Genomic DNA, 56,838 nt, shown 5'->3' with positions numbered 1-56,838 from the left:
GGGAGACGTCGTTGCGGTGCCGTCTCTGCTCGAGACCGCCGAACAGGAGCAGCCGCGGGCAGAGCTCGGCGCGGGCGCGCTCCACGACCAGGGCCGCGAGCCGCTCGAAGTCGAGGTCGACCGCGGATCCGTCGCCGAGTGCCTCCGGGATGCCGATCATGACGCTCGGCAGCCCGGAGGCGAGGACGGCGCCGACGCGCTCGTCGCGGCGGTCCAGCTCCATGAGGATGAGCGCCTCGCACACGCCGGTGCGGGCCACGCGGCGGATCCCCTCGGCGCCCTCCATCTCGGTGACCAGCAGGATGTCGTAGCCGGCGCGGCGGGCCTCCCGGCTGATGGTCTCGATGAACTCGAAGGGCTCCCCGCGGCCGCCGCGGGGCTGCGGGACCATCAGCCCGATCACCCCGCTGCGGCGCGAGCGCAGGGAGCGGGCTCCCGAGTTCGGGTGGTACCCGAGCTTCTCGATCGCATCCTCGACGCGGGCGCGGGTCTCCTCGGAGATGGGGCGGGACCCGGTGAGCACGTAGCTGACGGTGCTCTGGGCGACCCCGGCCAGGCGGGCGACGTCCTGGCTGGTGGGCCGCCGGGACCGGGAGTCCGCTCTCATCGTCCGCTCCTCACCGCATGGTCGTGCTGAGCCCCGCGGCGCCGGAGGCCCAGCTGTCCAGCGCGGAGGAGCCCTGCTGCTCGTGGTCCAGGGTACGGGCCTGGTCGAGGGCCTCGTCGAGCACCTCCGCGAGGCTCACGCGGCGCCCCTCATCGGCCGAGCGGACCGCGGCCTCGACGATCGCCTGCGTCCACACGTTGGCGTGGACCTCGGAGTCCGGGGTCTCCCCCGTGCGGACCGCGCGGGCGAAGGCGTCCAGGGAGGCGTCCAGCTCCCACAGCTCGTCCTCGCCGGGGGCCCGGCCCGGGCGGTGCGCGCCCTCGGCGTCGGTCGCGGCGGGGGGCGTGTCCCCGTCCCAGGCGACGGTGCCTCGGGGGCAGCTGAGGGACCAGCGGCCGTTCCAGCTGGTCTCCTCGCCGGGCGAGCACCACGAGCCGGTGTAGGCGTGGAGAGCGCCGGAGTCGTATCGGATGCTCACGGTCGCGACCGCATCGCCGCCGTACCAGCTCCACGGGGGATTGGTGCTGGTCGCATCGACGGAGACGGGGTTCGCGTCGATCAGGACGCGGCCGGCGTCGAAGGCGTGGATGGCCATGTCGACGATCAGCGGATGCGCCATCTCCTCGCGGAAGCCGCCGAAGCGGGGCGCGCGCGAGAAGTGCGTGGTGACGACACCGGCGCCGCCCAGCTCGTCGGCGAGGCGGCGGGCCTCGCGCAGGTGCGGGTTGTGGCGTCGGGACTGGGAGACCATGAACAGGGTGCCGGTGCTCTCGGCGCGGCCGGCCAGCGACAGCGCCTCCGCGAGGGTGGCCGCGCACGGCTTCTCGCCGAGCACGGGCAGGCCCGCCTCGAGCGCCGCGGCCGTGACGGGGTGGTGGGCCGCGGGGACGGTCACGTCGATCACGGCCCGGGCCCCGGTCGTCGCGATCAGGGCGAGGAGGTCGGTGCCCGCGGCGACGCCTGGGCGTCCGCTCTCGGGGACGACGTCATCGATCGCCCGCTGCGCCGCGCCGGGGACGACGTCGACCACGCCCGCGAGGACCGCCGCATCGGACCGCAGGACGGTGCCGATCCAGGCGCGGCCCATGCCGCCGGCGCCGACGACGAGCACGGGAAGGGGCTCGCGGAGGTCGTCGCCGGAGGCGACCTCCGGCACCTGCGCGGTGTGCGGGAGGGCGCTCATGCGTCCCTCCCCGCGGCCTCGGCGTCGCCCACGCCCTGGCCGCCCTCGCCGGTGAGGAACCAGTCGGTGGGATAGCGGTCCAGGAACGGCACCTCGCGCTCGGCGCTCGCAGGCCGGGCCCACTGCACGCCGTTGGCGATCACGCGGCGCACGTCGGCATGCTGGTAGACGGGGTAGTCCTGGTCGCCGGGGCTGAAGTAGAAGATCTTGCCCTTGCCGCGGCGGAAGGTGCAGCCGGAGCGGAAGATCTCGCCGCCGCTGAAGGAGGAGACGAAGATCAGCTCGTCGGGGACGGGGATGTCGAAGTGCTCCCCGTACATCTCCTGCTCGGGGATGACGATGGGGTGCGGAACGCCCTCGGCGATGGGGTGCGAGGGGTTCACGGTCCAGACCAGCTCCCGGTCGGACTCGTTGCGCCAGCGCAGGGTGCAGGTGGTCCCCATGAGCCGCACGAAGGGCTTGGACCAGTGCCCGGAGTGCAGGACCACCAGGCCCATGCCGGCCAGGACGTGGCGCTGCACGCGCTCGGCGACCTCGTCGGAGACCTCGTCGTGGGCCATGTGGCCCCACCAGGTGAGGACGTCGGTCCGGGCGAGGACCTCCTCGCTCAGGCCGTGCTCGGGATCGTCCAGCAGGGCGATGCGGGTGGTCACGTCCTCGCCGAGGTTCTCGACGATCCCGTCGCGGATCGCGGCGTGCATGCCCTCGGGGTAGTGGGCGCGCACGCGCTCGTCGCGCTGCTCGTGGCGGTTCTCGCCCCAGACGGTGACGCGGAGCGGGGTGGAGGTCGGTGTCATGACGGGTCCTTCCGGAGGTGAGCGGGAGAGGCGGTGCGGGGCCGGCGGACCATGCCCCGACCGGTCGTTGAATCGAATCGATGAACGAACGGGGCCTGCGGCCGATGAGGTCGATCGCAGCTCCCAGGGACGGAGGGACCCGATGCTCCGCCGATGGATCGCACCAGGCCTCCCGATGGTCACCCATCATGGTGGCGGGCGACGGGCGAGCGCAAGGGGCCGAGGCTCCGGAGCGATGATCCGTCGATTCGATTCGCCGATGAAGCACTGCCGATCCCTTCGGACGCCGACCTCTTGCCCCGGCGTGAACGGGTGTTTACGATAGGCGGCATCGGCGTGAACCGCCGTTCACGCCCCCGGACCCCGAAGGACCGCCATGGATGCACCCGTCGACCAGGGCGTTGCCGCCGATCCTCTGCTGGACGCCGCGATCGCCTGCTTCGCCGCCGAGGGCGCCGCCGCGACCCTGCGCGGCATCGGCAGCCGCGCCGGGGTCAGCGCGGCCCTGCTCGTCAAGCGCTTCGGCTCCAAGGACGGCCTGCGCGCGGCCTGCGACGAGGTCGTGCTCGCACGCATCGTCCGGATCAAGGAGCAGAACGTGCGCGATGCGGCCCGCGGATCCTTCCTCTCCCACGCGCCCGGCGACGCCGAGCAGTCCCTCCTCGTGCGCTACGTGATCCGCGCGATCGTCGACGGCACCGCGACCTCCCGCGACTTCATCGAGGCGATGGTCGACGACGCCGAGCGGTACATCGCCCTCGCCGTCGACCAGGGCGTTGCCCGCCCCTCCCGCGACGAGCGTGCCCGCGCCCGCTACCTCACCCTCAGCGGGCTGGGAGCCGTGCACCTCGAGAGCCTGCTGGACGGCACCGCGCAGGAGGAGGACCCCGGAGCGCTCATGGACGGGATCCGCCGCCGGATCGCTCCGCCCATGCTCGAGCTCTTCACCCACGGCTTCTTCACCGACGGCACCATCCTCGAGGACTACCTGCTCTTCATCACCGATCCGCCGACGGGGCACGCCCCGCCCCCGCCGGAGGATCACCCCGGCTCCCCCTTCCCGAAGGAGTCCCCATGACCGTCATCGACATCCGCCGCCTCACCAAGCGCTTCGGCCGCTTCACCGCCCTGGACGAGCTCGACCTGCGGGTCGAGGCCGGGGAGGTGCGCGGCTTCCTCGGCCCCAACGGCGCCGGCAAATCCACCACCATCCGCGTCCTGCTGGGCCTGCTGCGCGCCGACGCCGGCACCGTCCGCCTCCTCGGCGGCGATCCGTGGGCCGACGCCGTCGACCTCCACCGGCGCCTCGCCTACGTCCCCGGCGACGTCGCCCTGTGGCCGAACCTCACCGGCGGCGAGGTCATCGACTACCTCTCCCGCCTGCGCGGCGGCGTCGACCCGCGTCGGCGCGACGCGCTGCTCGAGCGCTTCGAGCTGGACCCCCGCAAGAAGGCCCGCACCTACTCCAAGGGCAACCGGCAGAAGGTCGCCCTCGTCGCCGCCCTCGCGGCCGATGCCGAGCTGTACGTCCTGGACGAGCCCACCTCCGGACTCGACCCGCTCATGGAGGCGGTGTTCACCGACGTGGTGCGCGAGAAGCGGGACGAGGGCCGCTCGGTGCTGCTGAGCAGCCACATCCTCAGCGAGGTCGAGAAGCTCTGCGACACCGTCACCATCATCCGCGGCGGCCGTGCCGTGGAGTCCGGCACCCTCGCCGACCTGCGCCATCTCACCCGCACCCGGGTGAGCGCCGTCGTGACCGGCGACCCCGCCGCCGTCCTCGCCCACCCGGGCGTGCACGATGCGCGCCGCGAGGACGACCCGGAGGGGACGCGCCTCGCCCTCGACGTCGACGACGCCGCGATCGGCGAGGTCATGACCGCCCTGTCCCGGATCGGCATCCTCTCCCTCACCGCGACGCCGCCCTCCCTCGAGGACCTGTTCATGCGCCACTACGGCGAGGACATCGGCGGGGGGCGCTCCTCCTCTGCGCAGCGGGCGGATGCGGGGAGCGCGCCGCCGGCCGAGCATCGGCCCCACGGCCGCCGCCGGCAGGAGGTCCGGTCATGACGGCCCCCGTCGCCGCGCATCGGGCCCTGCCCGCGCGGTCCGCAGGACGCAGCCCGCTGCGCGGGACGGGCCGGCTGTGCCGCGCGATCCTGCGCCGCGACCGGATCCGGCTCAGCGTATGGACGATCTCGATGACGGTGTTCGTCACCTACTTCGCCGCCGCCCTCAGCTCCGTCTTCGACGACGACGCCCGCGCCGCCCGCGCCGAGATCATGCGCACCCCCGCCGGCATCGCCATGGCGGGCCCCGGCTACGGCCTCGAGCACTACACGCCCATGGTCGCCGTCGCCAACGAGGGCGTCCTCTGGATAGTCCTCGCCCTGGCGATCATGGCGATCCTGCACGTGGTGCGCCACGCCCGCGGCGAGGAGGAGAGCGGCCGCGCCGAGCTGGTGCGGGCCGGCGCCGTGGGTCCGCTGGCCCCTGTGCTCGCGACCCTGATCACCCTCGCCGGCCACCTCGCGCTCATCTCGGTGCTCGGGGCGGTCGGCACCCTCGCGAGCCCCGACGACGCCTCCTTCGTCGACGGGCTCGGCATGATGGCCGGCTGCGCGGCATCGGCCCTCGTCTTCGGAGCGGCGGCGCTCGTCGCCTCCCAGATCTCCGCCTCCTCCCGGGGGGCGCTCGGCGGAGCGCTCGCCGTCTTCGGCCTCGCCTTCGTTCTGCGCGCGGCCGGGGACATGATCCGCCTCGAGGGCTCCGCCCTGTCCTGGTCCTCGCCGATCGCGTGGGCCCAGCAGATGCGGCCCTACGTCGACCTGCGCTGGTGGCCGGCGCTGCTCGCCCTCGCCGCCGCCGGGGCGCTGCTGCTGGCCGCCGCCGCGCTCGCGAGCCGACGGGACCTGGGGCAGGGGCTCGTCGCCGCCCGTCCCGGGCCGGCCCGGGCGCGCCCCTGGCTGCGCGGACCCCTCGCCCTCGCCTGGCGCCAGCAGCGGGCGGTGCTGGGCTGGTCCGCCCTGGGGCTGGGCCTGCTGTGGTTCGCGACCGGGACCATGATGGAGCTGATCGACGACATGGCCGCGGACCTCGTGGCCGACAACCCGGTGGTCGCGGCGATGTTCGGAGCCGACCCCTCGCAGATGGCGACCGCGTTCCTGGGCACGATGATGCTGTTCGTGGCGCTCTGCGCAGCCGCTTACGGGATCGTCGCCACCATCGGCGGCTGCCGCGCCGAGGAGTCCGCAGGCCGGCTCGAGCAGGTGCTCGCGGCCCCGGTGGGCCGCATGCGCTGGCTCGCGGCGCAGCTGCTCGTGGCGCTCGGCGGGACGACGGCGCTGCTGTGGCTGTCGGTCGCCGCCCTCGCGAGCGGGATGCGGATGGTCGGGATGCAGGAGCCGAGCCTCGCCGAGCACGCCCTGACCGCGCTCGCCTACACGCCCGCGACCCTGGCCTTCGCCGCGTTCGGCGCGGCGCTCGTGGGCTGGGCGCCGCGCGGGGCGTCCCTCGCCTGGGCACTGCTCGCGGTGACGCTCGTGCTCGAGATGTTCGGGCCGATGCTCGATGCGCCCGAGGCGCTGCGGGAGCTGTCGGTCCTGCACCACGTGCCCGACGTGTACAGCGGCGACGCCGAGCCGCTCCCGGTCGTGATCCTCGCGATCGCGGTGGGGGCGCTGCTCCTCGCGGCCCTGATCGGCTTCCGGCGCCGCGGCGTCCAGACCCGCTGAGGAGCCGCCCGGGCGGCGGGCCGGGCCGACGGGAGCACCGGGGCCCTCGGCTCCTGTCGAGCGCGCCGCGGTATCCTCCCAGGCGAGCAAGCCCGTGCCCGCAGCCCCGCCGCACGGCAGGTCAGGAGTGCCATGTCGCCGACGATGAGGGAGGTCGCCTCCCGCGCGGGCGTCTCGCTGAAGTCGGTCAGCCGCGTGGTCAACGGACACCCGAACACGAGCGCGGAGGTGCGCGCCCGCGTGGAGGCGGCGATCGCGGAGCTCGGCTGGAGCCCCAACACGCACGCCCGCTCCCTGCGCACCGGTCGCAGCGGGCTGATCGCCCTGTCCCTGCCCGACCTGCGCACCTCCTCCGCCTCCCAGCTCGCGCAGGCGCTGGTCACCGAGGCCGAGCGGCAGGGTCTGCGGGTGGCGATCGAGCCCTCCCACGGCGAGGCCGCCCGCGTCCGCCGCACCCTCGACGCACGCGGCGCCGTCTTCGACGCGGTCGTCCATCTGGGCCCCCTCCCGGCGGACCTGCCGGACCTCGCCGCCGATCCCGGGCATCCGGTGGTGCTGGTGCGGGCGGCCGAATCCCTCGACACGGGGCCCGGGGGGAGGACGGAGGGCCTGGACAGCGTCGACATCGACGCGGTCGCCGCCGCCGAGGAGATCCATCGCCACCTGCGGATCATCGCCCGCTCCCGCGTGGTCGTCATCGGCCGCGAGGAGGGCGCCGCCGACGGCGTCACGAGCGCGCTCGGAGCGGCGTTCTCCTCCGCGCCGGTGCTGCGACCGGACCGGGACGCCGACCGCGCGGCGGGCCGTGAGCTCGCCGCCCGTGCCCTCGCCCGCGTCCCGGAGGCCGATGCGCTCGTGTGCGCGAGCGACGAGCTCGCCCTCGGGGTGCTCTCGCAGCTTCTCGCACAGGGGATCGCGGTGCCAGGGCAGGTCGCGGTGACCGGGCACGGCAATATCGACGACGGCCAGTTCACGACCCCCACGCTGACGACCGCGGACCTCGGCGCCGCTGCCCTCGCACGGCACGTGCTCGACCTGGTGCGCGCACGGCTGGACGGGGACCGCTCCCCTGCGCGGCGCATCGTGCTGCCGGTCCGGGTCGTGCGGCGCGAGTCGACGCTGGGCCGGGACGGGATCGGGGCGGGCGCCGACGACGCGGCGACCGCGCCGGGCCCGGTCCGGACCGGGCCCGGCGCGGAGCATCCCGCCGGGAAGGCCGCGCCATGAACCGCGTGCGCCTGGCCGATGTCGCCGCCCGCGCAGGCGTCTCCACCGCGACCGTCTCCCACGTGCTGCGCGGCGGAGGCGGCGGGACCATCCGCGTCTCCGAGACGACCGCCCGCGCGGTGCGCCACGCCGCCCAGGAGCTGGGCTACGTCCCCTCCGCTGCAGCGCGAGGCCTGGCCGCAGGCAGCTCCGGGCGCGTGGCGATCATGGTCCCCTACCTGTACAACCCCTATTTCGCGCACATGGCGCAGACGCTCATCCTCGCCCTCGAGGAGCGCGGGATGACCACGACGCTGCGCCTCGCGCACGATGCGGAGGCCGAGCGCGACGCGGTGCTGGGCCGCACCACCGGGGACGTGGACGGCGTGATCGTGTGCCCGCATTTCCTCTCCGCCGAGATGCTGGACGGGGCCTCCCCCGCGCGGCCCGTGGTGCAGGTCGGCGGCAGCCCCACCGAGGGGATCGACTGCGTGGTCATGGGCGAGCAGGAGGGCATGGTCGCCGCCGCCCGGCATCTGCTCGCGCGGGGGCGGCGCCGTATCGCCTACGTGGCCGATCCGTGGATCCGCCGCGGGCGCTCCGAGCGCTTCGAGGGCTATCGCCGCGGTCTCGCCGAGCACGGCCTCGAGGTCGACCCGGCCCTGGTGATCGAGGGCTCGGACTGGGATCGGCGCGGCTCGGGCCTCGACGCCATGGTCGGGCTCCTGCGCAGCGGAGCGGAGATCGACGCGGCGATCTGCGTGAACGACGCCGTCGCCGTCGGCGCCCTGCGAGCCCTCTCCCGCGCCGGCGTGCGCGTCCCGGGCGACGTCGCCCTGACCGGCTTCGATGCGACCGAGGAGGCGGCCTTCACGAGCCCTCCGCTGACCAGCGTCGATCCCGGCGTCCAGGGCATGGCCGAGCTCGGCGTCGAGATGCTCGTCGCGCGTCTGGCCGGGGAGGCGGGCCCGGCCCGCCGCGTCTCCGCTCCCCCGCAGCTGGTGATCCGCGCCTCGACGGCCTCCGCCTGACCATCGGGCGCCGCAGCCCCTCAGCCATCGAGCCATCGGCCCCTCGGACCCTCGGACCCGACGCTGCTCCGTGTACGGGCGGGCCCGCGGGAGCACGGGCTGGCCTGCGGGAGCAGACGGGCATCCACCGGCGCATCGCCCTCTCCCGGGCAGGCGAGCGACCGTCAGCCGCCCTTCTGCTCCCAGCCGTTCCCGCGCCGCTCGCCCCTGCCGCACGTACCCCTCGGCCGCCCCTGCCCGGACTGCGGTCGTCCCGAGCACGGTCCCGCCGTCGAACGCCTGTGGGACGACGGTGGACCGCGGGACGCGATCATCCACATCCTGCGGGTCGCCGCGAGCGGGTCCTCCCGGGCATCGGCACGATGACGCCATGACCTCGCAGACGACGCCCCCTCGGCCCCCGCTCCGCCCTCGGACGACGCGCAGTCCGGCCGCGGTGCGCCGTGCGCTCACGGTCTGGACATGGAAGGACCTCCGGGCGCTCGGCTGGTCATGGCGGCGGATCGAGACCGCGGTCAGCACCGGGTCGCTGATCCGATGCGGGAACGGCTGGTACACCTCCGCGGCGACGCCGTCGCAGGTCACCGCATCGCTCGCACGCGGCCATCGCCTGACCTGCATCTCCTCCCTCGAGCTCAGCGGAGTCTGGATCCCGTGGACGCCGCCCCGGCGCGACACGAGGGGCGCGGTGGGCGAGCCGCCCCAGCCCGCCCACCCGGTGCGGCACGAGGTGGGGCGGAGATGCTCGTGCCCGCGCGCCGGGGAGCAGGACGAGAACCGCCCATGGGAGCACCCGCCGATGCGGGCGTGGCCGGACGACTCGCCGATCATGCCGCCGCGGCTGGCTCTCGAGCACGCCGCGGCCTGCATGGATGTCGAGGACCTTGCGATCCTCCTCGAGTCCGTCGCCCACCTGGGGATCCTCCGTCCCGAGGAGGTAGAGTCGATCGTCGCATCGCTGCCCCGGCGGCTGCGCCGACGGATCGGACGGATCGATCCCCGAGCGGAATCGGGGACCGAGACGCGAGCCCGGCGCCTCATCGAGCGGCTCGGCGTGCACGTCCGACCGCAGGTGCGGATCCCCGGCGTGGGCCGGGTGGATCTGCTCGTCGGGGACCGGCTCATCGTCGAATGCGACAGCCGCGCGCACCACACGGACGCCGCCGCATACCGGAGGGACCGGCAGCGGGATCAGGCGGCGATCCGCGCCGGGTACATCGTCCTTCGGCTGACCTGGTACGACGTCATGGTCGACACGGCGCGGACGCGGAGTCTGCTGCGCGACCTGGTGCGCCGCGGCGTCCACCGCGCACCCCGGCGGCGACGGGAGCAGGAGGGCACCGGAGGCCCCGCGCGGAGCCGGTGAGCACGCGGGGTGCCGGAGCGAGCCCTTCGAGTCCCGCCGCTGCCGATGTCGCTGCCGATGTCGCCCCCACCGGGAACCCGGCCGCGGGGGGTCGGTCGGCTCGCGCACGGCCGCCTCTCCCTCCCGCCATGCACCGGCCGTTCCGCTGCGCCGCGGCAGGGTCACGATCCGGCATCGGGGCGTTCCATCGTTGTGACCGCTGTTGACAACGCTTAATCGCCTCGCGCAGGATGACGGTCGTCACCCCATCCGAGGAGTCACCGTTGACCGCTCATCCCCTCCACGCCGTCCCCGCGGGCGCCGACCGGACCCCGTCCACAGCCCCCGTCGGCGTCGGCAGCCCCCGCGTCGCCCCGGCCCTGCCGCGCCCCGGCCGCGCCGACCGTCACCTCCTCCCGCTGGACCTGCGCGCCGTCCGCCTGGAGGCGTCCAGCCCCCTCGGCGCCTGGCAGGAGCGGAACGCCGCGGTGACCATCCCCCACTGCATCGCGCAGCTGGAGGCCTCCGGCGTGATCGACAACTTCCGCCGGGTCGTCGGCGAATCCGGCGCCCCGCATCGCGGATTCGTCTTCGCGGACTCCGACCTGTTCAAGGTGATAGAGGCGGTGGCCTGGGAGATCGGCCGCAGCGGCACCACCGAGCACGACGCCTGGCTCGACGAGATGATCGCCCTGGTCCAGCGGGTGCAGGAGCCCACCGGCTACCTGCACACCCAGATCCAGGCCGACCACCCCGAGCGCCGCTTCTCGCAGATGCATTGGACGCATGAGCTGTACGTGCTGGGCCACTGGCTGCAGGCCGCGATCGCCCTGGACCGGGCAGCCGACCGGGAGGACCTGCTCGAGGCCGCGATCCGGTACGTCGACCTGGTCGAGCGGCGCTTCGGCCCCGGACGGGAGGACGGCATCGACGGCCACCCCGAGATCGAGACCGCGCTCGTGGAGCTGTTCCGTCACACCGGCGAGGAGCGCTTCCTGCGCCTGGCGCAGCACATGGTCGATCAGCGCGGCCGCGACATCCTGCCCGACGAGGGCTTCGGGCACCACTACTACCAGGACCATCTGCCGGTGCGCGAGGCCGTCGACCCGACCGGCCACGCCGTGCGTCAGCTGTACCTGAACGCGGGCGTGACCGACCTGTGGCTCGAGACCGGCGAGGAGGCTCTCGGGCAGGTCATGCGCGAGCAGTGGGACCGCGTCCACGAGCGCAAGATGTACCTCTCGGGCGCCTTCGGCTCCCGCCATCGCGACGAGTCCTTCGGCAACGACTACGAGCTGCCCAGCGACCGCGCCTACGCCGAGACCTGCGCGACCATCGCCGATCTCCACTGGACCTGGCGCCTGAGCCTCGCCGAGCACGACCCCCGCCATGCCGACGTCATCGAGCGCGAGATCCACAACGCGCTCGCGGCCTCGGTGGACGGGACCGGGCGCCGGTTCTTCTACTCCAACCCCATGCAGCGCCGCCCCGACCGCTTCTCCGAGGAGAACGCCCCGGCCGAGCGCCAGGAGTGGTACTCCTGCGCCTGCTGCCCGCCGAACATCGCCCGGCTGGTCGCGCAGATCAGCAGCTACGTCGCCGCCGTGCGCCCCGCCCGCAACGGCGAGGGCCCCGCGCTCGAGGTGCTCCAGCTGGCCGCGGCGCAGATCGACCTGCCCGCGCAGATCGGCTCGGGCACGCTGCACGTGGACACGCAGTACCCCGCCGACGGCGCCGTCCACCTGCGCCTGGACGGCGACCTCGCCCCCGGTGCCCGGATCGCCGTGCGCATCCCCGGCTGGGCCGGCACGGCCGAGGTGACCACGGCCGACGGCCGGTCTCGGGAGGTCACCGGGGAATACGTGGAGCTCGAGGCCGGCGAAGCGCGCTCGGCCCGCATCACCCTGGACATGACCCCCCGCTGGACCGCGAACCATCCGCGGGTGGACGCCACGCGGGGCTGCCTCGCCCTCGAGCGCGGGCCGATCGTCTACTGCCTCGAGCAGATCGACATGCCCCCCGGGCTCGAGGTCGACGACGTCACCGTCGCACGCGGCGCGCAGGTCCAGGAGGCCCCGGCCGACGCCCGGGCGCACTCCGGCGCCGCTGCCACGACCGAGGGCGCCCCCCGGGCCGCAGCTCCCGGCGCCCCGGACCTGCACATCCCCGTGCAGGTCCGCGCCGACCGGGGGCCGCTGATCCGGACCGCATCGGCCCCGACGGGCGACGCGGCGGGCGAGACCGCCACCGTCACCGCCGTCCCCTTCGCGACCTGGGGCAACCGGGGCCCCGGCGCGATGCGCATCTGGATCCCCACCGCCGACTGACCGCCTCGCCGACGGCGGCACCCCGCCGCCGGCCTGGCACCCCGCCGGGTCCGGCGGGGCGGGCCCGACCCCCTCCGCCCCACCGTTCCCGACGACCCGCAGCATCCGACGCCGACCCGGCGCCGCCTTCCGCAGGACAGCATCACCGCAGATCATCCCGCAGACCGAGGCTCCCGCCTCAGCACCCATCGGCCGCAGACCGGCCCCCATCAGGAGACGACGATGTCCTTCACCGCACCCATCCCTGCCCGGTTCCGCCCCAGCCGCCGCGGCGTCCTCGGCGGCCTCGCCGCGACCGCGGCCGTCGGCAGCACCCTGGGCCTGACCGCCTGCGGCGGCGGCAACGCCAGCTCGAAGGAGGGCGAGCTGCGGATCCTCGTGACCAAGCACGCCCTGACCAAGCCCATGGCCGAGATGGCCTGGACGAAGCAGCTCGAGGAGGCCGCCGGCATCCCCATCGTCTGGGAGGAGGTCTCCGCCGACTGGGACCAGAAGAAGTCGACCATGCTCGCCGCGGGCGACGTCCCCGACCTCATCGTCGGCACCCAGGCCATCAACGACTCGGACCTCGCCACCTACGCCACGCTCTTCCAGGACCTCGCCGAGGACCTCCCGTCCCTGCCCAACGTGCAGGCCATGTTCGAGGCGAAGCCCGAGCTGAAGGCGCTGGCCACGCAGGCCGGCGGGGAGATCTACTCGATCCCCGGCTACAAGCGCTTCTGGCCGCCGACCGTCCAGCACCAGTACATCAACCGCCGGTGGCTGGACGCCCTGGGCCTGGCGATGCCCACCACCTGGGACGAGCTGTTCGACGTGCTGGTCGCCTTCAAGGACGGCGACCCCACCGGCACCGGCCAGGCCGTCATCCCGATGGACTGGAGCCCCGTGGGCACCGGCGGCTTCGGCTACTTCCAGGCGATCCTCCTGCTCGGCTCGACCGGCCTGCCCATCAGCGGCGGCGGAGGCCAGGGCTACTTCCTGCAGGACGGCACGGTCGGCAACTTCATGATGGACGAGCGCTACAAGGAGGTCGTCGCCTTCCTCGCCCGCTGCCAGGAGGCCGGTCTGATCTCCGGCGAGGTCATGACCCAGGACTACTCCGCCTACCAGTCGGTGGGCCGCGGCCCGGGCGACGGCACGGCGACCGTCGGGTTCACCTGGGGCTGGACGCGTTCGGACCGCTTCGGCCCCGACATCGCCGAGCAGTACGAGGCGATGCCCGTGCTGAAGTCCTCCGCCGACCAGTCCGAGCCCGTGACCTGGTCCTTCGACCAGTACGGCGAGAACTTCCCCGGCAACCAGGTGGTGCTCTCGGCAACGTCGAAGAACAAGGAGGCGGCTCTGAAGGCCATCAACGCCTTCTACGACCAGGACATGTCGATCCAGGTGCTCTTCGGGGACATCGGCCCCAACATCGAGAAGACGGGCGACTCCTCGTACAAGGTCCTGCCCGCGGCCGACGGCACCGACCCCTCGACCTGGAAGTGGACCTCGACCCTCGCCGACAACGGCCCGATGTGGATCCGCGACGACATCGAGGTCGAGCTGCCCACCGATCTGCAGGAGGCCATCGACGAATCGGTGCCGCTTCAGGAGGGCATCGACAACATGGACCTCGAGGCGGACGTCTACCCCGGCCTGTTCATCAAGATGAGCGCCGAGGACCTCAACGCCATGTCCCTGGTCAACACGACCCTCATGAACACCACGATGACCAAGTTCGCGGAGTGGATCACCGGCGGCAGCAGCATCGATACGGACTGGGACGCCTACCTCGCCACCTGCCAGGAGTCCGGGGTCGATCAGAACATCGCCACCATGCAGAAGTACTACGACGACTACATGGCCTCGAAGGGCTGAGCCGCCATGACCCGGCAGGAGGGATCGCCATGAGCGTCCGCACCGACACCCCCGTCCCGGCGGCCGACACCGCCCCGTCGACCGTGCCCGCCGCAGGCCGGGGCGCCCGGCTGCGCCGGCACGTGGCCCGCTACTGGCAGCTGTGGGCGATGCTCGCCCCCGCGCTCGGCTTCGTCATCGTGTTCGCGTACGTGCCGATGTACGGGATCCAGCTGGCGTTCCGCGAGTTCGACTTCACCGCCGGGCTCACCGGCGGGAAGTGGGTGGGGCTGAAGTACTTCATCCAGTTCTTCGAGTCCCCGCTGTTCTGGGACCTCATGCGCAACACCGTCGTCATCTCGATGGCGACGCTGGTGCTGGGTTTCATCACCCCGATCCTCCTGGCGCTGGTCATCAACCAGATCCTGCGCAGCCGCATCAAGCGCGCCGTCCAGACGATCACCTACCTGCCGCACTTCATCTCGATCGTCGTGATCGTCGGCATGCTGCAGGTGTTCCTCTCCCCCACCAGCGGTCTCATCACCCGCGTCCTCGCGTTCTTCGGGATCGACGGCGTGAACTTCCTGGGCTCCACCTCGACGTTCGTGCCGGTGTACGTGATCAGCGAGGTCTGGCAGCACACGGGCTGGAACTCGATCATCTACCTCGCGGCCCTCGCGGGCGTGTCCACGCACCTGTACGAGGCGGCGAAGATCGACGGCGCCTCGAAGCTGCAGATCATCCGCCACGTGGACATCCCCGCGCTGGTGCCGACGATGGTCATCCTGCTGATCCTCAACATGGGCGGCGTGCTCAACACCGGCTTCGAGAAGGTGTTCCTCATGCAGAACACGCTGAACCTGCCCGTCTCGGAGGTCATCTCGACCTACACCTACAAGATCGGCATCCTCTCCAGCCAGTTCAGCTACTCGACGGCGATCGGCCTGTTCAACACCGTCATCAACTTCGGATTCCTCGTGCTGGCGAACCAGATCGCCAAGCGCGCCTCCGACACGTCCCTGTGGTGAAGGAGATCCCCATGTCCGCCACGACCTCCACCGCGCCCGCCCCGCCGCGACGCCGCCGGATCGCCCTCTCCCGCAGCGACATCCCCTTCGCCATCATCGTCACCCTGATCTGCGCGGGCGTCCTGTTCGCGACGCTGTACCCGATCTACTTCGTCGCCATCGCCTCGATCAGCGACCCGACCGCGGTCGCCACCGGCCGCGTCGCCTTCCTGCCGAAGGGCATCAGCCTGTTCGGCTACGAGCAGATCCTCGCCGACTCCCGCATCTGGACGGGCTACCGCAACACGCTGATCTACTCGATCGTGGGCACGGCCCTGAACCTCGCGGTCACGCTGCCGGCGGCCTATGCGCTCTCGCGGCGCGAGTTCCGGCCCCGCCGGCCGATCATGCTGGGCCTGGCCTTCACGATGTTCTTCAGCGGCGGCCTCATCCCCACGTACCTGCTGTACAAGGACCTGGGACTGCTGGACAACTGGCTGGTGTTCATCCTCCCCTCGGCCGTGAACGTCTTCAACCTCATCATCGCCCGGTCGTTCTTCGAGGCCTCCCTCCCCGAGGAGCTGTTCGAGGCGGCGATGCTCGACGGAGTCGACTACTTCCGCTTCTTCCTCACCATCGCGCTGCCGCTGTCCAAGGCGCTCATCTCCGTCATCGGCCTGTACTACCTGGTGCAGCACTGGAACGACTTCTTCACCGGCCTGATCTTCGTGCGCGACTACGACAAGCAGCCGCTGCAAATCGTCCTGCGGGACATCCTCCTGTCCAACCAGGCGTTCTCCGGCGGCGCCGGGGGCGCGGGCGGCAGCGGCGGCGCCTACGGGCAGCAGTACGCGGACCAGATCAAGTACGGCGTCATCATCGTCTCGACCCTGCCGGTCATCATCCTATACCCCTTCCTGCAGAAGTACTTCGAGAAGGGCGTCATGATCGGATCGGTGAAGGGCTGATGAGCACCCTTCCGGCGGCGGAGCGGGCCCCGAGCGCGGCTGCGGCACCCGGCGGGAGCGGTCCACGGCTGGGCGGTCTGGTCCGGTGGCACGTGCGTGCCGGGGAGCTGGGCCTGCGCCTGTTCCTGCTGCATCTGCTGTGGGTGCTCGGGACTCTCGCGGGCGGCGTGGTCGTCGGCGTGTTCCCGGCGACCGCGGCGCTGCATGCCGTGCTGCGCTCCGATCAGCACGAGGCCGCCCTCGAGCGCGAGGACCGGCTGCCTCCGTCGCGCCCGGGGCTGTGGCACGAGTTCTGGTCCGCGTGGCGGACCGAGCTGGTGCGCGCCAACACCATCGGCCTCGTCCTCGTCCTGCTGTGGGGGCTCCTCGCGGCGGACCGCGCCGTCGTCCTCGCCGGAGTCGGCGCAGCGACACCGCTGGTGAGCGGCCTGGTCGTGGCGCTCACCGTGGCGACGCTGCTGCTGAGCGCGACCATCTGGCCGCTCGCCGCGCATTTCGCCGACCCGCTTCCCCGGCTGTGGCGGATGGCGATGCTGCTGCTCCTGTCGCGCCCCGCGCTGACGCTGTCGATCGGGGCCGTGCTCGCGGCGAGCGTGTGGCTGCTGGGACGCATCCCGGGACTGATCCCGGTGTTCGGGATCGCTCTGACCTGCTGGGCGATCAGCGCGCTCATCTGGCGTTCGGGAGTCCTGCCGCGAGCGTGAGCCGGCCTCGCCGCACGACCGACCACGTGGCAGGTGCCCGGCCTCCGGAAGCCGCTACAGTGTCCGGACCCGTGGGCGCCGGCGAGAGGACCGGAGATCGGCGCGAGGTGCGCGAACCCCATCCGGGGTCTCGCCGCCGTCCCGCGGGCGGACGCAAAGGGGTTCCATGCACGACGATCCGAGGACGCCGTCCTCCTTCCTCGACCAGCACGAGCACACCGGGTTCTTCCGCAGCCCGCAGACCCATCTGCAGCGCCTCTTCCCCGAGTCCCCGCAGGTGCGGATCATCGCGAAGCTCGATCTGCTGCAGATGACGGGGAGCACCAAGGAGCGGACGGCGGCGTCTCTTCTGCGCGGCCTCGTAGAGCGCGGCGAGCTGGGCCCGGGCGGGACCGTCGTCGAGTCGACCTCCGGGAACCTCGGGACGGCGCTCGCACGCCAGTGTGCCCTCTCCGGCCACCGGTTCGTCGCGGTCGTCGACGAGACAGCGAACAGCGCGGCCGTCCGGACCATGCGCGCCTACGGGGCGGAGGTCGACGTCGTCCCCACCCCGCCGGACGGGAACCGGCTGGCGGCCCGGGTCGCGCGCGTGCGGAGCCTGCTGGCGCAGATCCCCGGATCGGCGACGACGGACCAGTACGGCAGCCCGGACAACCCGGCCGCCCATGAGTCCTCGACGATGCCGGAGATCGTCGCGGCGCTGGGTGCCCCGCCGGACCGGATGTACGTGGCGACCAGCACGACGGGAACCGTGCTCGGCTGCCAGCAGGCGATCCTCCGCCACGGCTGGCCCACGGAGCTGATCGCGGTCGATGCGGAGGGCTCCGTGCTCTTCGGCGGCGACGCGGGTCCTCGGCAGCTGCCGGGGCTGGGGGCCGGCTTCGTCACCGATCTGTCCCGCCGCGCCCGCCCCGACGCGGTGCACCGGATCGGGGAGCGGGAGATGATCATCGGCTGCCGTCTGCTCGCGCGCCGCGAGGGGATCCTCGCCGGGGCGTCCACCGGGGCGATCGTCGCCGCCGTCGGTCGCGACATCGGTGAGCTGCCTGCGGGGACGCGAGTCGCCATGCTCGTGCACGACAGCGGGGTGCCCTACCACCCGACGGTCTACGACGACGCCTGGACGGCGGAGCGGATCGGACCGGTCCGGGACATCGAGGCCGCCCTGTCCCGGGCGAACCCCTTCGCCCGATGAGCCGGGCCGTCGACGCCCCCGTCCCCGCGCGACGGTACCGGTGGGATCTCGCCGTCGTCGGCGGAGGGCCGCGGGCGCTGGCCGCCCTGGCGGATCTCGACACGGCGCTGCACGCCGCCGGAACGACAGCTCCCCTGCGCGTGATCGTGATCGACCCCGGGACTCCGGGCGCCGGGGCGGTCTGGGACCCGGACCTTCCCCCGCACCTGCGGATGAACGTCGATGCCGGGATCGTCGACATGTCCTGCCCCGCCGTGCCGGAGGACTTCCGGGAGTTCGAGCGCCGGACCCGGCCGGGCGTCCCGAGGGATCCGTTCCCGCCGCGGGCCCGCATCGGCCGCTATCTCGCCTGGGCCTTCGCGCGGCTCCGGGACTCCCCGCGGCTCGCTCTCGAGCACCTGCGCGCCCGGGTCGCCGAGGTGCGGAGGGCGGAGCCGGGCACCTGGCTCCTGGAGGCGCAGCCGCTGCGCGGCCCCGCGCTCCCGGTGCGCAGCCGCGAGGTGCTGCTGTGCACCGGGCACGCGGACGCCGGCGGTGTGCCGCATGGCGGGCTGGTCGCCGATGAGGACCGGCTCGGGGCGGGCGCGGAGGTCTCGGTGATCGGCGCGGCGCTGACCGGCTTCGACGTGGTGCTGGACCTGACCGAGGGGCGCGGAGGCAGGTGGACCGCCGCGCCCGGCACGGATCTGGAGTACGTGCGTTCGGGACGCGAGCCCGCCCGTATCCGTCTGGTCTCGAGATCCGGGGAGATCATGCTCCCGAAACCCGATGGGCCCCAGGACCTCGTCCGGGAGCTGGTCGGGGCCTCGACGACGGCGCTGCACGGATGCGCGGACGCGGACGAGGACTGGTGGCGCGTCCTCGCCGAGGCGACGGCGGCGCTCGCGGGGGCGCACGGGGTCCGGGCCACGTCGGCCCAGGCGCTGGACCGGCTCGAGGCCCCCGCGTCCCGCGAGGATCTCGCGCAGCAGCTGCGGCATGGCCTCGCATGCGCCCGCCCGGGGGGCGGCACGGATCTCGCCTGGTGGTGGGGGCGAGTGTGGTCGGCGGGGTACGCGGACATCATCGCCTCCCTCGAGCGCCGCCCCCGCTCGCCCCGCACCTGGCCCGTCTGGAGGCGCCGGGCGGCACGGCTCGAGCGCTGGGCCTTCGGCCCCTCCCGCCGCACGGCGCAGAAGCTGCTCGCCCTCGCCGAGGCAGGGCTGCTCGCCGCAGGGCGGGAGGCGGCTGCCGGCTCCCCGGAGATCTGGGCCGTCACCGCCCCGCCGGGGGTCCTCGAGCTCCCTCGCCCTTTCACGAATGCGTCGTGCCCGCCCCGGAGCGGGGATCCCCTCTGGGACCGCCTGCTGCGCCGCGGAGACGTCCACGTCCGCCCCGGCGAGCGCGGGGTCCTCACCGCACCGGACGGCACCTGCCTCACCGCCGAGGGGCGGCCCGTGGCGGGGCTCGCGGCCCTCGGGAGGCCCACGGAGGACCCGGTGATCGGCCATGACACCCTGAACCGGGCCCTGCATCACGACAGCCGTCGCTGGGCCGCCGCCCGCGCGGCCGCCCTGGCGCGGACTCACGCACCGACCCCGACGAGAGGATGACCCCGTGACCCTCCCCTGCTCCGGCATGCCTCCCCTGACCGCGCGCACCGAGACGTGGATGGAGGATCTCCTGTCCGATCCCGCGCAGGCCGCCGCGCTCATCCGGGAGCACGGCTCGCCCGTCAACGTCCTGGACCTGTCCCCGCTGCGCCGCAACGTCGACGAGCTCGTGACCGCGGCGGCCTCGGAGGGGGTGGACCTGCAGGTCTTCGTCGCCCGGAAGGCGAACAAGGCTCTGACCGTGGTCGAGGAGGCCCTCGCCTGCGGAGCCGGCGTGGACGTGGCCTCCCCCGCGGAGCTCGAGCAGTCCCTGCGCGCCGGGGCTCCCGGGCACCGCGTCATCGTCACGGCCGCGACGAAGAGCGACGCCCTGCTCGCCCGCGCCGCAGCGTCGGGCGCCGCGGTCAGCCTCGACAACCTCGACGAGACCGCCGCCCTCGCCCGGATCTGCGCCGAGACGGGAGCGGAGGCGGAGGTCGCGCTGCGGATCGCCTCCGCGGATCCCCGCATCCCCCCGACCCGCTTCGGGCTGCGTCCCGAGGTGTGGCTCGAGCACCTCGACGAGCTGCCCGCACGCCTGCGCATCGGCGGCGTGCACTTCCATCTGAACGGGTACAGCGCGGCCGAGCGCTCCGTCGTGCTCGCGGAGGCGTGCCGCCTGGTCGATGCCCTGCGCGCGGCCGGGCACCCCGTGCACTACGTCGACATGGGCGGCGGGATCCCGATGCGCTATCTCGAGGACGCGGCGCAGTGGCGGACGTTCTGGGAGGCGCTCGCGGCCGCCCGCTCTGACGAGGTCACCTGGAGGGGCGATGCCCTCGGGCTCGTGGACCCGGCCCGGGACCGTCCCTCCCCCGCGGTCTACCCCTTCTGGCAGGAGGCGGTGCGCGGGTCGTGGATCCGGGAGGTCCTCACGGCACAGGTGGAGGGGACGACGCCGGCGCGGCTGCTGGTCGAGCGCGGCCTCGAGCTGCGCTGCGAGCCGGGTCGCTCCGTGCTCGACGGCTGCGGTCTCACCCTCGCCGAGGTCGCGTTCCGCAAGGAGTCCAGCGACGGCAGGCCGCTCGTGGGTCTGCACATGAACCGGACCCAGCTCCGCTCGACCTCGGCCGATGTCCTGCTCGACCCGCGCTGGCTGCGGCCGCCGTCCGCCGGGGAGCCGGGGCCGGCGACCGATGCCTTCCTCGTCGGCGCGTACTGCATCGAGGAGGAGCTCATCCTGCGGCGCCGGCTGCGCCTGCCGCAGGGGGCGGCCCGCGGGGACGTGGTCGCCTTCGTGAACACTGCCGGGTACCTCATGCACATCCTCGAGAGCGCCTCCCATCAGCTGCCGCTCGCCGCGACGGTCGTGCGCCGGGACGGCTCCTGGGTGCGCGACGGGATCGATGCCGTCGCGCCGACGGGTCCTCCGGCTCCGTCACCGCGCTGAACGCGCTCGGTGCGGCATCACGCCCCGTCGACGAGGAAGGCGGACCCGGTCGCGACGGGGTCCACGCCGCCATCGCCGGCGCCCCGGCTGCTCGCACCCTCCCCGTACGATCGAGGCCATGGGCAGCGGTCACTCACATCATCCCGACGGCTCCGCGCAGATGACGGCCTCGCGCGGCTCACGGCTGACGATCATCGCGCTCACCCTCGTCCTCCTCGTCTCCACCCTCGTCGGGCTCGTCCTGCTGTGGCCGGGCGCCGGCGCCCCGCGCAGCGCGCTGCTCGCCCCGGGTGTGGAGCTCGAGGACGTGGTCGTGGTCGAGGTCCCGGAGGTCCTCGACGCGGAGACCGTGGCCCCCGTGACCGCGACCCGGGAGGACGGGCGGAGCATCGCGGTCGAGGTGTACCCCGCGGTGCTCGCCGACCTGGCCCCGGGCGACCGGATCCGGGTGATGGCGATCGACGCCGGCGAGGAGGCCGGGGGCACCGCGTACTCGTACTTCGACCATCAGCGCACCGTCCCGCTGGCCCTGCTGCTGCTCGCCTACCTCGTCGTCGTCGCGATCGTCGCCCGCGGGGCCGGGCTGCGCGCGGTGGTCGGCCTCGCCTTCGGCGCGGGGATCGTCGCCTGGTTCATGCTCCCGGCGATCCTCGGCGGGCAGGACCCGGTCGCCGTCGCGCTCGTCGCCTCCGGGGCGATGATCTTCCCGAGCGTGTACATCGCCCACGGGATCTCGCTGCGCACCACGACCGCCGTGATCGGCACCTTCGGCGGCGTGGTCACCACGGTGCTCGTCGCGCTCGCGACCCGGCGTCCCGCCGGGATGACCGGTGCCGACGACGAGACCGCCGGGATGCTCCTCGGCATGCACCCGGACCTCTCCCTGTCCGCGGTGTTCCTCGCCGGGGTGATCCTCTCGGGGCTCGGCGCCCTCAACGACGTGACGATCACCCAGGCATCGGCCGTCTGGGAGCTGCGGGCGGCACGGCCCGAGGGCACCCGCCGGGAGATCTTCTCCTCGGCGATGCGGATCGGACGGGACCACATCGCCTCGACCGTCTACACCCTCGCCTACGCCTACATCGGCTCGGCGCTGCCGGTGCTGCTGCTGGCCTCGATGATCGACCGGTCGATCATCGCGACCCTGACCTCGGGCGAGATCGCGGCGGAGGTGTTCCGCACGCTCATCGCCTCCCTCGGGCTGGTGCTCGCGATCCCGCTCACGACCGGCATCGCCACTCTCCTCGCGAGCACCGCCCCTCCCGCGGAGCAGTCCGACCGGCATCGCAGCCGCACCCTCCCCCCGACGCCGGAGGACGCGGCGGCATCGGCCATGTGGACGCAGGAGCCCGCCGGTCCCCCCGGTCCGGGATCGACCCCGGATCCCGCCCGGGACCCGGCCGGTCCACCGCGCCACGGGAGGCGGCGGCGTCTCTGAGCCGCCGCCCCGCGGGCGTCAGGACAGCAGGCGCACCGTGCCCGGCGCGAGGAGGAGCTCCTCTCCGTCCTCGGTGAGCACGGCCCAGGGCGCACCCCCGGCGTTCGCGAGGACCGTGAGCCCCTCGACGGCGAGGAGGGCGGTCCCGGGACCCCCAGGGCCGCGGACCGCACGGACGGCACGTCCGTGCAGCGGGGCGAGGCGGGCGATGAGCTCGCCGGCCGGTGTGAGCGCCCCGTCCTCGCGGACGATGCCGCGCGGACCGGCGACCTCGAGCAGGCTCACGTCCTCGACGCCTGCGACGGCGGCCTCGGCGAGGACTCCCGCGATCCACGCGGCCGCCCAGTCCGTGGCGAGCCGCGGGTCATCGGCACCCGGGGTCGGAGGGGCGCCCCGGCCCTCCCGGTCGGAGCGGTCCCCGAGCTCGGCCTCGGTGGCGCCGGCGTTCCCGCCCGGACGCGGCGTGACCGGGCCCAGGAGCAGGCGGGCCCCGGGCCGCAGAGCGCGGGCGGAGGCGAGCACGTCCCCGAGGGCGCCGAGGCTGCGGGCTGTCCGCCAGGACCCGGTCCCGTGCGTGAGCGGGGTGCTGGGCACGGCGAGCAGGGCCGCCTCGGGCACGCGGTGGACCTGCCGGTTCAGCTCCGCGAAGTGGGTGCGGGCGCCCGCGGCGACCTCGATCCCGTCCGGGGCGGCCGCCGCGAGGAGCTGCGCGTGCAGCTCCGGGACGGTGATGCGGAGGGTCTCGTCGAAGACGGCGGCGCGCATCACCAGGATGCCGGCCTCCTGGGCCTGCGCGAGGACCCCGGCGACGTCGAGATCCGGCCCGCCGACAAGGCGCAGGTCGACGGGGACGTCGAGGGCGCGGGACTCGGCGAGCGCGGCCTCGAGCACACGGGGGACGTCGTCGCGCTCGCTCACCTCGACCAGGAGATGGTCGATCCCCGCGAGCCGCGGCAGGGGCGCGGCAGGCACCTCGGCGGCGGTGGTCGCTCCGAGGCCGATGCTGGGGAGGCAGGCCGCCTCCGCACCGTCCAGCAGCGCCGCCAGGTCCCGCGCCCCGGCGGATGCCGAGGCGCCTGCCGCCGGACCGGGGGCGGCCGCCTCCGCGGACGCGCGGAGGACGACCTCCTGCACGACCTGCCCACCGGCGTCGATCCGGTACGGGACGGGGCGCTCGAGCGGACGGCTGTAGATCGTGAAGCCCGCCTCGGTCCAGTTGCGCCGGTCCTCCATCTCGAACTCGTCGCCGAGCAGCATCAGGCGGACGCGCACGCCGGCCCGGTCGAGGTCGAGGGCGCGGATCCCGAACAGGGGCTGCCACGGGGAGATCCGCTCGGGGAAGCGGTGGGGGCGCCGGTGCCCGTCGACGGTCGTGACGACGGCGTCCTCCCCGGCGACCTCGCGCGGGAGCCCGACGGTCAGGCCCGCCCGGGCGATGAGGAGGGCGGCCTCGGCATCGAGGGTCCAGCGCAGGCGCAGCTCGTCCTCGGTGACGCACAGCTGGCCGGTCGCGCGCGCGGGCCCGGCGGGACCGTCGTAGCGGACCTCGAGGGTGCGGACGAGCGGCGGGTCCTCGTCCGCCTCGCCCGGGGCGGCGTCGAGGGTCTCGGCGAGGATCCGGGGGACCATGACTCCCCACTCCGGGTCGCGCAGGGCGGGGCGCAGGGATTCCAGCAGCTCCACGCCGTCCCGGGCGATCTCGCTGATCTCGTCGCCGTCGAGGCAGAAGGTCCAGCGGCCGTGCCGGTGGCGGGTGCGCGGGTCCGGGGCGGAGGGGGTGCGGGGAGGGATGGGAGAGTCCACGATGACTCCTGATCTGCGGGGCCGGGGCGGCCGGTGAGGCGGACGGCCGCTGGGGAACGGCCGGGACCAGCGTGCCATACCGCCGGGTAACCACCACGGAGGCCGGGAGGCGCGATCAGCCGCGTCCGGCCCCCGCGGTTCCATGTCGCAGCGTCGCCGCGGCGAGCGGCGCCAGGGCGAGGATCGCGATGATCGAGAGCACCGGGAAGCTGCTCACCGCCAGAAGGGGCCCGGCCGCGAAGGCCGCGACCGCGGCCACCAGGTTCGCGGAGGCGTCGACCGCCCCCTGCGAGGAGGCACGGACCGCATCGGGCACCGCGGCCGTGAAGAGCGCGGAAGCGGAGACGTTCACGAACGACCACCCCAGACCCAGCAGGATGAGGGCGAGGATCACGCCCGCGGTCGAGGTGGACAGCGCCGCGCCGACCCCCAGGGAGATCAGGAGGATCCCGACACCCGCCCCGATGATCGCGCGCGGCCCGAAGCGGTCGGCGAGCATCCCGACCAGCGGTGCGAAGGCGAACATGCCCGCGACGTGCAGGCTGATCGTCACGCCGACCAGGTTCACCGAGCCGCCCTCGTGGACGATGTGCACTGGCGTCATCGTCATGATCGAGGCCATGACGGCCTGCGCGGTGAGGATCGCGAGGACCGCATAGCGCACGCGCGGGCGCTCCCGCAGCTCGGACACGAGCAGCCGCAGCCGCTCTCCGCGGGCCGGTCGCGCCGCGCCGGGGACGGGCGGGGCGGCGGCGGGGGCATCGGCCGCGAGGACCTGCAGCGGGTCCGGGCGCAGCAGCAGGAAGACGAGCGTCCCCGCCAGGAACAGGGCGACCGCGGCGATGAGGAAGGCGGCGGCGTAGACGGACAGGCCCACGGCCGCGCCGACGGCCCCGCCGGGGAGGCCCAGGTTCGGACCCAGCACGGAGCCGAGGGTGCCCACCCAGACGATGAGCGCGAGGGCGCGCCCTCGATGCCGGGGGTCGGCGAGGTCGGTCGCGGCGAATCGGGCCTGCAGGCTGACCGCGGAGCCGACGCCGATCAGCAGCAGCCCCAGGAACAGGGGCACCACGAGGCTCGCCTGCGCGGCGATCACGAGGATGCCGGCTCCGAGTGCGGCGGTCCACCAGCCCGAGGAGAGCGCGAACCGCCGCCCGAAGCGACCCGCGAGCATGCCCAGCGGCAGGCCGGCGAGCGCGGCGCCCAGGGTGCTCGCGGTGCGGGCCAGACCCGCCCACGTCTCCGAGGCGGTGACCTCGCTCGCCAGGAGGATCCCGATGCTGGGCGCGACACCGACCCCGATGGTGCCGATCACCTGCGTCACCGCGAGGACGATCAGGGTGCGTCGCTGGAGAGGGGCCCGCTCGGCGGCCTCCCGAGGAGCGGAGGCGGGCGGGGCGGGCGGGGTCGGCATGCGGGGAGGGCTCCTGGAACGGGACGTGCGGCGGGGACGCGGCGGCGAGGCGGCACGCTGCCGCCGCCGATCACCGTACGGGTGTCCGCCGCCCGCACGGTAGACGGTCGCTGCCTATGACGCCGTCAAGGTGCCGTGATGCCCGCCCCGGACGGGCCCTCGCCACGCGCGGTCGCCGGCCGCGCCCGCTCAGCGGCCCTGCCGGCGGTACTGCCGCGGGGTCATCCCGCAGGCGGCGCCGACATGAGCGTAGAAGCTGGACAGGGAGCCGAACCCCGCCTCGGCGGCGATCTCCGTGCTGGTCATCGACGTCGACAGGAGCAGGCGCTGCGCCTCGGCGACGCGGCACATGGTGATGTACTCCCCCAGCGTCACCCCGAGCGCCTCGCGGAAGATCGTCATCGCATGCGAGGGGGCGAGGTGCGCGGCGGCGGCGACGTCGGCGATCGTGAGCTCCTCGCGGAAGCGGTCCACGACGCACTGCGCCATGCGCATCACATGCCCGATCCGGCCGGGGGGAAGGTCCCCGGCCTCCGGACGCGGGCCCTGCGCGGCCGCCGCGCGGATGATGCGCCGCAGCGTCGCCTGGATCTCGAGCAGGGCGATGCCGGCGGTGGCCGGGTCCTCGATCTCCTCGACCCACAGCGAGACCATCGACCCGAGGCGCTCCCCGATCGTCCCGGCCTCGATGATCAGGGGCTCCATCCGGGCGATCGCGCCCATCTCCGCCTCCGGGAGGTTCCAGCCGAGCACGGCCTGGAGCGGCACGTGCACCCAGCAGGCGTCGCCGGGCCGGGAGTGCACCAGGCCATGGGGCTGGGCGGCCCAGAAGGCGGCGATCTGCCCCTCGCGCACCACCAGATGCCGCCCCGCGAACAGGTAGTGGAGCTCCCCGCGGACCACCACGTTGATCTCCACGTCGTTGTGCCGGTGCATGGACTCCATCGGCGGCGGGTCCCCGCGCCGGCACCACAGGGCGGCCTCGACCGTCACGACCCCGGGAGCGGCGCCGTCCCCGGGCGCGAGCGAGGGTGCGGGCATGACGGGCATGAGAGGCACCCTATCCAGCGCTGCCGGCCCCGGGTCCCTCCCGACTACCCGCTGAAGACCGCGAGCATCGCGCCGAGCACGGCGCAGAGCAGGCCGCCGCCGCCCGCGACGCGGAGCAGGATCCGCGCGGCGGGCCGGTCGAAGCCGCTCCGGATCCCCACGACGACCGCGACGAGCGCGATCAGGACCGTCAGGGCTCCGACCATGATGAGCAGGAGGAGGAGCGGATCCATCAGGAGCGCCCCCCGGTCAGGGCGAAGCTCACGCCGATCACCGCGCAGATCGCCGCCGCGATCCCGGCGACGGTGCGCAGGGCGTCCCCCGTCCCGCCGTCGATCAGGAGCGAGAGGACGAAGGCGATCACCGCGATCGCGCCGACCACGCTCACGCCGATGATCTGGAGGCGCTGCACCGGACTGCTTCCCTGTGTCCCCATGCCGTCACCCTAGGCGGACCGGCGAGGAGTGTGCAACAGGTCACACCCTGCCGGCCGGGAGGGATCCGCGGCTCAGGCCCCGAGCCTGCCCGAGAGCCGTTCGAGGCGCTGCGCGCTCGCGCCGTCGAGGCCGATGATCCGCGCCTCCTTGCCGCGATCGCGGTACTTGCCCTGCACGGCGTCGAGGGCCGCGACGGTCGAGGCGTCCCATACGTCCGCATCGGTCAGGTCGATGATCACGGTGCGCGGGTCCCCGGCGTAGTCGAACTGGTAGACGAGATCGTTGCTCGAGGCGAAGAACAGCTGCCCGGACACGCGATAGCGACGCACGTCCACGGTCCCGTCGCCGTCGATGCCCCTCTCCCACACGGGCTCGATCCTCACCAGGTGCGCGACGCGGCGGGCGAACAGCACGATCGCGACGAGCACGCCGAGACCCACTCCGATCGCGAGGTTGTGGGTGATGACGGTCGCGGCCACGGTCACGACCATGACGAGGGTCTCCGGGATCGGCATGCGGCGCAGGGTCGACGGGCGCACGCTGTGCCAGTCCACGGTGGACACGCACACCATGATCATCACCGCGGCGAGGGCGACCATGGGGATGCGGCCGATGACGTCCCCCGCGAGGACGACGAGGATCAGCAGGAAGGTGCCGGCCAGGAAGGTCGACACGCGCGAACGGGCACGGGCGTCCTTGACGGAGACGACGGTCTGCCCGACCATCGCGCAGCCGCCCTGCCCACCGAAGAGCCCGGCGACGATGTTGCCGACCCCCTGCCCGAAGGCCTCCCTCGGCTTCGAGGAGTGCGTGTCGGTGACGTCGTCGACGAGCTTCGCCGTCAGCAGCGTCTCCATGAGGCCCACGAGCGCCATCCCCAGCGCGTACGGGAAGATCTCCTGCAGGGTCGCGAGGGTGAGCGGGACGTCCGGGATGAACAGGTCCGGCAGCGACCGGGGGAGCTCGCCCTGGTCGGCGACGTCGGGCACATCCAGGCGCGCGAGGACCACCACGAGGGTCAGGACGACGATGGTGATCAGCGGTGCGGGGACCGCGGTCGTGAGCCGGGGGACGATGAGCAGCAGGGCGATCCCGGCGATGCACAGCGGCCATACGAGCCAGGGGACGCCCGGACCCAGCAGATGCGGCAGCTGCGCGACGAAGATGAGGATCGCGAGGGCGTTGACGAAGCCGGTCATCACCGAGCGGGGGATGAACCGCATGAGCCTCGCGACCCCGAGGACCGCGAGGATCACCTGGAGCGCGCCCGCGAGCAGCACCGTCGCGACCAGATAGTCGAGCCCGTTCCCGGCGGCCGCCTCGTGCTCCTGGTAGACGGGGGCGACCACGAGGGCGGTCGCCCCCGCGGCAGCGGTCACCATGGCGGGACGCCCGCCGACGATCGACAGCGTCAGGCACATGAGCGCCGCGGTGAACAGGCCCACCGCCGGGGACACGCCGATCAGCGCGGAGAAGGACAGCACCTCGGGGATCATCGCGAGGGCGACGACCAGACCCGCGAGGACCTCGGTGCGCAGGAGCGCGGGACTGGTCAGGGCCTCGCGCACGGTCATGGGGCGCGCCTGCGAATGGGCAGGGGCGGTCGGGGCAGCGGTCACGGAGATCCTCGGGAGGTGGGGAGGGGCGGAAGCAGAAGCAACCCTCACGTTACGGGAGAGTTGGTCGGGCAGGCAGGGGCGTCCGCTGGCTGATCGGTCACAGCGGTCCGCGGGCCCGCAGCTCAGGCGCCGGGCCGCGGACCCTCCGCCGGAGCGGCGAGCTGCTCGAGGCGGGCGAGGAACTCATCGGCCATCGCGACCTGGCGCCCGAGCTGCTCGCGCCGCAGGGCCGCCTCCCGGGAGATCTCCGCCAGCCTGTCACGGGCGGTCTCCGACGCGCCCGGGATGGCCATGGCGCCGGTGACCTCGAGCAGCTCGCGCATCTGCTGGAGGGAGTAGCCCAGAGGCTTCATCCGGCGGATGAGCAGGATGCGCTGGACATCGGGCTCCGTGTAGAGCCGGAACCCGCCCTCGCTCCGGGCGGACGGGGACACGAGGCCGACGTCGTCGTAATGCCGCAGGGTCCGCAGGCTCATGCCGGTGCGCTCGGCGACGGCGCCGATGTGCAGCATCTCCGGGCCGCCGTCCATGCTCTCCATCCCTCCAGTATCTCCCCGCCGCCCCTCCCGCGACGACCGCTCCACGGCCGCGGGGCGCTTCCGGCGCCGCCCCGGGACCGGAGGATCCTGGAAGTTCGCCGCAGGAATGCGCGAGAACTCCGCTCCAGCACTGCCTACCGTGGAGCCATGACCGAGACCTCCGCTCCCCGATTCCTGCCCGCACCGAAGATCGCGATCATCGGCGCCGGCGGCTTCGTGTTCCCCTTCCGCCTGATCGGCGACATCCTCTCCTTCCCCGCGCTGCGCGACGCCGAGCTGCGCCTGATGGACATCCGCCCCGAGAAGCTGGGCCCTGTCGCCCGGGCCACCCGCGAGCTCATCGCCCACCACGGCTTCGAGGCGACCGTCGTCGAGACCGGGGACCGCCGCGCGGCCCTGGACGGCGCGGACGTCGTCATCATCACCTTCCAGGTGGGCGGCATCGACTCCTACCGCCACGACGTCGAGATCCCCCGGAAGTACGGGATCGACCAGACCGTCGGGGACACCGTCGGCCCCGGCGGCGTGTTCCGCTTCCTGCGCTCCGTGCCCGCCTACGACGCGATCGCGGCCGATGCCCTCGAGGTCTGCCCCGACGCGACCTTCATCAACTACGCCAACCCCATGGCCATGGCCACCGCGTACCTGAACGCCAAGGGCCTGCGCACCGTGGGCCTGTGCCACAGCGTCCAGGGCACCACCCGCATGCTCGCGCGCACCCTGGGCGTCCCCTACAAGGAGGTCTCCTACCGCTGCGCCGGCATCAACCACCAGGCCTGGATCCTCGAGTTCATGCGAGGGCAGGAAGACCTCTACCCGCAGCTGCGCGAGACCATGTCCCGCCTCCACCAGCGCGGGCGCGGCGCCGCAGGCCTCGCGGGCGACGACGGCGACCATTCCGAGGTCGCCGAGGGCGCGAACGTCTACGAGGGCGGCAACGAGCAGGTCCGCACCGCGATCATGGACGCGTTCGGCTACTTCCAGACCGAGTCCAGCCACCACGCCTCGGAGTACCTTCCCTACTTCCGGCGCACCCCCGAGCTCGCCGAGTCCTACATCCCCGAGCGCTGGGACTACTTCGAGATCTGCTCCGGGCACGACGACCAGGGCGACATCGACGCCCAGCTCGCACAGCTGAAGGAGGAGCTCGCCCCCTCCGTCGAGTACGGGGCGAGCATCATCAACTCGATCGTGACCGGCACCCCCAGCGTCGTGCACGGCAACGTCCCCAACCACGGCTCCCTCATCGAGAACCTCCCCGCCGATGCCTGCGTCGAGGTTCCGTGCCTGGTCGACTCCCGCGGCGTGCAGCCCACCGCGATCGGGGAGCTCCCCCTGCAGCTCGCGGCGCTGAACCGCACCAACGTCAACGTGCAGACCCTCGCCGTGCGCGCCGCCCTGACCGGCGACGCCGAGAACGTGCACCACGCCGTGGCCCTGGACCCGCTGACCGCCTCCCTCGTCACCCTCGACCAGGCCCGCGCCATGACCGAGGAGCTGCTCGCCGCCCATGCGGCCCTGCTCCCGGAGGCCCTGCGGCCCGCGGGGGCCTGAAGGGCCGACGCCCCAGGGCCGCGCGCCACAGGACCGAGGACCACGGCGCGGGACCCGAGAACGCCTGTCGTCCCCGCGACACCGCCCGGACGAGAACGGCGATCCGGTCGCGGGGACGACAGGAGATCCCCGCGGCGCTCATGATGTTCCCGCTGTACTGGATGGTGGTCTCCGCCCTCACCCCGGGCGGCCAGTCCCCGTCGGCGAGCTTCTCCCTGTGGCCCGACCAGCCGACCCTCGCGAACGTCACCGAGGTGTTCCAGACCCAGCCGGTCTGGCGCTGGATCGGCAACTCGCTGTTCATCTCGGCGATCACCACCGCGATCAGCGTGGCGGTCTCCCTCGGCGCCGGGTACGCGCTGGCGAAGTTCCGCTTCACCGGTCGCACGGTGCTGTACGCGGCGTCCCTGCTGACGATCATGGCCCCGATCCAGGTGACGATCGTCCCGTCGTTCCTGGTGGTCGCGAGGATCGGCCTGGTCGACTCACCCTGGGCGGTCATCCTGCCGACGGCCTTCGACGTGGTCGGGATCTTCATCGCCCGCCAGTTCATGCTGGGCATCCCCGACGCCCTGCTGGAGGCGTCGCGGGTGGACGGCGCCGGAGAGATCCGCACCTTCTTCTCCGTGGTCATGCCCAGCTGCGGGCCGCTGGTGGGGGTGCTCGTGATCCTCGCGTTCATGGCGCGCTGGAACGACTTCCTGTGGCCGATGGTCGTGCTGCAGGGCAACGAGAACCTCACGATCCCCGTGGGCCTGTCGACCCTGACGAACAACCCGGCCTTCGCCTCCCCGTGGGGCGCAGTGATGGCGGTCGCGACGGTGACGGTGCTGCCGATCCTGCTGGTGTTCCTCGTCTTCCAGAAGCAGTTCGTGCAGGGGATCGCGAGCACGGGGATCACGTAGAGGGCCTCCGCCGGGGCCGGGCTCCGTCCGACGGGGCCCGACCCGCGCCTGCATGTCACGAAGCGGTCACGAAGACGTGCGGACGCCTTGCTGTGCACACGTGTGCATGTCATCGTCCGCAGCACTTCGCATGACGGGCCAGCCCGTCCCGAGCCTGCTCGCCGCATCGCCGCGGCGCGGCTCGACACCCACCCGCAGGCACGCAGCAAGGAGCGACGTCGCATGGAACCGCTGGACTGGGCCGTCCTGGGCCTCTACTTCCTGGTCATGGTCGGCATCGGCATCTGGTCGAAGCGCAGGATCTCGAGCGCCAAGGACTTCTACGTGGCCGACGGCAAGCTCCCCTGGTGGCTGGTGGGGATCTCCCATCACATGTCCGGATACTCGGCGGCCGTCTTCGTCGGCTACGCCGCGCTCGCGTACGACGTCGGGTTCGCGGTGTACGTGTGGTGGGCCCTCAGCATCACCATCGCCTGCACCATCGGCGCGCTCCTGTTCGCCCCGCGATGGCCCCGCCTGCGCAGGCGCCTGGGCATCGTCTCCCCGCTCGAGTACCTCGCCACCCGGTTCGACGTCCCCACCCAGCAGGTGCTCGCCTGGTCCGGGGCCGCGCTCAAGGTCTTCGACGTCGCCGCGAAATGGGCCGCCTCGGCGATCCTGCTGCAGGTCTTCGCGGGGATCCCGATCCTGTGGGGCATCCTGCTCGTGGGCGGCGTGACCCTCGTGTACTCGACCATCGGCGGCATCTGGGCCGACGTCCTCACCGACTTCGGGCAGTTCCTCATCCAGCTCGTCGCCGCCGTCGCCATGGCGATCGTGGTGATGATGCGCCTGGACGGCCTCGCCACCCCGGTCACGATGTGGAAGGAGCTGCCCGCCGGTCACGCGGACCCGTTCAACGCCTCCCTGACCGTGCCGTTCTTCCTCGCCTACATCGTCATCTCGACGCTCTCGTACAACGGCGGCACCTGGAACCTGGCCATGCGGATGATCTCCACCCCCGACGGCCGCGAGGCCCGGCGCTCGATGATCTTCTCCGGCGCCCTCTACCTGATCTGGCCGCTCGTCCTGTTCTTCCCCATGTGGGCGGCGCCCATCCTCCTGCCCGGTCTGACGCAGTCCGACCAGTCCTACGCCCTGCTCGCCCAGACGCTCCTGCCCGCGGGGCTGGTGGGCCTCGTGCTGGCCGGGATGTTCGCCCACACGATGGCCATGACGGCCTCCGATGCGAATGCGATCTCCTCGGTGGTGGTGCGCGACATCATCCCGGCGCTGCGGCGCGGCCGCGGCCTCCTGCCTGAGAAGCAGGAGCTGATGGCGGCACGCGTGACGACGTTCCTGTTCATCGGCCTGTCCATGGCCCTCGCGCTTACCGCCGACTCCTTCGGCGGCGTCCTCGGCCTGCTCATCACCTGGTTCGGAGGACTGGTCGGCCCGATCGCCGTCCCGATGCTGCTGGGCATGCTCCCCTGGTTCACCCGCTCCGGCCCGACGGCCGCGCTCCTCTCGTGGGCGGCGGGTCTGCTCGTCTTCGCCCTGAACCAGTACGTCTGGCCCGGATGGGTCGCCTCCCTGGGCGAGAACGCGCAGGCCTTCACGGTCGCGGCGCCGGTGCTCTGCTCGCTGGTCCTGTTCGTCGTGATCGGCGTCGTGAAGCCGGAGGGCACCCGGGTGTCCGAGGAGCTCATCGCCTCGCTCGGCTCCGACGGGACCCGCCCGCAGGAGGAGAGCGCGCATGTCTGAGCCAGCGCCTGTCTGGGGTCGCCTCCTCAGCGCGGAGATCCTGCCCTGGTGGGTGGAGCACGGGGCCGATGACGCGCGCGGCGGCGTCCTGACCTGCTTCGACAACCGCGGCGTCCTCCGGTCCACGGACAAGTACACGTGGTCCCAGGGACGATGGGCGTGGCTGGCGGCGGAGCTCGCGGAGGAGGCCGATGCCCCACGGCTCGGCATCTCCGCGACGGCCTGGGCCGAGCGGTCGGAGGGGACGTCACGGTTCCTGCTCGCGCACGCGGTCCTGCCCGATGCGAGCACCGCGTTCCGCACGGACCGCGACGGGATCCCTCTGCCCGACGAGCGCGACGGCTCCCTCTCCACGAGCATCTTCGCCGACCTCTTCGCGGCGCTCGGGATCGGCGCGACCGTCCGGATCGGTCGTCTGGGCATCCCGGAGCTCGAGGTCGCCGTGCGGATCCTCGAGACCGCTCGGCGGAAGGTCGAGGACCGCAGCGCCCGGACGGACCCCTACCCGGTGCCGCCCGGGCACGAGGCCCTCGCCGGATGGATGAACCTGCTGCACACGGCCGCCGAGCTCCTGCGCACCCCCGCACCGGAGGAGACGACGGCGCGGGTCACCGCGGTGCGGGACGCGGCATGCCGTCGTCTCCTGGGGGTCCCCGGCGTCTCCGGGGACGCCCCCGCTCTGGTGGGCCGCGAGACCTGGTGGGAGCTGCGGCCCGATGACCCCGCGCGCACGGAGTCGCTGCTCGCACGGCACCGCACGCCCGGCCACCTCCTCGAGCTGCTCTGGATGCTGCTGCACGCGGAGCGGACCGGCGCACGGATCCCGGCCGATCCCGTCCTCGAGGCGCTCGCCCTCGAGGCGCTCCGGATCGGCTGGGACCAGGAGCACGGCGGCCTTCTGCGCTATGCCGACCGCATGGGCGGGCCGCCCCGCGGCGGGTCGCCCGCGAAGCTCCCCCGCCCCGTCCCGCCCTACGAGGAGCTGGTCCGCAGCACCTGGGACACGAAGCTCTGGTGGGTGCACTCCGAGGCCCTCTACGCCACGGCCGCGCTCGCCCGGCGCACCGGATCCGATGCCCTCGCCGCCTGGCACGATCGGCTGCGCGACTACACCCTGCGCGTCTTCCCCGACCCCGAGCACGGGGAGTGGATCCAGATCCGGGACCGGGAGGGGCGGCCGCTCGACCAGGTGGTCGCCCTGCCGGTCAAGGACCCGTTCCACATCTCCCGCGCCCTGCTCCTCCTCTCCCGGCTCTCCCCCGCCCCAGCCCGTTCCACGGAAGGACACCGATGACCCCGACCCTGCACGACCTCGCCGTCCACCACCTCACGAGCCCGGAGGCCCTGGGCCGAGCCGCCGGCGCGCACGCCGCCCGTCTCCTGCGCGAGACGCTCGCCGAGCGGCCGCGCGCACGGGTCATGCTCGCCGCCGCCCCGAGCCAGGCGCAGACGCTCGCCGCCCTGGTCGCCGCCGAGGATCTCGACTTCTCCCGCCTCGACCTCTTCCACATGGACGACTACCTCGGGCTTCCGCCGGACGCGCCGCAGGGCTTCGGGAACTGGCTCGCCCGCCACGTCATGGACCCGACGGCCGGGGCTCCGCGGTTCCATCGGATCACCACGCAGGGCCTGGCCCCGGAGGAGGCGGCCCGCGCCTACGAGCAGGAGATGGGCGAGGAGCCCTTCGACCTGGTCCTGCTGGGACTCGGGGTGAACGCCCATCTCGCGTTCAACGACCCCCCGGCCGACTTCACGACCCCGCGCGGGGCCCTCGTCGTGTCCCTGGACATGACCTCGCGCCGTCAGCAGCGGGACGAGGGGCACTTCCCGACCCTCGACGCCGTCCCGGAGCGAGCGATCACGGTCTCCGTCCCCCGTCTGCTGCACGCACGGCACATGATCGCCTCGGTGCCGACCGCGGCGAAGCGTACCGCCGTCACGGCGACCGTCCGCTCCGGGCTCGACCCCCGAGTCCCCGGGACGGCGCTGAAGCTGCACCCCGATGCCCACCTGTACGTCGACGGGGAGGCCGGGGCCGATGTCCGCTGAAGCAGGCCGTCTCTACCTCGAGCGCATCACCGCTCTCCAGCAGCGGATCCTCGACGAGGAGGCCGCTCCCGTCGACTCCGCGGCGCGGCGCATCGCCGAGCGGATCCGCGCCGATCGCCTGATCCACGTCTACGGACCGGGCGGCCACTCGAACCTCGCCAGCCAGGAGGTGTTCTTCCGCGCCGGCGGGCTGATGCACGTCTCCGCGATCCTCGACGAAGGAACGCTCCTCTCGAGCGGCGCGCTGCGCTCGATGGCGATCGAGCGCACCCCGGGATACGGCCGGATCGTGATCGATGACCAGGGGCTCGTCGAGGGCGATCTGCTGCTGCTCGTGAACGCCTACGGCATCAACGCCGCGCTCATCGACGCCGCCCTGCGCGCCCGGGAGATCGGGGTCGAGGTCATCGGCATCTCCTCGCGCGAGCACGGCGAGGGCACGGCCGCGGACCATCCCGCACGCCATCCCTCCGGCCGCAGCCTCCATGAGGTGACGGACCTCCACATCGACTCGAAGGTGCCCATCGGCGACGCCGTCATGCAGATCGCGGGCGCTCCCGAGCGCACCGGCGCGGTCTCCACCTTCGCGAGCGCATTCGTGCTGAACTGGATCATGATGTCGGCTCTGGAGATGCTGTCCGCCGACGGCGCCGAGGTGCCCATGTGGCGCAGCGGCAACGCGCCCGGAGGCGACGAGGCCAACGCACGGTTCATCGACAGCTTCCGCGGAAGGGTGCGGCACCTATGACGATCCGACGCATCGACGGCATCGACCCGGCGACCGGGGACGTGCTCGAGATCGAGGCGGACGCCCGGATCCAGGGCATCCGCCGACGCCGCACGGACCGGCCGCTGGACCTCCCGCTCCTGGCCCCCGGGCTCGTCGACCTCCAGGTCAACGGCTTCGCCGGCCACGACGTGAACGCGGAGGACCCCTCCCCCGAGGCCATCATCGCCATCGCGCGATCGCTCGCCCTGCGCGGGGTCACCTCCTGGGTGCCGACCGTCGTGACCGCCTCGGAGGAGCGGATCATCGCCGCGCTGAGAGCGGTCGAGAGGGCCTGCGCGATGGACCCGGCGACCGCTGCCGCCATCCCCTTCTCCCATGTCGAGGGCCCGTTCCTGTCCGCACAGGACGGGCCGCGGGGCGTCCACGACCCGGCGCAGATCCGCCCGGCGGACGCCGCCGAGGTGGCCCGCTGGCAGCGCGCCGGACGCGTCGGGTACGTGACGCTCTCCCCGCACGGGGCCGACGCCCCGCAGCAGATCGCGCGGATCGTCGCCTCGGGGACCGCCGTGGCGATCGGGCACACCCATGCCTCGCCGGAGCAGATCCGGGCGGCCGTCGACGCCGGGGCCGAGCTCTCGACCCACCTCGGCAACGGGATCTTCCCGCAGCTGCCGCGGCACCCGAACCCGATCTGGGAGCAGCTCGCGGAATCCCGCCTGAGCTGCGGATTCATCGCCGACGGGCACCATCTGCCGATGGCAGCGCTGCGCAGCATGCTGCAGGCCGTCGGCCGGGGCCGGGCGTATCTGGTCTCGGACTGCGTCGAGCTCGCGGGCTCGACCCCGGGGACCTACATCACCCCGGTCGGCGGCGAGGTCGAGCTCTCCTCCACGGGACGGCTCTCCTACGCCGGCACCGCCCTGCTCGCCGGCGCGGCGAAGGACCTCGCCGGAGGCGCCGAGGTCCTCGTGCATGCCGGACTCGGCGTCGACGAGGTCCTCGACCTCGCCTCGCGGACGCCCGGCCGGATCATCCGCGGGCTGCTGCCGGCGACGGACGGGCATGCGGGGCCCGAGGGCCGTGAGCGCCCGCGCGTCGGCGATCTCCGGGTCGGCGCCGCGGCCGACCTCGTGCACCTGGACCGAGCGGGCCGGGTCCAGGGCGTCGTCCGGGGCGGGAGGCCGCTGCCGTGATCGCCGTGGGGGCGGCCGTCGAGGTGGTCGACGTCCCGATCGGCACGCCGATGGCGGGCTTCGCCGCGCGCACCGGGCCGAGCGAGGGAGTCCTCGATCCGACGACCGCGCGCGCTCTGGCCCTCGGCGGCGCCCTGCTGATCGCCGTGGACGTGTGCGCGCTGCACGAGCGGAGCTGCGAGGAGGTCCGCCGGCGGCTCGGCTCGGCCGCGACCTCCTGCACGGTCGTCGCGACCCACACCCATGCGGGCCCCGCCTGCGCCGGCGGGCGCGTGGGACCCGCGCACGAGGGCCTCGAGCAGGCCGTGGTCGACGCCGCGGTGCGCGCCGGGCGGAGGGCGCTCGCCTCGACCGTCCCGTGCACGCTCGAGCTGGCCCGCGCCACGGGCCTCGGCGTGGTGCACGACCGTCGACGAGGGATCCCTGCTGATCCTCCGCTCTCGCTGCTGACGGCCCGGGACCGCTCCGGGACCGTGATCGCGCGCCTGGCACACCTCGCCTGCCATCCCGTGGTCATGGACGCCTCGAACCGGCTGATCTCCGGGGACTTCCCGGCGTTCCTGCGATCCGCCCTCGAAGAGGCCGACGGGGGAACGGCGGTCTTCGTGCCCGGCTGCGCGGGGGATCTGAACACCGGCCATCGGGCCGAGGACTCGTACCGTGCGGACGGAGGCGCCGCCCGCAGCCCGCAGGAGGCCCGGCGCATCGGCGAGCTGCTGGCGGCGAGGGCGCTCACCGCCCCGGCCGAGGAGCTGACCGCGGCGAGCGGCCAGGAGGTCGTGGGGGCGCGGAGCCGCGACGTCGGTCTCGAGCTGGCCGTGCCCTCCCCCGCACAGATCCGCGAGGACCGCTCCCGGTGGGTCGCCCGGCGTCCCGGGGCACCCGCCCCGGAGGCGCATCTGCTCGACATCTGGATCGCCTGGGCCGATGCGGCGCTCGGGGACCCCGCGCCCGGGCGCACCTGGCAGGGCCGCGTCACAGCCCTGCGCATCGGCCCTCTCCTGCTCGTGACGCTCCCGGGCGAGCCCTTTCTCCGCTCCGCCGAGCGGATCGAGGAGGGCATCCGGGCGGCGACGGGCCCGGGGGCGAGGATCATCGTGCTGGGCTGCGCCGACGGGGTGCCCGGCTATCTGCCGCCTGCCGAGGCCTATCCCGAGGGCGGCTACGAGGTCGCCGATGCGCACCGCTACTACGCGATGCCCGGCCCCTTCGCCGCGGGGAGCGCCGAGCGGCTCGAACGGACGGCGGTCGCGATCGGGGTCGAGCTGCTCGAGGAGAGCCGATGAGCGAGAAGCGGCCCACGATCGTGGACATCGCCCGCCTGCTGGGCGTCTCCCACTCGACGGTCTCGCGAGCCTTCACGCATCCCCAGCTGCTGAGCCCCCGGACCGTCGAGCTGGTCCGGACGACGGCCGCGGACCTGGGCTACATCCCCAACCGGAGCGCGCAGGCCCTGTCGACCGGCCGCCCCGGCGTGATAGGCCTCCTGGTCCCCGACATCACCAACCCCTTCTTCCCGCCGATGATCCGTGCCGCCCAGCGGGTCGCCGAGCGCCGGGGGATCTCGGTCTACATCGGCGAGTCGGACAACGACCCCGAGCGCGAGCTGGCGCTGATCAGCCGCTTCGAGAGGCAGGTCGAGGGCTTCATCATCGCGAGCTCGCGCCTGTCCGAGACCGCGCTGCGCGGCGCGACCGAGCGCGTGCGCAGCGTCCTGGTCAACCGTGACCTCGCCGGAGTGCCGCGCGTCCTGCTGCCCGCCGGCGAGGAGCTGCGCCGGGCGATCGCGGACTTCGCGGATCATCGTGCGCACGGAGCCGCCGGTCTCGCCGCAGGCGGCCGCGTGGCCTATGTCGGCGGCCCGCATCGGTCGTGGTCGCAGGGCGAGCGCCGCGCCGCCGTCGAGGAGGCGTGCCGGGAGCACGGGGTGCCCGTGACGGTGAGTTCCTGCGAGGTCGGCACCTACCGCGAGTCGCACCGGATCGGCGAGGCCCTGGAGGTCGCGGCCGGGGATCTGGTCATCGCCTTCGACGACGTGATCGCCCACGGCCTCTTCGACGCCCTCACCGCACGCGGGCTGCGCATCCCGGAGCAGGTCATGGTGCTGGGCTGCGACGGCGCCCTCCCCGTGGAGACGAGCCCCCGGCTTCCCACGGTCCGTCTCGCCGCCTCCGGCGCGGGCCGCCGGGCCGCGGAGATGCTGCTCGACGCGGCGGACCCGGAGCGGGTCGAGCTGCCTGCGAGCCTCGTGCGCTGGCCCCTGTCCTGACCTCGCCGGACCGCTGGCTCCATGCTCGGTGTCCCAGGGGCGGCGAGAGGCCGCCGCCGCGATCAGCGGGCGGTGTGCCCCTCGATGAGCACGCCGAGCCCGTCGAGGGTGCGCGCGAGACCGAACTCCCAGGCGCGCTCAGCATCCCAGGCGCTGCCCTGGGCCTGCCCCGCCGCGGCGCCGATCCGGACCGCGCGCGGGTAGCGCTCCGCGTCGAGGGCGCGCTCGAGGAGGGGCTGGTTCGCCTCCCACCAGGCGGCATCGCTCAGCGCGGTGTCGGTGCGGACACGGGCGGCGTCATGGGCGGAGCGCAGGTGGGACTGGACGAATCCCAGCAGGTGGGCGAGGGCGGCGTCGATGTCGACATCGGCGAGGCCGGTGCCGTCGAAGGCGGCGAGCTCGTGCTCGTACTTCGCCATCGTCCCCGGGCCCAGCGGAGGACGGCTGAGCGCGGCGACCTCGGTGAGCCAGGGATGCCCGCGCAGCAGTGCCCGGTTGTCCTGGGCGACCGTTGTGAGACGCTCCCGCCAGGGGGAGCCGCCGTCCGGCCACGGTTCCCGCGGCATGCGGGCGTGGAGGGCGTCGACCATGAGGTCCAGCAGCTCGGGCTTGCCGGGGACGTAGGTGTACAGGGACATGGGGGCGACGCCGAGGCGCTGGGCGAGCTCGCGCATGGTGACGGCGGCGAGGCCGTCGGCGCCTGCGGCCGCGGCATCGTCGGCGAGGACGAGGGCGGCATCGGTGATCTGCTCCGGGGTGAGGGAGCGGGCGGGGCCGCGGCGTCGGGCGGGCTGCGGGGCGAGGCCCCAGAGCAGGGCGAGGGTGCGGCTCGGATCACCGGTCCCGGTGCTGCGACCGGCCTCTGATCCGGGAGCGCGAGCGGCGGGTTCGTCCGTCATGGGAATGATCCTCGCACAGAAGCGTTGTACATCGTACGCCGTACAGTGTACGGTGTCCATCGGCCGCCCCGCCCGGACGGCCGACCGGACCGGAAGGACCCCTCCATGCAGATCACCGCCTCCGCCCTCTCCCTGAACGTCCCCGACGTCGCCGCCTCCGCGGACTTCGTCCGCCGCCACTTCGGCTTCGTCGAGGCCATGTCCGCCGACGGCTTCGTCTCCCTGTCCCGCCCGGATGCGGGCTTCCACCTCATCTACCTGCGCACCGGGCTCGAGTCCTTCCAGCCGGCCGCCGCCGCGGGCAGCGCCGACGGCCTCCTGGTCGTGTTCACCGTCGAGGACATCGACGCCGAGCACGACCGGTTCACCGCGGAGGGCGCGCCGATCATCACCCCGCTGCAGACCGAGCCATGGGGCGAGCGCTTCTTCCAGACGGCCGACCCGAACGGGGTCGTCTACCAGCTCGTGCAGTGGGTGGATGCGCCGCAGTCCTGAGAGGTGCGGCGCCCGAGAATCCGCTGTCGTCTCAGCTCCACGGCCCGGACGAGATCGATGATCTCGTCGCGGGGACGACAGCGGATTCCGCCCGTGCCGACCACGACGATCGATCGACCTCAGCCGCGGCCGGTGACGATCGCCCGGATCTGCTCCGCAGGGAGCTTCGGCGTGCGGTCGGCGGTGGCGAGGCCGTTGGCCTCCTGCAGGGTGTCGGTCAGCTGCGTGTAGCAGTGGCCGGCGAGCGCGGGGCTGCCGTTGAGCGCGGCGAACAGGCCCGTGATCTTCTCGGCGTACTCCTCGGGCGAGGAGACGGTCGCATACCCCCAGGTGCCCTCGGCGGCGTACGCGATGCCTCCGAACTCGGTGACCATCACCGGGGCGTCCTCCCGCAGACCCTGCGCACCGTCGTCGATCGGACGGCGGCGCTGCGGGCCGCGCGAGGCGATCGCCCGCGCGGTCGACTCCTCGCCGGCATAGCGCGCCCGCAGGGTCTCCGCATCGGTGTCGTAGTCGTGCAGGGCGATGACGTCGCCGCCGGTGATCTCGTAGCCGTCGTTGGCGACGACGGGCCGCGTCGGGTCGATCGACCGGGTCAGGGCGGTCAGCGCGATGGTCAGCTCCCGCTGCGCCGCGGAGTCGGCGAGGTCCCGCACGCCCCAGGACTCGTTGACGGGCACCCAGGTGACGACGCTCGGATGCGCCCGCACCTGCTCGAGGATCTCCGTCCACTCGTGCGTGATCGCCCCGGCGGCGCGGGGGCTGAAGGCGTACGCGTTGGCGGTCTCTCCCCAGATCAGCAGGCCCAGGCGGTCCGCCCAGAACAGGAAGCGGGGGTCCTCGACCTTCTGGTGGATGCGGGCGGCGGTGAAGCCGAGGTCCAGGATCAGCTCGACCTCCTCCCGGTAGGCGGCGAGGCTCGGCGCGGTGAGGTGGGAGGAGGGCCAGTAGCCCTGCTCGAGGACGGAGCGGACGAACATCGGCTCGCCGTTCAGCAGGAACCAGCCGCGGTCGATCCCCGTGGTGCGCAGGCCCAGGTAGCTCGCGACCTCGTCGACCAGCTCCCCGTCGTGCAGGACCTGCACGGTGACGTCGACGATCACCGGGTTCCCGGGCCGCCACAGCAGGCGGTCGCGGGCCTGGGTGTTGCGGATCGCCGGGATGTCCACGGTGCCCTCGATGCGCGTGTCCATCGCCGTGACCTCGACGGCGCCGAGCACCTCGTCCCCGACCGCGAGGCCGATCCGCACGGTCGTCCCGGGCACGGGCCGCTGCGCGAGGCGCGCGCTCACGTCGACGCGGGCGCGCGGCATGTCGACGTCCCAGTGGAAGCCGGTGACGTGCTGGGCGGGCACGGTCTCGAGCCAGACGCTGCGCCAGATCCCCGTCGAGCGGTGGTACCAGATCGCGTGCGGCTCCTGCTCCCAGTCCTGCTTGCCGCGGGGGAGCTCCGCATCATGCGGGTCATCGAAGGCCCGGACCACCACGACGTGCTCCTCCCCCGCATCCATCAGGTCGGTGAGGTCGCAGGTGAAGGCGGTCTGCCCGCCCACGTGATGCCCGGCGAGGCGTCCGTCGACCCAGACGTGCGCCTCGTGATCGACGGCCCCCAGGTGCAGCAGGACCCGCATGCCAGGGGCGGCCGATGCGGTGATCGTGCGGCGGTACCAGACGATCGGATGGAAGCCCGTGTCGTGGATGCCGGAGGCTTCCGACTCGGGCACGAAGGGCACCTCGATGGTGCGGTCGAAGGGGTCGATCCCGGCACTCGCGGCAGGCTCGTGCCAGCGCTGCGCGAGGCCGACGCCCTCGTCGTCGTGCGCGAAGCCCCAGGGGCCGTCGAGGGAGGTCCACTCCTCGCGCATGAGGGTGGGGCGGGGATGGGTTCCGTCATGGGTGCTGGCGCGCAGCGTCATCGTCGGTCGCTCCTGAAGCAGATGAGGTCTCACGTGGGAATCGTCGTCCGGTCGATCCTAGAGGGAGGGTGGGCCGTTCGCACCCGCCCCCGTCTACCCCTTGATGCCGGTCAGGGTGACGCCCTCGACGAAGTAGCGCTGCAGCACGAAGAACAGCACGACGATCGGCAGGATCACCGCGAGGGACGCCGCCATGAGCAGCCCCCACTGCGCGGTATAGGTGCTCTGGAAGGTCTGCAGGCCCAGCGCGAGGGTGAAGTTCTCGTCGCTCGAGAGATACAGCAGCGGACCCAGGAAGTCGTTCCACACCCCGATGAAGGTGAAGATGACGACCACGACGATCACCGGCTTCGAGTTCGGCATGACGATGCGGGCGAACACCTGCCAGGGGTTCGCGCCGTCGATGTAGGCGGCCTCGTCCAGCTCGTAGGGGATGGTGAGGAAGAACTGCCGCATGAGGAAGATGTTGAACACCCCTCCCCCGGCGCCGGCGAACCAGGCCGGCACGGTCAGCGGCAGGAAGGTGTCCAGCGCCCCGAGCGATCCCCACATGATGAACGTCGGGATGAGCGTGACCGCGTAGGGGAGCATGACGCCGGTCAGCAGCAGGCCGAAGACGACGTTCCTGCCCCGCCAGCGCAGCCGCGCGAAGCTGAAGGCCGTCAGTGCACAGGTCAGTACGGTCCCGGTGACCACGAACACCTCGATCACCATGGTGTTCAGGAAGTAGCGCAGGAACGGGCGGGCGGTGAGCGCCTCCGGCATGTTCGACCAGGCCACCGGATCCGGGATCCACTCCGGCGGGTTGATGAAGATCTGCGTGTCGGTCATGAAGGCGCTGCGCACGAGCCACACGAACGGCGCGATCATGATGAGCGCCCCGGCGGCAAGCACGAGGAACATCGCGGCGCGACTGGCCAACGCCCCCGCGGACCGGGAGCTGCCTCGGCCGCCGCCCCCGCGCCCGTGGCCCGCGGGAGATGCTGTCGCGGGGTCCACGGCATCGGTCAGACGGGTCGCGGACGGGTGCAGGGCGGAGCTCATCGGCTTCCTCCGGTCTCGTAGTAGACCCAGCTGCGCGCGTTGCGGAACAGCAGGCCCGTGATGAGCAGGATGATCACGAACAGCACCCAGGCGAGCGCGCTCGCATACCCCATCGCGCTGTCGGTGAACGCCTTCGTGTACAGGTAGTAGATGTAGAACAGCGTCGAGTTGTTGGGGCCTCCGCTGGTCATGATGTAGGCCTGGTTGAAGACCTGGAAGGTGCCGATGACACCGGTGACGAGGTTGTAGAAGATCACCGGCGTCATGAACGGGAGCGTCACGTGGCGGAACCTCGCCCAGGTGCCGCCGCCGTCGATGGAGACCGCCTCGTACAGCTGGCGGGGCACGCCCTGCAGCCCCGCGAGGAAGATGACCATCGCGTTGCCGAAGCCCCAGGTGGACATGATGATGAGCGAGGGCACCGCCGTGGACTCCGAATAGATCCAGCTCGAGGTGGGCAGCCCGGCCGAGCGCAGCAGCGAGTTGAACAGGCCGTAATCGGGGTTGAAGATCCAGATCCACAGGACGGCGCTCGCGACCGCGGGCACGAGGGTGGGGAGGTAGTAGATCGTCCGCCACAGCGACTGCCAGCGCCAGCCGGCGTTCACGAGCATCGCCACGAGGAATCCGATGAGCAGGCCGATCGGGACGGCGGCGAGCGTGTAGTAGGTCGTCACCCCCAGGGACTTCCAGAACAACGGGTCCTGCGACATCTCGGTGTAGTTGCCGAGGCCGATGAACCGCGGCGAGCCGCCGACGGTCCAGTCGGTCAGCGAGATGAACGCCGAGGCGACCATCGGACCGATCGTGAAGATGAGGAAGCCGAGGATCGCGGGCATCGCGAAGAGGATCCCCCAGCGCATCTCGGTGCGCGAGAGCGACCGGCCGCGCCGGGTGCGCGGGCGGCCCCGCGCCCCGGCGGGTGCCGGGCTCGCGGGTCCTCCAGGGGTGGGAAGGGCCGATGCGCTCATGAGGCGTCCAGCAGGGGGTTGGGGTAGAAGCCTTGGAGGACGCCGTCGTTGAGAGTCTCGGCGAGCTCGTTCATGACGTCCTGGACCTTCTCCTCCCCGGTCTGGATCCTCTCGATCGCAGGGGTGAGGAGCTTGTCGATGGCCTCGAAGTTCTTCATCCGCTCGGCGAAGTAGCGGGTCGAGTTCCCGAGCGTGTAGTCCACGACCGCGGTCCTGTACTCCTCCGGGTGGGCGTCGTTGTCGGTCCACAGCGCGAGCAGCTCCGGGTCCGTGTAGTACTTCTCCTCGACCGGCATCCACAGACCCGAGGCAAACAGGCCCACCTGCTCCGGCTGGGACTGGTACACATAGAGGTCCAGCGCGGCGTCGAGGTGCTCGGTGGTGGCCGAGATCCCGATCGCTCCGCCCATCGACGCGGTGGTCGGTGCGCCCCAGCTGGGCAGCACGCCGATGCCGAATTCGAAATCCGCGGACGAGATGTCCAGCAGGGTCCACTGTCCGTCGATGGCCATGCCCAGCCGGTCCGCGGCGAGCTCGTTGACGACGCCGGGAGCGTTGTTGCCCAGCTGGGTCGGCGACGGGGCCGCGCGGTGCACATGCATGAGGTCGACGATCCCCTGGAACACCGCGACGGCCTCGGCGCTGTTGAGCATCGTGGTGGTGCCCGACTCGTCGACGACGTCGACACCTGCGGACAGCAGCAGCCCGTACCAGGCGCCGGACCACGTGGGGGCGCGCGTACCGAAGCGGGCGATGCTCGCGGGGTCGAAACCGTTCTCGTCGGGGCCGCGACCGGATTGATCCTTGGTCATCGCGATCGCTGCGGAGACGAAGTCGTCCCAGGTCCAGGCGGAATCGGCGGTGACCGGCGGAAGGTCGATCCCGGCATCGGCGAAGGCGGCCTTGTTGCTGAACAGGCACATGATCTCGAGCGCAGCCGGAGTACCGAAGGTGTGCTCCTCGTCCCAGAAGGAGAAGGCGGCGGGCAGGCGGTCCGCGATTCCCGGGTACGTCTCGAAGTACTGGGAGAGGTCCAGGAGGTTGCCCTCCTCGGCGAGGCGGTACGCCATCATGTTCTGGATGTAGGCGACATCCGGCATCCGCTTCGAGGCGACGAGGGCGTTGAGCTTCGTGTCGTAGTCCGAGGGCGTGTACAGGGGCTTGACGCTCAGATCCTCCTGGGTCTCCTGGAAGGAGGCGAGCATCGTCTCGACGGCCTCCTGCTCGCCCGTGGATCCCCAGAACATGTACTCGAGGGTGGGCCCGGAGCCGCTGCAGGCGCTCAGGGCGGGCAGGGCGGCGAGGGCGGCGGCGCTCATGCCCCCGAGGGCGAGGGCGCGACGGCGGGTGGGTCGGTGGATCAGGCTGCGGTGCATGGCGCTCTTCCTTGAGTCGGCGACGATCCGGCCGGGCGGCCGGGCTGGAGCAGGGGCTCCGATGCTGCGGTGACGCGGTGCTGCTGCTATGCGGTGCTGCGGAGGAGGGGCCGGGGATTGGTGCCGGGGGGATCCGAAGGGGACGGGGACCGGCGATGCGGGGCGCGGCGGTGTCAGGAGCGAGACGGCGGCACGTCCACGCGCAGCCCGCTCTCGAAGGAGCGGATGCAGGCATGGGCGAGTTCGAGCGCACGTCGCCCGGCCTGTGCCGGGACGGGCGGCGAGGCACCGGCCCGCAGAGCAGCGAGCATGTCCTCGACGTAGCGGTCCATGGTGGTGTGGAAGGAGCGCGCCTCGTCGTCGAAGTAGCCGGCCTCCCACACGCGGCGCTCGGCGTCGCCCGCATGCGAGATCTCCAGGCGCCGCACCGTGTCATGGATGGCGAGGCGGCCGGTGGTGCCGCCGATCTCCACGAGCTGGCTGTCGGGGTAGGCGTAGGAGCTGTCGTAGGTGCCGAGCATCGTCCCGACCGCGCCGGAGGCGAAGGTGAGCGCGATCGCGAGGGTGCTGTAGTCGCCGTAACTCACATCGCTCATGTGCGCGGAGACCGCAATGATCGGCCCCATGAGGTGCTCGAGCATGTCGAAGCCGTGGCACTGGGTCTCGACGAGGTTCGCGTGCGCGGAGGTGCCCTGGTTGGCTTCCCCTCCGAACCGCCAGGTCGCGTGCATGAGCCGGCCCAGCTCTCCGGCCTCGATCGCCACCCGGGCCCGCTGCACGGGCTCGGCATAGCGATGGTTGAGGTGGATCGCGAAGAACGGGCAGGTGCGCTCCGCCTGGGCGAGCAGCTGGTCCGCCTCGTCGAGGTCGAAGACCAGCGGTTTCTCGACCAGGAGCGGCACGCCCGCCCCGAGCAGGGCGAGCGTCGGTGCGAAGTGGCCCTCATTGGGCAGGCACACGGTGACCAGATCCGGGGAGGTTTCCGTGAGCATGCGCTCGAGGTCCGTATACGCGGGCACGCCCAGCTCGGCGGCACGCCTCCGGGTGCGCGCCGGCGTGCGTCCGACGACGGCGACGAGCTCGGTGTCCGGGCGGGAGGAGAACACACGCGTGTGCTGCCGTCCCCACTCCCCGGCGCCGACGACGGCGACCCGCAGCCGCGGCGCGCTCATCGGACGCCCTCCTGGGTGACGACGACCTTGCCGGTCTCCCCGCCGAGGAACAGCTCGAAAGCCTCGGGCAAGCGCTCTACGGGCAGGCGGTGGGTGATGATCCGGGAGATCTCCTCCTGGTGGGCGCGCAGGACCTCGAGGTTGTGCGGCATCTCATCGAAGCGGAAGTACTCGCTGCCCAGAACGGCCCGCTCGGGGGCGATGAGGTCGCGGGAGACGTCGATCGCGATGCCCTCTCCGTGGCCTACGCAGACGAGGGCGCCGCGCTTGGTCAGGGAGCGCAGCGCGAGCTCCCGCGCCACCGTCCGCCCCGTCGAGTCGAAGGCGATATCGGGGACCGATGCGCGCACGGCGTCCTCATCGGAGGGGTCGATCGCGCGCGCCCCCAGGGTCTCGGCGAATTCGCGGCGCCACGGGCTGATGTCGGTGACGGTGATCGGCACCTCCGTCCCCCAGCGCAGCCGGGCCATCGTCAGCAGGCCCAGGCCGATGGGCCCCGCCCCTCCGATCAGCACGGAGCCGATGTCCTCGCGCACGAGCTCGGCCCGACGCAGGGCGTGGGTGGAGGTCCCCATGACGTCCAGCAGCATGGTGGCCGCGTCCAGCCGGATCTCGTCCGGGATCGGGAAGAAGTGGGTCGCGTGGACGATCGCGTAGGGGCCGTAGCCGCCGTCGCTGCTCTGCCCGACGTCCTGCCGCTTCGCGTGGCACTGGTTGGTCGCGCCGATTCGGCAAGCGCGGCAGGCGCCGCAGAAGTCCATCAGGTAGATGGCGCCCCGGGTTCCGACGGGCATCGCCACGCCCTCGCCGACGGACTCGACGACGCCGGCGGCCTCGTGCCCCGGGACGATGGGGCTGCCCTGGTGGTACTCGTGGCGGTCGGTGCCGCACAAGGCGTTGGCGCCGATGCGCACGCGCATCTCCCCGGGCCCCGGATCACGGTAGGTGTGCTCACGCACCTCGATCCGGCCCTCGCCGAGGAAGTGCGGGGCAGGTGCGGTGATTGGCATGTCAGTGCTCCTTCTCGATCGCGGTGGCAGAGGAGGCGGTGAGCGCCGCAGGGATCCAGACCCGCATCGGGCCCAGGGCGCGGTTGGCCCAGAGGAAGTACGGGATGGCGCAGGCGATCTGCTCCTGGGACTCGCCCGGCATGATCACGGGCACGTCGATCACGGGGATCTCGCCGAGACCGTCGACCTGCGCGGTCCGGTCCCTGAGGCCGATGCTCGATCCGGCGCCCGCCGCGAAGCAGGCGCCGACGGCGGTTCCCGTGGCAGCGGCATCATCCGCGGGAACAGGCCGGGCGAGGGCGACGTCGTCCAGGCGCAGGCCCTCGGGCTGGTCGACGTGCTCGAGGGCATAGACGAGCGGGCCCCGCTCGATCGCGAGGGAGCCGCGGACCGCGTCCACGCGACGGTGTCCGCGCACGAGCCGCGGTGCCATCGGCAGGTCGAGCTCGATCCGGTCCCCCGCGCGCCAGCCGCGGCGGATCCCGGCGTAGCTGCCGGGCTCGGTGGGATGCTCCTCGGTGTCGCCGCCGGCGGGGATGACCCGCAGGCCCGCTCCCCCGGCCCAGCCGGGGATGCGCAGGGAGATCTCGCGCTCGCGATCATCGGCCGCGAGCACCTCGAGGCGGATCGCTCCGTCCCAGGGGTAGTGCGAGCGCATCCGCAGGCGGAGGCCTCCCGCCTCGATCTCTCCATCGGCGTACTGGTGGATCTGCAGGTCCTCACCGCGGGCCGTCACGGCGAGATGGTGGATTGTCGCGACCGTGCGCATGAGGTTGGTCGGGCAGCAGGAGCAGCCGAACCATCGCTGCCGACCGGCGGCGCCCATGCGGTCGTCGTAGGCGACGGCACCCTCCCGCACCTGCAACGGGTTGACGTAGAAGTAGCGGTCCCCGTCCTGGGAGACACCGGACAGGACGGCGTTGTACAGCTGACGCTCGATGAGATCGGCGTACTTCGCCTCCCCAGTGGCCAGCAGCAGGCGCCAGGACCACTGGATGGAGGCGATCGCCGCGCAGGTCTCGCCGTAGCCGCGGTCGCTGGGCAGCTCGTAGGGGTCCCCGAAAGCTTCCCCCTCCCAGCGGGCGCCGAGGCTGCCGTTCAGATACATCTTCGAGCCGACCATCGCGTCCCATTGCCCGCGCAGGGTCTCCAGGAGCTCCGCGTCCCCGGTCTCGATCGCGACGTCGGTCGCGCCGGACGCGAGGTAGACGGCGCGGACGGCATGCCCCTCGAGGGTCGTCGCCTCCCGCACCGGCACGCGGTCGCTGAAGTACACGGGGGTCCAGCCCTGCCAGGTCGGATCGGTGAGGGTGGCATGGCCGCGCATGTCGACGAAATAGCGGGCGAGCTCGAGGTATCGCGGCTCCTGGGTGCTGCGGAACAGCTCGACCAGGGCCATCTCGATCAGGGGGTGACCGCAGGCCTCCTGGCGCTTGCCCTGCTCCGCCCAGCCGAAGACCGCGTCGAGGTGATCGGCGGCCCGCCGGGCCACGTCCAGCAGCTCCTCGCGCCCGGTGGTCCGGTGCTGGGCGACGGCGGCCTGGATCATCGTGGCCATGTTGAAGATCTCGTGGTCGTAGGAGATCCACTCCCAGCGCTCCCGTCTGCCCGCAGCCTGGTTGAAGGTCGAGAGGTAGCCGTCGTCAGCCTGAGCGCGAGCGGCGAGGGCGCTGTAGCGGGCGAGCCACTGCATCTGGGCGTCGTCCGGGGCGCGCCCCTCTTCCCAGGCCACGGCCTCGAGCCATTTGAAGGCCTCGCCGTCCTCGAAGACGGGGCCATGGTGCTCGGCCGCGGTCAGGCGGGCCGCGGCGTTCTCGAAGTTGACCCAGGCCTGCTGCTCCTCGAGATGCTCGTGTCCGCGGGGAATCGAGGTGGCGCCGTTGTCCTGCTGGAGCCGGGCGAGGAAGCCGTCGTGAAGTCGGATCGCCGTGAGCGGGAGGGGCTGGAGCGTCGTGGAGGCTATCGGGGCCACAGGCCCCGCGCCGATCGCGCGGGAGGAGACGGCAGGACGGTGAGCCCGGTCTGGCCTGGCCGGGAGCGTGCGGGTCTGGTCGGACATGAAGGGGACCTCGTTCGTGGTGGGACGGGGCGACGGGAGGGTCAGGACGTGGCCGGGGGCACGCGGCCCTGACGGAGGTGCTCTGGCGCAGAGGCCGCCGCCGAGGCGGGCCGGCGGGAATGCAGGACGTGCGGGAATGCAGGACGTGCGGTGACGTGCGGAGGTGCGTGCGGCGTGCGGATCCGAGCTGGTCCTCGGACGCGGCGCGCGGGTGCTCCGGCCCTGTGGGACCGATGCAGCACCAACCCGGGCGGGCCTGCACCTGCGGGTCGCGGGAGCCGCGACGGTCGCCTGCGGTGGCGACGTGATCCCATGCTGACACGACCTTCCGAGCCGGGGCAACATGTTTCCTCATTTGCTCTCTTGTTTCCTCATGCTTGATTTTCAAGGCGTTTAGCAGGCATGCTTCCGTGCACCCGGAAGAAACACCGGAACTCCTCGAGAAGGGCGGAGCGCATGGAGGAGACCCGCAGCACGACGGTGCGCGACGTGGCCCGAGCAGCCGGAGTCTCCCCCGGCACGGTCTCCAAGGCCATCAACGGCACCGGCAGCATCAGCCCCGCGACGCGAGCCCGCGTGCTCGCGACCGCGGAGGAGCTCGACTACCGCCCCAACGATCTCGCCCGCAGCGTGTTCGAGCGGCGCAGTTTCACCGTCGGCATGATCACGACGGACAGCTTCGGCCGGTTCAGCGTCCCGGTGATGCTGGGGGCGGAGGACGCGCTCGGCGCGGGCCGGATCTCCGTGTTCCTGTGCGACAGCCGCGACGACCCGATCCGGGAGCGCCACTACATCGACGTGCTGCAGCGACGTCGTGTCGACGGCTTCATCGTCACCGGGCGCAGCTCCAACCCGAGACCGCCTCTCGAAGTCCCTCGCGGGATGCCGGTCGTCTACGCCCACGCTCCCTCGACCGAGCCGCACGCCACGAGCGTCCTGATCGACGATGTCCGCACCGGCGAGCTCGCCACTGAGCATCTCATCGACACCGGACGCCGTCGCATCGCCGCGATCACCGGTCCGGAACGCTTCCTCGCGGCCCATCAGCGTGTGCGCGGGCATCTGGCCGCGCTGGCCGCCGCGGGTCTCGAGCCGGTGCGCTCACCGCTCGGCGGGGAGTGGACGGAACAGTGGGGGCGACACGCGACGCATCTGCTGCTGCGCGAGCATCCGGACATCGACGGCATCATGTGCGGCAGCGATCTGATCGCCCGCGGTGTCATGGACTCCTTGCGCGAGCTGGGCCGTTCCGTGCCCGATGATGTCGCCGTCGTCGGCATCGACAACTGGGAGCTCATCGCCGATGGTGCCCGCCCCTCCCTGACCAGCGTCGACACCAACCTCCAGGAGCTCGGCCGGACCGCCGCACAGCGCCTGCTCGAAGCGATCGACGGCAGGCCCCGACGCGGCGCGGAGCACATCGCGCCGCGGCTCGTGATCCGCGAGTCGACGGAGCTCGGCTGAGCCCGGCGGCTTTCCCTGTGTCCCTGGCGGCTCCGGTCATCGAGGGGTCACCATCACGCCGGTTCCGATCCGATCGCCAGCGCCATTGCCTCCTCCTCGTCGAGGTCGCCCAACCCTGCTTCCCGAAGGACACGCCGCAGTCCGTTCGTCGCGACGTCCCTGCGGGCACCGGGCGGATAGGGGCCGCCCTCCGGCCGCTGCGGCACCGGATGGGTGACGACGAGGCAGCCTGCAACGTGCATCCGCAGCGGGCGCACCAGAGCATCAGTCATGGCTCGGAGGTGCCTCTGGCCCCGGTGCTCGGGGTCGATCCAGATCCGATCGAGGAGGATGACGTCCTCAATCAGATCGCCGAGGACGTCCTGGTCGTCGAGGAGGCGCTCCGCGATCCATGCGATGTACGACGAGTCCGCGCTCAGGAGTCCCCCGCCTCGGCAAGCGGCTCAGCTATCGCTCTCCACCCGATCCACCCGGTGAACAGCCCTAGCTCCCGTCGGGAATCGTCATCGAACGAGAGCAGGGGGACGTCGCGCGGAAGTACCGCAGCACATCCATCTCATCGCTGCCCTCCGGATCGATCTCCGGGGCTACCAGCACGTCTCCTGCTGCGTCATCATCCATGTCGAGGATCATGCCGGCGAGGGCCGACATTCGAGCACTGGACGCCAATCCGTCCAGGCGGTCGACGAGATGAGACATCGCCGAACCGGGCAGGGGCGGCATCTGCCCGGTCCCAGGGAGCGCGACACCGGTCCGTGACCGCGCCGTTGGTGGCGATGAGGAAGGTCGTATTCGTCTGTCGCGCAGGCCGCCGGTCGGCTCTTCGCGCCATCGACCGCCCCCGCCGGCGCGGATAGGGGATGGCGAAGCGGACCAGGCCATGGCCCGCGGGCTCGATGATGCCATCGCGGATGAGACGTCGACGGTACTGGCCGGCATGCTTGGCGCTGATTCCCATGCGTGCGGCGATCTCACCGGTACGCAAGGGGCCATCGTCCTGAGCCATCGCAAGGAGGTAGGCGCGGTCGACATCGGACAGGGGCCGCAGGGCGGCGGCGTGGACGAGCCTGCCGAGTCGACGGCGAGCCGCTGCGACACCCGCGTCGACAGCGGTGGTGTCGATGGGGCCTGTCGGTGCGGCGTTCTTGACGGTGTAGTAACTGACGAGCTGGATCATGAAGGGGTAACCGGCGACGGCATCGGCGGCGCGGTCCACGGTGCGCAGGTCGATCTCACGGTCACCGTCGGCGATGGTCTGAGCCAGGCCTGCCCGGACATCCCTGCGGGAGACGAGACCGATGACGCGGTGCTCAGTGCGACGCAGGAACGTCGCGCCGGGATGGCCGAGCAGCCCTTGGCTCGAGGAATCGCTGATGACGAGCCATCCTGCGGCTCGTGCGGCATGGGCATAGGCGTCCAGCAGCACAGTCTTTCCCCACACTGCGCTGGCCCGCGGAAGCACTGTCAGCCCTGTCGGGTCCAGGAGGCCGTCGAACGTGTCCTCGAACCCGTTCACGAGGGTGTCACGGCCGGCGAGGATGTGCGGGGATGTGCCGAACGAAGGACGGAAGAGGTTGGGCGATATCTAGAGAGTCCAAGGGACGGGGCGCAGATCCACACAGATCATCACGACGCCCCCACGCCGACCAGCCATCGGGGCGGGCTGTCCCGGGCGGGCGCCCTCATCGTCCGTCCGGACGTGCCGCGATGATCGGGGCCATGATCCTCCGAACGCCTGCCGCAGCATCCGGGCCGCGCCCGTACGACGAGCTCCCTCGGCGTCCGTGGTTCCTCGCCCCACCGCGACGCATCGCGACGGACATCGGCGCTGCATCGCTGCGCCTGCACACGATCCAGACGCGAGAGGCGTACAGCACTCTGGTGCGCGACGGCCGGCTGATCGGCGAAGCGTCCAGAGGGGAACCGCTGTTCCAGGATGCGTACTCCTGGATGCAGCGTCAGATGGACGATCGCATGATCCCGGGGCACGCCGGCGGGATGCTGTGGCTCTGGGCGAGCACCTCGCACCGGCAGCTGCGCACCTGCGCCCGGCGAACCCGCGGAGACGTGCTCCTGACCGTGACGATCGCTCCGGAGAGGACGCTGATCAGCGAGTTCTCCGACTGGCACGCTGTGCTCAACCAGTATCTGCACGTCCCCGTCGAACCCGGCATGTCCGACGCCGCGTGGGAGGCTCGGTGGGAGCGCCTCGGCGCAGATTTCGAGGAACGCGCCGACGAGTTCAGATCCGAGCCTCTCGAGCGGTGGCCCAGAGCCCTCCGGACCGAGCTCGAGTCCTCCTGGGAGGCGATCTTCGACCCGTCGACGTGGCAGGCGGGCAGGGCTCTCCAGGCCACCGTCCGCGAGCTGCGCTCCGCCGACGTCACGCGGGCAGTGCGGATCCTCTGATCTCCCGCTCTCGGCGATCCGGACCCTCCATCGGCCGCGGGACCGGCGCGACAGCGCCTCAGCAGTCCTGCACGAGCCGCAGCAGCACCCGGGCCCCGAAGCGGATCGCGTCGACGGGGACGCGCTCGTCGACGCCGTGGAACAGCGGGGCGAAGTCGAGGTCGGCGGGCAGCTGCAGAGGCGCGAAGCCGTAGCCGTCGATGCCGATCTGGGCGAGCTGCTTGTTGTCGGTGCCGGCGCTCAGGCAGTAGGGGACGAGCTCGGCGCCCGGGTCCTCGGCGAGGATCGAGCGGTGCATGGCCTCGACGAAGGGGGTGTCGTGCGGGGCGTCCAGGGAGATGCCGATCTTGTCGATGATGACCTCGACGTGCTCGCCGGAGAGCTCGTCGATGAGGGCCAGCAGATCCTCCTGATGGCCGGGCAGGAAGCGGCAGTCCAGCTCCGCCTCCGCGAGGCCCGGGATGACGTTGCCCTTGTACCCGGCGTGGAAGGTGGTGACGTTGGCGCTGTCGGCGAGGGTTCCGGAGACGAACTGGCGGGCCCCGCCCAGCAGCGGCAGGAAGGAGTCGACGTCGGACTCGTCCCAGGTCTCGCCGGTGATCTCGCCGACCCGGTCGAAGAGGGTGCGCACGCTGGCGACGTACTCGCGGGGGAAGACGTGGTCGTCGATCGCGGCGACGGCGCGGGACAGGCGCACGATCGCGTTCTCGTCGTTGGGCACGGAGCCGTGGCCGGCGCGGCCGGTGGCGCGCAGGCGCAGCCAGGCGTAGCCCTTCTCGGCCGTCTGCAGCAGGTAGGCGCGGACGTCCTGCCCGCCGTCCTTCCGCGGCAGGGTGATCGAGTACCCGCCGACCTCGCTGATCGCCTCGGTGCACCCCTCGAACACGTCGGGTCGATGCTCGATCATCCAGCGGGATCCGTAGGTCCCACCGGCCTCTTCGTCGGCGAACATGACGATGACCAGGTCGCGCGGCGGCACCTGGCCGGTGCGGGCGATGTGCCGGACCACGGCGAGGATCATGCCGTCCATGTCCTTCATGTCCACGGCGCCGCGACCGTAGAGCACGCCGTCGACGATCTCCGCGCCGAAGGGGTCCCGCGTCCAGTCCTCCGCCTGGGCGGGGACCACGTCGAGGTGGCCGTGGATGACCAGGCCCCCGCGCTCGCGGTCCTCGCCGGGGATGCGGACGACGACGTTGGCGCGTCCGGGCGCGGACTCGAGGATCTCGGGGGCGAGGCCGACCTCCTCGAGCTGGGCGACCACGTACTCCGCGGCCTCCCGCTCCCCCGGCCCCCAGGTCGCCGGGTCGTGCCCGCCGAAGTTGGTCGAGTCGATGCGGATCAGGTCGCGCGTGATGCGCACGGCCTCGTCCTGGACGAGAGCGAGCTGCTCAGCGGTGGGGGCGGCGATGGTCACCGGGGATCCTTCCGTCGGGGGCGGGGTGGTGGTCATGGGCGGGGCGGTCAGGCGGGGCCGGGGCGATCAGGCGGCGGTCCCGGCGGGAGCGGGTCCGCGGTGCCCGAGGGGTCGGCCCCGGCGGGCGGATCCCGCAGCAGCGCCGCGAGCTCGTGCACGCTCCCGGGCGCGGCGGGGCGGGCGTCCTGCTCCGCACCATATCGGGCCGGGGCCGCAGGGCCGATGCCGAGGAGGTCGAGGATCGCGCGGGCCCGCACGGCATCGCCGGTCGCGGAGGCGAGCTTCGCCTCGACCGCGGCGATCGGCAGCGGCCGGTCCGGAGAGCCGAACGGGCGCTCGACCTGCGCCTGCAGCACGTCGCCACCGACGAGGCGCACCTCGACCTGCGCCCAGAAGTCACGCCGCCCGTCCGGCCTCGCGGGCGCGGGGACGTGCTCGCGGCGGCTGCGGGCCACCAGCGCGCGCACCCGCGCATCCAGGGACCGGGGAGAGAGCTGCGCGATGTCGGGGGTGAGGCCCAGCAGCACGAGCGCGACGATCGCCTCGACGCTGAACCGCGCCTGCTCCCCGGTCTCGGGATCGGTGTGGATGAGGGCCGCGTCGGCGCCGGGGCGCATGCGGATCCGCACCGCGGCGATCCGGTCCAGGCGCTGCGACGGGCCGTCCGCTGCGATCGGTGCCCGGCCCGCCGCGCCCGGAGGCTCGGCGCTCGGGGACTCCGTCCGCAGCCGGGCGGCGAGCTCCTCGGCCGCGTCGGCGGCGGACATGGCCGCGGAGCAGAAGGGGAAGCGCTTGACCCAGATCCCGGGGTCGATCGCGGCCCAGGGCCCGGCGCCGCCGAATCCGCCCAGGACGCGCCGGCGCGCCTGCTCGGGGACGCCGTGGGCGGCGAGCAGCCC

48 protein-coding genes and 1 pseudogene (1 of these 49 only partly in view) are annotated in these 56,838 nt (G+C 72.7%); 27 read left to right on the top strand and 22 right to left on the bottom strand.

Annotated features, from left to right (window positions below; translation table 11 throughout):
- The 3 genes in view from ACFFF6_RS11750 to ACFFF6_RS11740 are tightly spaced (at most 10 nt apart) and all read right to left on the bottom strand, a layout consistent with a single transcriptional unit that may run on beyond the window.
- On the bottom strand, nt 1-607 hold the 5' portion of the coding sequence (locus ACFFF6_RS11750; protein ID WP_376980903.1) for a LacI family DNA-binding transcriptional regulator. Its footprint begins 392 nt before the window's first position; 607 of the gene's 999 nt are visible here — the first part of the coding sequence; it begins with the start codon at nt 605-607; its stop codon lies beyond the left edge, outside the window.
- A gap of 10 nt (nt 608-617) precedes the next feature.
- The gene (locus ACFFF6_RS11745; RefSeq protein ID WP_376980901.1) at nt 618-1,790 is read right to left on the bottom strand and encodes a Gfo/Idh/MocA family protein; all 1,173 of its coding nucleotides are present in this window, start codon (nt 1,788-1,790) and stop codon (nt 618-620) included.
- A complete protein-coding gene (locus ACFFF6_RS11740) occupies nt 1,787-2,587 on the bottom strand; it encodes a ThuA domain-containing protein (protein ID WP_376980899.1) in 801 nt (266 codons plus the stop codon). Before ACFFF6_RS11740 ends, ACFFF6_RS11745 begins: the two co-directional genes overlap by 4 nt.
- 376 nt (nt 2,588-2,963) lie before the next feature.
- Between ACFFF6_RS11740 and ACFFF6_RS11735 the strand changes: the two genes are divergently transcribed.
- The 15 genes from ACFFF6_RS11735 to ACFFF6_RS11665 all read left to right on the top strand — a co-directional run bounded on the left by ACFFF6_RS11735 (nt 2,964) and on the right by ACFFF6_RS11665 (nt 22,402).
- Nucleotides 2,964-3,665 carry a TetR/AcrR family transcriptional regulator gene (locus ACFFF6_RS11735; RefSeq protein ID WP_376980897.1) on the top strand — a complete coding sequence of 234 codons (702 nt, stop codon included), beginning with the start codon at nt 2,964-2,966 and terminating at the stop codon, nt 3,663-3,665.
- Nucleotides 3,662-4,657 (top strand): ABC transporter ATP-binding protein, encoded by a 996-nt coding sequence (locus ACFFF6_RS11730; RefSeq protein ID WP_376980895.1) that lies wholly within the window; start codon nt 3,662-3,664, stop codon nt 4,655-4,657. Before ACFFF6_RS11735 ends, ACFFF6_RS11730 begins: the two co-directional genes overlap by 4 nt.
- Entirely contained in the window at nt 4,654-6,321 is a 1,668-nt protein-coding gene (locus ACFFF6_RS11725) for an ABC transporter permease (RefSeq protein ID WP_376980893.1), read from the top strand. The genes ACFFF6_RS11730 and ACFFF6_RS11725 overlap by 4 nt, the downstream gene beginning before the upstream one ends.
- A gap of 132 nt (nt 6,322-6,453) precedes the next feature.
- Nucleotides 6,454-7,548: a LacI family DNA-binding transcriptional regulator gene (locus ACFFF6_RS11720; protein ID WP_376980891.1), complete on the top strand. Its 1,095-nt coding sequence runs from the start codon at nt 6,454-6,456 to the stop codon at nt 7,546-7,548.
- On the top strand, nt 7,545-8,558 hold the full coding sequence (locus ACFFF6_RS11715) for a LacI family DNA-binding transcriptional regulator (protein ID WP_376980890.1): 1,014 nt from the start codon (nt 7,545-7,547) through the stop codon (nt 8,556-8,558). Before ACFFF6_RS11720 ends, ACFFF6_RS11715 begins: the two co-directional genes overlap by 4 nt.
- Before the next feature lie 370 nt (nt 8,559-8,928).
- The gene (locus tag ACFFF6_RS11710; protein ID WP_376980888.1) at nt 8,929-9,924 is read left to right on the top strand and encodes an endonuclease domain-containing protein; all 996 of its coding nucleotides are present in this window, start codon (nt 8,929-8,931) and stop codon (nt 9,922-9,924) included.
- Nucleotides 9,925-10,187: 263 nt separating this feature from the next.
- A complete protein-coding gene (locus ACFFF6_RS11705) occupies nt 10,188-12,230 on the top strand; it encodes a glycoside hydrolase family 127 protein (RefSeq protein ID WP_376980886.1) in 2,043 nt (680 codons plus the stop codon).
- Nucleotides 12,231-12,452: 222 nt separating this feature from the next.
- The gene (locus ACFFF6_RS11700) at nt 12,453-14,090 is read left to right on the top strand and encodes a type 2 periplasmic-binding domain-containing protein (protein WP_376980884.1); all 1,638 of its coding nucleotides are present in this window, start codon (nt 12,453-12,455) and stop codon (nt 14,088-14,090) included.
- A gap of 29 nt (nt 14,091-14,119) precedes the next feature.
- A complete protein-coding gene (locus ACFFF6_RS11695) occupies nt 14,120-15,097 on the top strand; it encodes an ABC transporter permease (protein WP_376980882.1) in 978 nt (325 codons plus the stop codon).
- An 11-nt stretch (nt 15,098-15,108) separates the two neighbouring features.
- On the top strand, nt 15,109-16,044 hold the full coding sequence (locus ACFFF6_RS11690) for a carbohydrate ABC transporter permease (RefSeq protein ID WP_376980880.1): 936 nt from the start codon (nt 15,109-15,111) through the stop codon (nt 16,042-16,044).
- On the top strand, nt 16,044-16,748 hold the full coding sequence (locus ACFFF6_RS11685) for a YesL family protein (RefSeq protein WP_376980878.1): 705 nt from the start codon (nt 16,044-16,046) through the stop codon (nt 16,746-16,748). Before ACFFF6_RS11690 ends, ACFFF6_RS11685 begins: the two co-directional genes overlap by 1 nt.
- Before the next feature lie 166 nt (nt 16,749-16,914).
- Entirely contained in the window at nt 16,915-17,943 is a 1,029-nt protein-coding gene (locus ACFFF6_RS11680) for a pyridoxal-phosphate dependent enzyme (protein ID WP_376980877.1), read from the top strand.
- Nucleotides 17,940-19,535, top strand: a complete 1,596-nt coding sequence (locus tag ACFFF6_RS11675; RefSeq protein WP_376980875.1) for an FAD/NAD(P)-binding protein — start codon at nt 17,940-17,942, stop codon at nt 19,533-19,535. Before ACFFF6_RS11680 ends, ACFFF6_RS11675 begins: the two co-directional genes overlap by 4 nt.
- Before the next feature lie 4 nt (nt 19,536-19,539).
- Nucleotides 19,540-20,964 carry an alanine racemase gene (locus tag ACFFF6_RS11670; RefSeq protein ID WP_376980873.1) on the top strand — a complete coding sequence of 475 codons (1,425 nt, stop codon included), beginning with the start codon at nt 19,540-19,542 and terminating at the stop codon, nt 20,962-20,964.
- Nucleotides 20,965-21,082: 118 nt separating this feature from the next.
- Complete coding sequence (locus ACFFF6_RS11665) at nt 21,083-22,402, top strand: YibE/F family protein (protein ID WP_376980871.1); 1,320 nt, start codon at nt 21,083-21,085, stop codon at nt 22,400-22,402.
- Between the two features lie 18 nt (nt 22,403-22,420).
- On the opposite strand, the gene ACFFF6_RS11660 is transcribed toward ACFFF6_RS11665, so the two are convergent.
- From ACFFF6_RS11660 to ACFFF6_RS11630, 7 genes are all read right to left on the bottom strand, one after another.
- Entirely contained in the window at nt 22,421-24,205 is a 1,785-nt protein-coding gene (locus ACFFF6_RS11660; RefSeq protein WP_376980869.1) for a D-apionate lactonase family protein, read from the bottom strand.
- 115 nt (nt 24,206-24,320) lie between these two features.
- Nucleotides 24,321-25,619, bottom strand: a complete 1,299-nt coding sequence (locus ACFFF6_RS11655) for an MFS transporter (RefSeq protein ID WP_376980867.1) — start codon at nt 25,617-25,619, stop codon at nt 24,321-24,323.
- Between the two features lie 189 nt (nt 25,620-25,808).
- Nucleotides 25,809-26,660, bottom strand: a complete 852-nt coding sequence (locus ACFFF6_RS11650) for a helix-turn-helix domain-containing protein (protein WP_376980865.1) — start codon at nt 26,658-26,660, stop codon at nt 25,809-25,811.
- A gap of 53 nt (nt 26,661-26,713) precedes the next feature.
- Nucleotides 26,714-26,902, bottom strand: coding sequence for a hypothetical protein (locus ACFFF6_RS11645; RefSeq protein WP_376980863.1), 189 nt, complete (start codon nt 26,900-26,902; stop codon nt 26,714-26,716).
- Nucleotides 26,902-27,105 carry a hypothetical protein gene (locus tag ACFFF6_RS11640; RefSeq protein ID WP_376980861.1) on the bottom strand — a complete coding sequence of 68 codons (204 nt, stop codon included), beginning with the start codon at nt 27,103-27,105 and terminating at the stop codon, nt 26,902-26,904. Before ACFFF6_RS11640 ends, ACFFF6_RS11645 begins: the two co-directional genes overlap by 1 nt.
- A gap of 72 nt (nt 27,106-27,177) precedes the next feature.
- Nucleotides 27,178-28,680: a SulP family inorganic anion transporter gene (locus ACFFF6_RS11635; protein WP_376980985.1), complete on the bottom strand. Its 1,503-nt coding sequence runs from the start codon at nt 28,678-28,680 to the stop codon at nt 27,178-27,180.
- Nucleotides 28,681-28,847: 167 nt separating this feature from the next.
- The gene (locus ACFFF6_RS11630) at nt 28,848-29,264 is read right to left on the bottom strand and encodes a MerR family transcriptional regulator (protein ID WP_376980859.1); all 417 of its coding nucleotides are present in this window, start codon (nt 29,262-29,264) and stop codon (nt 28,848-28,850) included.
- A 147-nt stretch (nt 29,265-29,411) separates the two neighbouring features.
- Between ACFFF6_RS11630 and melA the strand changes: the two genes are divergently transcribed.
- The 9 genes from melA to ACFFF6_RS11585 all read left to right on the top strand — a co-directional run bounded on the left by melA (nt 29,412) and on the right by ACFFF6_RS11585 (nt 39,707).
- Complete coding sequence (melA, locus tag ACFFF6_RS11625; protein ID WP_376980857.1) at nt 29,412-30,818, top strand: alpha-galactosidase; 1,407 nt, start codon at nt 29,412-29,414, stop codon at nt 30,816-30,818.
- 140 nt (nt 30,819-30,958) lie between these two features.
- Nucleotides 30,959-31,723 (top strand): carbohydrate ABC transporter permease, encoded by a 765-nt coding sequence (locus ACFFF6_RS11620; protein WP_376980856.1) that lies wholly within the window; start codon nt 30,959-30,961, stop codon nt 31,721-31,723.
- Between the two features lie 222 nt (nt 31,724-31,945).
- On the top strand, nt 31,946-33,466 hold the full coding sequence (locus tag ACFFF6_RS11615) for a sodium:solute symporter family protein (protein WP_376980854.1): 1,521 nt from the start codon (nt 31,946-31,948) through the stop codon (nt 33,464-33,466).
- The gene (locus tag ACFFF6_RS11610; RefSeq protein WP_376980852.1) at nt 33,459-34,760 is read left to right on the top strand and encodes an AGE family epimerase/isomerase; all 1,302 of its coding nucleotides are present in this window, start codon (nt 33,459-33,461) and stop codon (nt 34,758-34,760) included. The genes ACFFF6_RS11615 and ACFFF6_RS11610 overlap by 8 nt, the downstream gene beginning before the upstream one ends.
- Complete coding sequence (locus ACFFF6_RS11605; protein WP_376980850.1) at nt 34,757-35,515, top strand: 6-phosphogluconolactonase; 759 nt, start codon at nt 34,757-34,759, stop codon at nt 35,513-35,515. The genes ACFFF6_RS11610 and ACFFF6_RS11605 overlap by 4 nt, the downstream gene beginning before the upstream one ends.
- The gene (locus ACFFF6_RS11600) at nt 35,505-36,263 is read left to right on the top strand and encodes a sugar isomerase domain-containing protein (RefSeq protein ID WP_376980848.1); all 759 of its coding nucleotides are present in this window, start codon (nt 35,505-35,507) and stop codon (nt 36,261-36,263) included. The genes ACFFF6_RS11605 and ACFFF6_RS11600 overlap by 11 nt, the downstream gene beginning before the upstream one ends.
- Nucleotides 36,260-37,438 (top strand): N-acetylglucosamine-6-phosphate deacetylase, encoded by a 1,179-nt coding sequence (locus ACFFF6_RS11595; RefSeq protein WP_376980846.1) that lies wholly within the window; start codon nt 36,260-36,262, stop codon nt 37,436-37,438. The genes ACFFF6_RS11600 and ACFFF6_RS11595 overlap by 4 nt, the downstream gene beginning before the upstream one ends.
- Nucleotides 37,435-38,724 (top strand): hypothetical protein, encoded by a 1,290-nt coding sequence (locus ACFFF6_RS11590; protein ID WP_376980844.1) that lies wholly within the window; start codon nt 37,435-37,437, stop codon nt 38,722-38,724. The genes ACFFF6_RS11595 and ACFFF6_RS11590 overlap by 4 nt, the downstream gene beginning before the upstream one ends.
- Nucleotides 38,721-39,707 carry a LacI family DNA-binding transcriptional regulator gene (locus ACFFF6_RS11585; protein ID WP_376980842.1) on the top strand — a complete coding sequence of 329 codons (987 nt, stop codon included), beginning with the start codon at nt 38,721-38,723 and terminating at the stop codon, nt 39,705-39,707. Before ACFFF6_RS11590 ends, ACFFF6_RS11585 begins: the two co-directional genes overlap by 4 nt.
- Nucleotides 39,708-39,769: 62 nt before the next feature.
- Here the strand turns inward: ACFFF6_RS11585 and ACFFF6_RS11580 are convergent, their stop codons facing one another.
- A complete protein-coding gene (locus tag ACFFF6_RS11580) occupies nt 39,770-40,606 on the bottom strand; it encodes a TetR/AcrR family transcriptional regulator C-terminal domain-containing protein (RefSeq protein ID WP_376980840.1) in 837 nt (278 codons plus the stop codon).
- 105 nt (nt 40,607-40,711) lie between these two features.
- Here ACFFF6_RS11580 and ACFFF6_RS11575 point away from each other — a divergent pair, with 105 nt between their 5' ends.
- On the top strand, nt 40,712-41,101 hold the full coding sequence (locus ACFFF6_RS11575; protein ID WP_376980838.1) for a VOC family protein: 390 nt from the start codon (nt 40,712-40,714) through the stop codon (nt 41,099-41,101).
- A gap of 119 nt (nt 41,102-41,220) precedes the next feature.
- Here ACFFF6_RS11575 and ACFFF6_RS11570 read toward each other — a convergent pair whose 3' ends face one another.
- From ACFFF6_RS11570 to ACFFF6_RS11540, 7 genes are all read right to left on the bottom strand, one after another.
- Entirely contained in the window at nt 41,221-43,017 is a 1,797-nt protein-coding gene (locus ACFFF6_RS11570) for a glycoside hydrolase family 2 protein (protein ID WP_376980837.1), read from the bottom strand.
- A 93-nt stretch (nt 43,018-43,110) separates the two neighbouring features.
- Complete coding sequence (locus tag ACFFF6_RS11565; protein ID WP_376980835.1) at nt 43,111-44,061, bottom strand: carbohydrate ABC transporter permease; 951 nt, start codon at nt 44,059-44,061, stop codon at nt 43,111-43,113.
- Nucleotides 44,058-45,032, bottom strand: coding sequence for a carbohydrate ABC transporter permease (locus ACFFF6_RS11560; protein WP_376980832.1), 975 nt, complete (start codon nt 45,030-45,032; stop codon nt 44,058-44,060). Before ACFFF6_RS11560 ends, ACFFF6_RS11565 begins: the two co-directional genes overlap by 4 nt.
- Nucleotides 45,029-46,408 carry an extracellular solute-binding protein gene (locus ACFFF6_RS11555; protein ID WP_376980830.1) on the bottom strand — a complete coding sequence of 460 codons (1,380 nt, stop codon included), beginning with the start codon at nt 46,406-46,408 and terminating at the stop codon, nt 45,029-45,031. The genes ACFFF6_RS11560 and ACFFF6_RS11555 overlap by 4 nt, the downstream gene beginning before the upstream one ends.
- 173 nt (nt 46,409-46,581) lie before the next feature.
- A complete protein-coding gene (locus ACFFF6_RS11550) occupies nt 46,582-47,580 on the bottom strand; it encodes a Gfo/Idh/MocA family protein (RefSeq protein ID WP_376980828.1) in 999 nt (332 codons plus the stop codon).
- Nucleotides 47,577-48,590 carry an alcohol dehydrogenase catalytic domain-containing protein gene (locus tag ACFFF6_RS11545; protein WP_376980826.1) on the bottom strand — a complete coding sequence of 338 codons (1,014 nt, stop codon included), beginning with the start codon at nt 48,588-48,590 and terminating at the stop codon, nt 47,577-47,579. Before ACFFF6_RS11545 ends, ACFFF6_RS11550 begins: the two co-directional genes overlap by 4 nt.
- Nucleotide 48,591: 1 nt before the next feature.
- Nucleotides 48,592-50,649 (bottom strand): glycoside hydrolase family 127 protein, encoded by a 2,058-nt coding sequence (locus tag ACFFF6_RS11540; RefSeq protein ID WP_376980824.1) that lies wholly within the window; start codon nt 50,647-50,649, stop codon nt 48,592-48,594.
- A 456-nt stretch (nt 50,650-51,105) separates the two neighbouring features.
- Here ACFFF6_RS11540 and ACFFF6_RS11535 point away from each other — a divergent pair, with 456 nt between their 5' ends.
- On the top strand, nt 51,106-52,113 hold the full coding sequence (locus ACFFF6_RS11535) for a LacI family DNA-binding transcriptional regulator (protein ID WP_376980822.1): 1,008 nt from the start codon (nt 51,106-51,108) through the stop codon (nt 52,111-52,113).
- Between the two features lie 53 nt (nt 52,114-52,166).
- Here the strand turns inward: ACFFF6_RS11535 and ACFFF6_RS11530 are convergent, their stop codons facing one another.
- Together ACFFF6_RS11530 and ACFFF6_RS11525 are read right to left on the bottom strand one after the other, a co-directional pair.
- A complete protein-coding gene (locus ACFFF6_RS11530) occupies nt 52,167-52,385 on the bottom strand; it encodes a hypothetical protein (protein ID WP_376980820.1) in 219 nt (72 codons plus the stop codon).
- 341 nt (nt 52,386-52,726) lie between these two features.
- A complete protein-coding gene (locus ACFFF6_RS11525; RefSeq protein ID WP_376980818.1) occupies nt 52,727-53,539 on the bottom strand; it encodes a DUF8462 domain-containing protein in 813 nt (270 codons plus the stop codon).
- 293 nt (nt 53,540-53,832) lie between these two features.
- On the opposite strand from ACFFF6_RS11525, the gene ACFFF6_RS11520 reads away from it, so the two are divergent.
- Nucleotides 53,833-54,522, top strand: coding sequence for a DUF3841 domain-containing protein (locus ACFFF6_RS11520; RefSeq protein ID WP_376980816.1), 690 nt, complete (start codon nt 53,833-53,835; stop codon nt 54,520-54,522).
- 58 nt (nt 54,523-54,580) lie between these two features.
- Here ACFFF6_RS11520 and ACFFF6_RS11515 read toward each other — a convergent pair whose 3' ends face one another.
- Nucleotides 54,581-55,939 carry a M20/M25/M40 family metallo-hydrolase gene (locus ACFFF6_RS11515; protein WP_376980813.1) on the bottom strand — a complete coding sequence of 453 codons (1,359 nt, stop codon included), beginning with the start codon at nt 55,937-55,939 and terminating at the stop codon, nt 54,581-54,583.
- Nucleotides 55,940-55,986: 47 nt separating this feature from the next.
- Nucleotides 55,987-56,838, bottom strand: a pseudogene (locus ACFFF6_RS11510) (hypothetical protein); the annotation flags it as partial.

Origin of the sequence: Brachybacterium hainanense (assembly GCF_042434575.1) — a bacterium.
In the GTDB taxonomy this organism is placed as follows: Bacteria; Actinomycetota; Actinomycetes; order Actinomycetales; family Dermabacteraceae; genus Brachybacterium; species Brachybacterium hainanense.
Note: the sequence above shows the minus strand (reverse complement) of the source record. Positions and strands in the feature narration are given on the sequence as shown.

Bases quoted from the DNA above. Each gene is read 5' to 3' on its own strand.
- ACFFF6_RS11745 (WP_376980901.1), bottom strand. From the start codon at position 1,790: ATGAGCGCCCTCCCGCACACCGCGCAGGTGCCGGAGGTCGCCTCCGGC.
- ACFFF6_RS11740 (WP_376980899.1), bottom strand. From the start codon at position 2,587: ATGACACCGACCTCCACCCCGCTCCGCGTCACCGTCTGGGGCGAGAAC.
- ACFFF6_RS11735 (WP_376980897.1), top strand. From the start codon at position 2,964: ATGGATGCACCCGTCGACCAGGGCGTTGCCGCCGATCCTCTGCTGGAC.
- ACFFF6_RS11730 (WP_376980895.1), top strand. From the start codon at position 3,662: ATGACCGTCATCGACATCCGCCGCCTCACCAAGCGCTTCGGCCGCTTC.
- ACFFF6_RS11725 (WP_376980893.1), top strand. From the start codon at position 4,654: ATGACGGCCCCCGTCGCCGCGCATCGGGCCCTGCCCGCGCGGTCCGCA.
- ACFFF6_RS11720 (WP_376980891.1), top strand. From the start codon at position 6,454: ATGTCGCCGACGATGAGGGAGGTCGCCTCCCGCGCGGGCGTCTCGCTG.
- ACFFF6_RS11715 (WP_376980890.1), top strand. From the start codon at position 7,545: ATGAACCGCGTGCGCCTGGCCGATGTCGCCGCCCGCGCAGGCGTCTCC.
- ACFFF6_RS11710 (WP_376980888.1), top strand. From the start codon at position 8,929: ATGACCTCGCAGACGACGCCCCCTCGGCCCCCGCTCCGCCCTCGGACG.
- ACFFF6_RS11700 (WP_376980884.1), top strand. From the start codon at position 12,453: ATGTCCTTCACCGCACCCATCCCTGCCCGGTTCCGCCCCAGCCGCCGC.
- ACFFF6_RS11695 (WP_376980882.1), top strand. From the start codon at position 14,120: ATGAGCGTCCGCACCGACACCCCCGTCCCGGCGGCCGACACCGCCCCG.
- ACFFF6_RS11690 (WP_376980880.1), top strand. From the start codon at position 15,109: ATGTCCGCCACGACCTCCACCGCGCCCGCCCCGCCGCGACGCCGCCGG.
- ACFFF6_RS11685 (WP_376980878.1), top strand. From the start codon at position 16,044: ATGAGCACCCTTCCGGCGGCGGAGCGGGCCCCGAGCGCGGCTGCGGCA.
- ACFFF6_RS11680 (WP_376980877.1), top strand. From the start codon at position 16,915: ATGCACGACGATCCGAGGACGCCGTCCTCCTTCCTCGACCAGCACGAG.
- ACFFF6_RS11675 (WP_376980875.1), top strand. From the start codon at position 17,940: ATGAGCCGGGCCGTCGACGCCCCCGTCCCCGCGCGACGGTACCGGTGG.
- ACFFF6_RS11665 (WP_376980871.1), top strand. From the start codon at position 21,083: ATGGGCAGCGGTCACTCACATCATCCCGACGGCTCCGCGCAGATGACG.
- ACFFF6_RS11655 (WP_376980867.1), bottom strand. From the start codon at position 25,619: ATGCCGACCCCGCCCGCCCCGCCCGCCTCCGCTCCTCGGGAGGCCGCC.
- ACFFF6_RS11650 (WP_376980865.1), bottom strand. From the start codon at position 26,660: ATGCCCGCACCCTCGCTCGCGCCCGGGGACGGCGCCGCTCCCGGGGTC.
- ACFFF6_RS11645 (WP_376980863.1), bottom strand. From the start codon at position 26,902: ATGGATCCGCTCCTCCTCCTGCTCATCATGGTCGGAGCCCTGACGGTC.
- ACFFF6_RS11640 (WP_376980861.1), bottom strand. From the start codon at position 27,105: ATGGGGACACAGGGAAGCAGTCCGGTGCAGCGCCTCCAGATCATCGGC.
- ACFFF6_RS11635 (WP_376980985.1), bottom strand. From the start codon at position 28,680: ATGACCGTGCGCGAGGCCCTGACCAGTCCCGCGCTCCTGCGCACCGAG.
- ACFFF6_RS11630 (WP_376980859.1), bottom strand. From the start codon at position 29,264: ATGGAGAGCATGGACGGCGGCCCGGAGATGCTGCACATCGGCGCCGTC.
- melA (WP_376980857.1), top strand. From the start codon at position 29,412: ATGACCGAGACCTCCGCTCCCCGATTCCTGCCCGCACCGAAGATCGCG.
- ACFFF6_RS11620 (WP_376980856.1), top strand. From the start codon at position 30,959: ATGATGTTCCCGCTGTACTGGATGGTGGTCTCCGCCCTCACCCCGGGC.
- ACFFF6_RS11615 (WP_376980854.1), top strand. From the start codon at position 31,946: ATGGAACCGCTGGACTGGGCCGTCCTGGGCCTCTACTTCCTGGTCATG.
- ACFFF6_RS11610 (WP_376980852.1), top strand. From the start codon at position 33,459: ATGTCTGAGCCAGCGCCTGTCTGGGGTCGCCTCCTCAGCGCGGAGATC.
- ACFFF6_RS11605 (WP_376980850.1), top strand. From the start codon at position 34,757: ATGACCCCGACCCTGCACGACCTCGCCGTCCACCACCTCACGAGCCCG.
- ACFFF6_RS11600 (WP_376980848.1), top strand. From the start codon at position 35,505: ATGTCCGCTGAAGCAGGCCGTCTCTACCTCGAGCGCATCACCGCTCTC.
- ACFFF6_RS11595 (WP_376980846.1), top strand. From the start codon at position 36,260: ATGACGATCCGACGCATCGACGGCATCGACCCGGCGACCGGGGACGTG.
- ACFFF6_RS11585 (WP_376980842.1), top strand. From the start codon at position 38,721: ATGAGCGAGAAGCGGCCCACGATCGTGGACATCGCCCGCCTGCTGGGC.
- ACFFF6_RS11580 (WP_376980840.1), bottom strand. From the start codon at position 40,606: ATGACGGACGAACCCGCCGCTCGCGCTCCCGGATCAGAGGCCGGTCGC.
- ACFFF6_RS11575 (WP_376980838.1), top strand. From the start codon at position 40,712: ATGCAGATCACCGCCTCCGCCCTCTCCCTGAACGTCCCCGACGTCGCC.
- ACFFF6_RS11570 (WP_376980837.1), bottom strand. From the start codon at position 43,017: ATGACGCTGCGCGCCAGCACCCATGACGGAACCCATCCCCGCCCCACC.
- ACFFF6_RS11565 (WP_376980835.1), bottom strand. From the start codon at position 44,061: ATGAGCTCCGCCCTGCACCCGTCCGCGACCCGTCTGACCGATGCCGTG.
- ACFFF6_RS11560 (WP_376980832.1), bottom strand. From the start codon at position 45,032: ATGAGCGCATCGGCCCTTCCCACCCCTGGAGGACCCGCGAGCCCGGCA.
- ACFFF6_RS11555 (WP_376980830.1), bottom strand. From the start codon at position 46,408: ATGCACCGCAGCCTGATCCACCGACCCACCCGCCGTCGCGCCCTCGCC.
- ACFFF6_RS11550 (WP_376980828.1), bottom strand. From the start codon at position 47,580: ATGAGCGCGCCGCGGCTGCGGGTCGCCGTCGTCGGCGCCGGGGAGTGG.
- ACFFF6_RS11545 (WP_376980826.1), bottom strand. From the start codon at position 48,590: ATGCCAATCACCGCACCTGCCCCGCACTTCCTCGGCGAGGGCCGGATC.
- ACFFF6_RS11540 (WP_376980824.1), bottom strand. From the start codon at position 50,649: ATGTCCGACCAGACCCGCACGCTCCCGGCCAGGCCAGACCGGGCTCAC.
- ACFFF6_RS11535 (WP_376980822.1), top strand. From the start codon at position 51,106: ATGGAGGAGACCCGCAGCACGACGGTGCGCGACGTGGCCCGAGCAGCC.
- ACFFF6_RS11530 (WP_376980820.1), bottom strand. From the start codon at position 52,385: ATGACTGATGCTCTGGTGCGCCCGCTGCGGATGCACGTTGCAGGCTGC.
- ACFFF6_RS11520 (WP_376980816.1), top strand. From the start codon at position 53,833: ATGATCCTCCGAACGCCTGCCGCAGCATCCGGGCCGCGCCCGTACGAC.